This window comes from Pseudomonas sp. 14P5.3.2, assembly GCF_057799175.1.
The window spans coordinates 1-57,671 of record NZ_JBYOKU010000027.1; the positions used below are offsets into that span (position 1 = coordinate 1).

42 protein-coding genes (1 of these 42 running past the window's edge) are annotated in these 57,671 nt (G+C 61.7%); 23 read left to right on the forward strand and 19 right to left on the reverse strand.

Annotated features, from left to right (window positions below):
- Positions 1 to 116: 116 nt before the first annotated feature.
- From AC27VU_RS20150 to pvdM, 5 genes are all read right to left on the reverse strand, one after another.
- Entirely contained in the window at positions 117 to 2,597 is a 2,481-nt protein-coding gene (locus AC27VU_RS20150; protein ID WP_177434675.1) for a TonB-dependent siderophore receptor, read from the reverse strand.
- A gap of 114 nt (positions 2,598 to 2,711) precedes the next feature.
- On the reverse strand, positions 2,712 to 4,361 hold the full coding sequence (locus AC27VU_RS20155; RefSeq protein ID WP_262142354.1) for a cyclic peptide export ABC transporter: 1,650 nt from the start codon (positions 4,359 to 4,361) through the stop codon (positions 2,712 to 2,714).
- Between the two features lie 108 nt (positions 4,362 to 4,469).
- Entirely contained in the window at positions 4,470 to 5,357 is an 888-nt protein-coding gene (gene pvdO / locus AC27VU_RS20160; RefSeq protein ID WP_103484492.1) for a dihydropyoverdine dehydrogenase, read from the reverse strand.
- Positions 5,358 to 5,393: 36 nt separating this feature from the next.
- Positions 5,394 to 6,680, reverse strand: a complete 1,287-nt coding sequence (pvdN, locus tag AC27VU_RS20165; protein ID WP_488724760.1) for a pyoverdine-tailoring periplasmic protein PvdN — start codon at positions 6,678 to 6,680, stop codon at positions 5,394 to 5,396.
- The gene (gene pvdM / locus AC27VU_RS20170; RefSeq protein ID WP_003223442.1) at positions 6,677 to 8,047 is read right to left on the reverse strand and encodes a pyoverdine-tailoring dipeptidase-like protein PvdM; all 1,371 of its coding nucleotides are present in this window, start codon (positions 8,045 to 8,047) and stop codon (positions 6,677 to 6,679) included. The genes pvdN and pvdM overlap by 4 nt, the downstream gene beginning before the upstream one ends.
- 207 nt (positions 8,048 to 8,254) lie before the next feature.
- Between pvdM and pvdP the strand changes: the two genes are divergently transcribed.
- Positions 8,255 to 9,880 (forward strand): pyoverdine maturation tyrosinase PvdP, encoded by a 1,626-nt coding sequence (gene pvdP, locus AC27VU_RS20175; RefSeq protein ID WP_473019215.1) that lies wholly within the window; start codon positions 8,255 to 8,257, stop codon positions 9,878 to 9,880.
- 179 nt (positions 9,881 to 10,059) lie between these two features.
- Here pvdP and AC27VU_RS20180 read toward each other — a convergent pair whose 3' ends face one another.
- The 3 genes from AC27VU_RS20180 to AC27VU_RS20190 are packed head-to-tail and all read right to left on the reverse strand — an operon-like array spanning position 10,060 to position 14,599.
- The gene (locus AC27VU_RS20180) at positions 10,060 to 11,454 is read right to left on the reverse strand and encodes an efflux transporter outer membrane subunit (protein ID WP_488724761.1); all 1,395 of its coding nucleotides are present in this window, start codon (positions 11,452 to 11,454) and stop codon (positions 10,060 to 10,062) included.
- Positions 11,455 to 11,461: 7 nt separating this feature from the next.
- Positions 11,462 to 13,435, reverse strand: a complete 1,974-nt coding sequence (locus AC27VU_RS20185; protein ID WP_488724762.1) for a MacB family efflux pump subunit — start codon at positions 13,433 to 13,435, stop codon at positions 11,462 to 11,464.
- Positions 13,436 to 14,599: an efflux RND transporter periplasmic adaptor subunit gene (locus AC27VU_RS20190; RefSeq protein ID WP_400496295.1), complete on the reverse strand. Its 1,164-nt coding sequence runs from the start codon at positions 14,597 to 14,599 to the stop codon at positions 13,436 to 13,438.
- Positions 14,600 to 14,922: 323 nt separating this feature from the next.
- On the opposite strand from AC27VU_RS20190, the gene AC27VU_RS20195 reads away from it, so the two are divergent.
- The 9 genes from AC27VU_RS20195 to AC27VU_RS20235 all read left to right on the forward strand — a co-directional run bounded on the left by AC27VU_RS20195 (position 14,923) and on the right by AC27VU_RS20235 (position 27,414).
- A complete protein-coding gene (locus tag AC27VU_RS20195) occupies positions 14,923 to 15,405 on the forward strand; it encodes a sigma-70 family RNA polymerase sigma factor (RefSeq protein ID WP_045122362.1) in 483 nt (160 codons plus the stop codon).
- Positions 15,406 to 15,536: 131 nt separating this feature from the next.
- The gene (locus tag AC27VU_RS20200; protein WP_488724763.1) at positions 15,537 to 16,871 is read left to right on the forward strand and encodes a lysine N(6)-hydroxylase/L-ornithine N(5)-oxygenase family protein; all 1,335 of its coding nucleotides are present in this window, start codon (positions 15,537 to 15,539) and stop codon (positions 16,869 to 16,871) included.
- Between the two features lie 592 nt (positions 16,872 to 17,463).
- A complete protein-coding gene (gene mgtA, locus AC27VU_RS20205; protein WP_103484486.1) occupies positions 17,464 to 20,163 on the forward strand; it encodes a magnesium-translocating P-type ATPase in 2,700 nt (899 codons plus the stop codon).
- Between the two features lie 143 nt (positions 20,164 to 20,306).
- The gene (locus AC27VU_RS20210; RefSeq protein WP_007968289.1) at positions 20,307 to 21,023 is read left to right on the forward strand and encodes an MgtC/SapB family protein; all 717 of its coding nucleotides are present in this window, start codon (positions 20,307 to 20,309) and stop codon (positions 21,021 to 21,023) included.
- 206 nt (positions 21,024 to 21,229) lie between these two features.
- The gene (locus tag AC27VU_RS20215; protein WP_045122364.1) at positions 21,230 to 21,619 is read left to right on the forward strand and encodes a hypothetical protein; all 390 of its coding nucleotides are present in this window, start codon (positions 21,230 to 21,232) and stop codon (positions 21,617 to 21,619) included.
- The gene (locus AC27VU_RS20220) at positions 21,612 to 22,895 is read left to right on the forward strand and encodes an EAL domain-containing response regulator (protein ID WP_488724764.1); all 1,284 of its coding nucleotides are present in this window, start codon (positions 21,612 to 21,614) and stop codon (positions 22,893 to 22,895) included. The genes AC27VU_RS20215 and AC27VU_RS20220 overlap by 8 nt, the downstream gene beginning before the upstream one ends.
- An 87-nt stretch (positions 22,896 to 22,982) precedes the next feature.
- Complete coding sequence (locus AC27VU_RS20225) at positions 22,983 to 23,417, forward strand: chemotaxis protein CheY (RefSeq protein WP_103484482.1); 435 nt, start codon at positions 22,983 to 22,985, stop codon at positions 23,415 to 23,417.
- Between the two features lie 143 nt (positions 23,418 to 23,560).
- Positions 23,561 to 24,187 carry a response regulator gene (locus AC27VU_RS20230; RefSeq protein ID WP_488724765.1) on the forward strand — a complete coding sequence of 209 codons (627 nt, stop codon included), beginning with the start codon at positions 23,561 to 23,563 and terminating at the stop codon, positions 24,185 to 24,187.
- Between the two features lie 41 nt (positions 24,188 to 24,228).
- Complete coding sequence (locus AC27VU_RS20235; protein ID WP_488724766.1) at positions 24,229 to 27,414, forward strand: transporter substrate-binding domain-containing protein; 3,186 nt, start codon at positions 24,229 to 24,231, stop codon at positions 27,412 to 27,414.
- Positions 27,415 to 27,418: 4 nt separating this feature from the next.
- Here AC27VU_RS20235 and dkgB read toward each other — a convergent pair whose 3' ends face one another.
- A complete protein-coding gene (dkgB, locus tag AC27VU_RS20240; RefSeq protein WP_003223468.1) occupies positions 27,419 to 28,222 on the reverse strand; it encodes a 2,5-didehydrogluconate reductase DkgB in 804 nt (267 codons plus the stop codon).
- A 290-nt stretch (positions 28,223 to 28,512) separates the two neighbouring features.
- Here dkgB and AC27VU_RS20245 point away from each other — a divergent pair, with 290 nt between their 5' ends.
- The 3 genes from AC27VU_RS20245 (at position 28,513) to AC27VU_RS20255 (ending at position 31,568) form a co-directional block, all read left to right on the forward strand.
- Positions 28,513 to 29,379: a pirin family protein gene (locus AC27VU_RS20245; RefSeq protein ID WP_488724767.1), complete on the forward strand. Its 867-nt coding sequence runs from the start codon at positions 28,513 to 28,515 to the stop codon at positions 29,377 to 29,379.
- 208 nt (positions 29,380 to 29,587) lie between these two features.
- A complete protein-coding gene (locus AC27VU_RS20250) occupies positions 29,588 to 31,030 on the forward strand; it encodes a mechanosensitive ion channel domain-containing protein (RefSeq protein WP_488724768.1) in 1,443 nt (480 codons plus the stop codon).
- A gap of 97 nt (positions 31,031 to 31,127) precedes the next feature.
- Complete coding sequence (locus tag AC27VU_RS20255) at positions 31,128 to 31,568, forward strand: carboxymuconolactone decarboxylase family protein (protein WP_003223476.1); 441 nt, start codon at positions 31,128 to 31,130, stop codon at positions 31,566 to 31,568.
- Between the two features lie 138 nt (positions 31,569 to 31,706).
- On the opposite strand, the gene AC27VU_RS20260 is transcribed toward AC27VU_RS20255, so the two are convergent.
- On the reverse strand, positions 31,707 to 33,299 hold the full coding sequence (locus tag AC27VU_RS20260; protein ID WP_488724769.1) for a DHA2 family efflux MFS transporter permease subunit: 1,593 nt from the start codon (positions 33,297 to 33,299) through the stop codon (positions 31,707 to 31,709).
- Entirely contained in the window at positions 33,296 to 34,417 is a 1,122-nt protein-coding gene (locus AC27VU_RS20265; RefSeq protein WP_488724770.1) for an HlyD family secretion protein, read from the reverse strand. The genes AC27VU_RS20260 and AC27VU_RS20265 overlap by 4 nt, the downstream gene beginning before the upstream one ends.
- A gap of 354 nt (positions 34,418 to 34,771) precedes the next feature.
- Here AC27VU_RS20265 and AC27VU_RS20270 point away from each other — a divergent pair, with 354 nt between their 5' ends.
- Together AC27VU_RS20270 and AC27VU_RS20275 are read left to right on the forward strand one after the other, a co-directional pair.
- Positions 34,772 to 36,499, forward strand: a complete 1,728-nt coding sequence (locus tag AC27VU_RS20270; RefSeq protein WP_488724771.1) for a ShlB/FhaC/HecB family hemolysin secretion/activation protein — start codon at positions 34,772 to 34,774, stop codon at positions 36,497 to 36,499.
- A gap of 113 nt (positions 36,500 to 36,612) precedes the next feature.
- Positions 36,613 to 41,082, forward strand: coding sequence for a hemagglutinin repeat-containing protein (locus AC27VU_RS20275; protein WP_488724772.1), 4,470 nt, complete (start codon positions 36,613 to 36,615; stop codon positions 41,080 to 41,082).
- A gap of 138 nt (positions 41,083 to 41,220) precedes the next feature.
- Here the strand turns inward: AC27VU_RS20275 and nhaA are convergent, their stop codons facing one another.
- The gene (gene nhaA / locus AC27VU_RS20280; RefSeq protein WP_488724789.1) at positions 41,221 to 42,429 is read right to left on the reverse strand and encodes a Na+/H+ antiporter NhaA; all 1,209 of its coding nucleotides are present in this window, start codon (positions 42,427 to 42,429) and stop codon (positions 41,221 to 41,223) included.
- A 224-nt stretch (positions 42,430 to 42,653) separates the two neighbouring features.
- Between nhaA and AC27VU_RS20285 the strand changes: the two genes are divergently transcribed.
- From AC27VU_RS20285 to AC27VU_RS20300, 4 genes are all read left to right on the forward strand, one after another.
- Positions 42,654 to 43,031, forward strand: a complete 378-nt coding sequence (locus AC27VU_RS20285; protein WP_103484471.1) for a c-type cytochrome — start codon at positions 42,654 to 42,656, stop codon at positions 43,029 to 43,031.
- A 95-nt stretch (positions 43,032 to 43,126) separates the two neighbouring features.
- Complete coding sequence (locus AC27VU_RS20290; RefSeq protein WP_003223490.1) at positions 43,127 to 43,627, forward strand: sigma-70 family RNA polymerase sigma factor; 501 nt, start codon at positions 43,127 to 43,129, stop codon at positions 43,625 to 43,627.
- 40 nt (positions 43,628 to 43,667) lie between these two features.
- Positions 43,668 to 44,651 (forward strand): FecR family protein, encoded by a 984-nt coding sequence (locus AC27VU_RS20295; RefSeq protein WP_488724773.1) that lies wholly within the window; start codon positions 43,668 to 43,670, stop codon positions 44,649 to 44,651.
- A 98-nt stretch (positions 44,652 to 44,749) separates the two neighbouring features.
- Entirely contained in the window at positions 44,750 to 47,173 is a 2,424-nt protein-coding gene (locus tag AC27VU_RS20300; protein ID WP_488724774.1) for a TonB-dependent siderophore receptor, read from the forward strand.
- Between the two features lie 118 nt (positions 47,174 to 47,291).
- Here AC27VU_RS20300 and AC27VU_RS20305 read toward each other — a convergent pair whose 3' ends face one another.
- The 6 genes from AC27VU_RS20305 to AC27VU_RS20330 form a co-directional block, all read right to left on the reverse strand.
- Positions 47,292 to 48,443: an MFS transporter gene (locus AC27VU_RS20305; protein WP_488724775.1), complete on the reverse strand. Its 1,152-nt coding sequence runs from the start codon at positions 48,441 to 48,443 to the stop codon at positions 47,292 to 47,294.
- Positions 48,444 to 48,764: 321 nt separating this feature from the next.
- On the reverse strand, positions 48,765 to 49,421 hold the full coding sequence (locus AC27VU_RS20310) for a carboxymuconolactone decarboxylase family protein (RefSeq protein WP_201138231.1): 657 nt from the start codon (positions 49,419 to 49,421) through the stop codon (positions 48,765 to 48,767).
- A gap of 113 nt (positions 49,422 to 49,534) precedes the next feature.
- Positions 49,535 to 50,770, reverse strand: a complete 1,236-nt coding sequence (gene codA, locus AC27VU_RS20315) for a cytosine deaminase (protein ID WP_488724776.1) — start codon at positions 50,768 to 50,770, stop codon at positions 49,535 to 49,537.
- A gap of 14 nt (positions 50,771 to 50,784) precedes the next feature.
- Complete coding sequence (codB, locus tag AC27VU_RS20320) at positions 50,785 to 52,056, reverse strand: cytosine permease (RefSeq protein WP_488724777.1); 1,272 nt, start codon at positions 52,054 to 52,056, stop codon at positions 50,785 to 50,787.
- A gap of 458 nt (positions 52,057 to 52,514) precedes the next feature.
- On the reverse strand, positions 52,515 to 52,871 hold the full coding sequence (queD, locus tag AC27VU_RS20325; RefSeq protein ID WP_003223505.1) for a 6-carboxytetrahydropterin synthase QueD: 357 nt from the start codon (positions 52,869 to 52,871) through the stop codon (positions 52,515 to 52,517).
- 95 nt (positions 52,872 to 52,966) lie between these two features.
- Entirely contained in the window at positions 52,967 to 54,046 is a 1,080-nt protein-coding gene (locus AC27VU_RS20330) for a patatin-like phospholipase family protein (protein WP_488724778.1), read from the reverse strand.
- A 261-nt stretch (positions 54,047 to 54,307) separates the two neighbouring features.
- Here AC27VU_RS20330 and AC27VU_RS20335 point away from each other — a divergent pair, with 261 nt between their 5' ends.
- The 4 genes from AC27VU_RS20335 to AC27VU_RS20350 are packed head-to-tail and all read left to right on the forward strand — an operon-like array spanning position 54,308 to position 56,918.
- Positions 54,308 to 54,616, forward strand: a complete 309-nt coding sequence (locus AC27VU_RS20335; protein ID WP_003223509.1) for a PepSY domain-containing protein — start codon at positions 54,308 to 54,310, stop codon at positions 54,614 to 54,616.
- Entirely contained in the window at positions 54,616 to 54,936 is a 321-nt protein-coding gene (locus tag AC27VU_RS20340; RefSeq protein ID WP_003223510.1) for a PepSY domain-containing protein, read from the forward strand. Before AC27VU_RS20335 ends, AC27VU_RS20340 begins: the two co-directional genes overlap by 1 nt.
- 3 nt (positions 54,937 to 54,939) lie before the next feature.
- Positions 54,940 to 55,608: a response regulator transcription factor gene (locus AC27VU_RS20345; RefSeq protein WP_003223514.1), complete on the forward strand. Its 669-nt coding sequence runs from the start codon at positions 54,940 to 54,942 to the stop codon at positions 55,606 to 55,608.
- Entirely contained in the window at positions 55,605 to 56,918 is a 1,314-nt protein-coding gene (locus AC27VU_RS20350; RefSeq protein WP_488724779.1) for a sensor histidine kinase, read from the forward strand. The genes AC27VU_RS20345 and AC27VU_RS20350 overlap by 4 nt, the downstream gene beginning before the upstream one ends.
- 126 nt (positions 56,919 to 57,044) lie before the next feature.
- On the opposite strand, the gene AC27VU_RS20355 is transcribed toward AC27VU_RS20350, so the two are convergent.
- Positions 57,045 to 57,671: the 3' portion of a methyl-accepting chemotaxis protein gene (locus AC27VU_RS20355; protein ID WP_371262551.1), read on the reverse strand. 129 nt of this gene lie beyond the right edge of the window; 627 of the gene's 756 nt are visible here — the last part of the coding sequence; the start codon falls outside the window, past its right edge — the gene reads right to left on this strand; its stop codon occupies positions 57,045 to 57,047.

A 57,671-nucleotide genomic window follows, 5' to 3' on the forward strand; every position in this document is an offset into this window, starting at 1 on the left:
AACCCCCGCAGCAACGGATATGCCCCCAATCCCAACCCCCATTAATCCCAACCCCCCAACACCAGACAGACAAAAAAAAGCCCCGCCAAAGCGGGGCTTTCTCACAACCAAAGCAATCAGAAGACAGCCTTGACCGACATCACGAAATTACGCGGATCACCATAAAAGTTACCGAAACCTTCGGTACCAATGGTCGAGTAATAACGCTTGTCGAACAGGTTGTTACCGTTGAGCGCGACCGACCAGGTGTCGTCGATCTTGTAGCCAATTCGACCGTTCCACACCGCATAACCGGCACCGTTGATGTTGCCACCGCCAATCGGCGAGACGCGATAGTTGCCGCTCTGCGCGTTGACGCCGGCACCGACGGTGACGCGATCCAGCGGGCCGGTCAGGCTGTAGTCACCCCAGACGCGCAACAGATGACGTGGCACATAAGAGTTGTAGGCGGTGCCGTCCAGCGTGGTGTCGGCATCTTCCAGCACTTTGGTCTGGGTGTAGGTGTAGCCGGCCAGCAGTTGCAGACGGTCAATCACTTCCCCGCTGACTTCCGCTTCGAAGCCCTGAGCGCGGACCTTGCCGGAGTTGATCGAGCAAGAGCTGTCTTCGCAGCGCAGATCATCCTGGGCCGCATCTTTCTGAATGGTGCGGAACAGGCTGAAGGAGCTGTTCAGACGACCGTCGAACCACTCACCCTTGATCCCCAATTCGTAGCTCTGGCCGATCAATGGCTTGAGGGTGCTGCCATCGATGGTCTTGTAAGCGCCTTGCGGGGTGAAGATGTCGGTGTAGCTGGCGTAGGCGGTCAGGTTGTCGTTGAGGTCGAACAGCAGACCGGCGAACGGCGTGACTTGCCCGGTCTCGGTGGACTTGGTGTTGACCGGTGTGCCTTCGCCGCGGAAGTACTGCACCGAGTCGGTGTCGGACTTGTACCAGCTCACCCGGCTGCCCAGTACGAGGGTCAGCGGATCAGCCAGTTTAAAGCGGCCGATGGAGTAAGCGCCGTATTGCTTGATGTGCATGTCCACCGGGCCACCACGGGATGCATTGGCCAGGTAATAGCTTTCATCCGGTTGCGGGATATGGTGGTTCGGATCCAGCACGTTCTGACGTTGTGGCAACGCGGCCACTGCGTAGAAGTCGTCCTTGTTCGAACGGCTGGCGTTTACGCCGACGGTCAGTTCATGTTGCTGGCCGAACGCGTCGAATTTGCCGTCAACGTAGGTATCGAAGCCGTAGTCGACCTGGTCGTAATCGTAGGTGCTGCCCAGCATCAAGGTGCTGGACGAAGTGGCGCCGACCGGTACGGCGCCGCTCGGGAATGCGTATTCCATGTCCTGGGTGTTGCGCGAGTAGACGCCCGCGACCTTGAGCGACCAGTCGTCATTGAACTGGTGCTTGAGGTCAGTGAAGTAGGTGGCGCGTTTGCTGCGCTGGTTGTTCCAGGATGTGTTCAGGCAGGTCGAGCGCTTGAGGTGCAGGTCGGAGCCGTCGGCGTAACGCGGCAGGCCGCCCCAGCAAGGCGTGGCGTCGACGTCTTCCCAGGCGACGCCCACACCCAGGGTGGTGTCGGGGCTGAGGTCGAAGTCCAGGGCGCCGTAGTAGATCTGATCCTTGCGGCTGGCGACGTCATAGAAATATTGACGGGTCTGCTCAGTGACCACGGCGCGACCACGGATGGTGCCCGAGTCGTTCAGCGGGCCACCGGTATCGACCTGACCGCGATAGTTGTCCCAGGTGCCTGCCGACAGCGAGAGTTCAGTGTGGGCGGTATCGCCGCCGCGCTTGCGCACGAAGTTGACGCCACCGGCGGTGCCGCCGGCGCCTTTCATCATGCCGGCGGCGCCACGCAGTACTTCCACGCGGTCGTAGATGGCCATGTCGCTGTTGAAGCTGTCGGCCTGCACGTAGCTGCTGCCGATATCCAGCGGTACGCCGTCGTACTGATACTGGCCGCTCATGCGGAAACCGCGGGAGTAGAAATACTTGCCGCCCATTGGCGAGTCGTAAACGGTGATGCCCGGGGTCTTCTCCATCACTTGTTCGATGGTGTTGAGGTTCTGGTCATCGAGCATCTTGCGCGTCATGACGGTGATCGACTGCGGTGTTTCTTTCAGCGAATGCGTGCCCTTGCCAATGGTCACGCCACCGGTGGTGTAGGAGTTGCTGCCTTCGGTGGTGGCGCTCATACGTTGCGCGTTGACGTTGGTCGGCGCCAGTTCCATGGTATCGCCGGTGGCCGGGCCGAGCACGGTCACGGTGTTGCCGTCACGCTGATAGCGAATGCCGGTGCCTTTGAGGATCGCGTTGAGCGAATCATCACCCTGATAGCGCCCGCTGAGCGCGCTGGAGCGCAGACCTTGCAGGCTTTCCGGGCTGTAGATGATTTGCAGGCTGGTCTGTTGGCTGAGGGTCTGCAGAGCCTGTGCCAGTGGCTGGGCCGGAATGTTCAGTGTCCATTCCTGCGCCTGGACATACGGGGTGGCAGCAACGGTCAGTGCCAGACCGAGACCGGTGCCGGCCAGTCGCGAACGTGTGACGCCCTGCATCAACAGGGCTCGAGTCAGGGGGCGAAGCATGAAACGGGATGCGGACATGAGGTTAAGACCTTGGCAGGTATAGTTGTTAATGGTTCTTATTCATCTCATTAAGACGAGGAAGCCGCGGCAAACCGGAAAACTATTTTTCCGGCCTGGCCGCGGCCCCGTTTTTCAAGCGGTCTGCAGTTCGCTTTTGACCTTTCCGGCCTCCATGCGCACCAGTTGGTCGGCAACGTCGAAGTAACGGTCATCGTGGGAAATCACGATGATGGTCTTGCCCAGGCGTTTGAGGTCGGGCAGCAACTCGGTGTAGAAAATCCGCCGGAACGTCGGATCCTGATCCGCCGCCCACTCATCGAACACCAGCACCGGGCGCTCTTCGAGCCAGGCGTTGACCAGCGCCAGGCGTTTGCGCTGGCCGGTGGACAGATCGGTGGTGCTGAAGGCACCGTCGCGCACGCTGACCTTGTGCGCAATTTCCAGACGCTCGAGGTAGCGGGTGGCGTCCTGCGGCACCTGACGGTCGCCCTGGATCAGGTCGTCGAACAGGTAGTAATCGGCAAAGATCGTGGTGAAGTTCTGGCGGTAGTCATCGCGGTTGAGCGCGGTGATTGCTTGATCGTTGACGCGGATTTCACCCTCGGTCGGTGCGTACAGGCCGAGCAGCAATTTGATCAGCGTGGTTTTGCCACAACCGTTTTCACCGACGATGAACACGATGTCGCCTTGTTCGATGCGCAGGTTGACCGGCCCCAGACGGAACGGTTCGCTGCCTTCCACCGCCGGGAACGCGTAGCGCACGTTGCGCAGCTCCAGGCTGTTGACGGCTGCCGCTTTGCTGCCCGTGTCTTCCAGTAGCAGGTGCGGTTCCGGCGAGGAAAACTGTTCGCTCAGCTCGGCAATCCGGCGGAACGCAATCTGTGCGCGGCTGATGATCGGCAAGGTGCTGACCAGATGCTCCAGCGGGCCTTTCATGTACAGCAGCACCAGTACAAATCCACTCATGACCGCTTTATCGCCGCTCGGCCAGAAGGATTGCAGCGCCAGCGCCATGCCGATGACCACGAAGAACAGCATCGAGCCGAACGACTTGGCGATCACGAAGGTGTTGATGGATTTGATCTGGGTGTCGCAGATCTTTTCCGCGGTTTTCTGAATGCCGGCGACAAACATGCGCTGGCGCCGCGGGCGGTGGATACGCAGCTCCTTGGCCCCTTCGGCAATCGCGTTGTAGTGCTTTTGCAGTTCGTCTTCGGAGTCGCGCGCGGCGTAGAACCCGCGCATGCCCTTGGCCCGGGCAATCGCCTGAATCGTGGTGCCGATGGCGATGGCCACCAGCATCATCAGGAACATCGGCCAGGACAGCATCGCCAGGTAACCGAGGCAGCCCAGGGTGACGGTCATGGAGATCGCCAGCGGCGCAAAGGCGAAGGCGAAGTCGCTGATGGTGTCGACGTCGTGGGTCAGCACCGGGATCAAGCGGTGACTGCGATAGCGTTCGATCTGGTCGATCGGCGCCGACAGCACTTTCTCCCCCAGTTCCTTGCGCAGCCTGGCAATGATGTGCTGGCCGACATAGTTGGTGCCGATGTCCGACAGAATCGTCGTCAGCAACGCCACGGCGCAGAGGCCGGCGAAAATCATGACCACCGTGCGGGTCAGGCCGTCATCGGAGTGCAAGGCATTGTTGATGGTCGCCAGCAGCACGGTGACGCTCAGGCCACCGATCATGCCGAGCACGATGGACACAGAGACGATCAGGCGGAAGGGCTTGAGCAGGGCGAACAATTCGTTGATCGCCCCACGCGTAGGCTTGGTCATGGAGGATTCCTGCTTCGGTGCGGAGGGAGTGCCGGTACTTAAGGAAAACGAATGGTCACGGAGTTTCTTTAAACGACCGCAGACGGGCTGCGGTCGTGGCGGGCAGGATCAGAGGTCACGCACTACGCGGAAACCGAGCCAGTCACCCTTGCTGGTCGGCCAGCTGCTGTTGCGGTTGCCGGAGCGGGAGAACACTGGCGCTTCGCCCCAGTCGTTGCCGCGCATGACCTGGCGTTCACAGTGTTCCTGCACCCACGGGCGCCCGTCGTCGGGTACCCCGGAATAGTCCTTGTGATAGCAATCGGCGGTCCACTCATAGACGTTGCCGTGGGCGTCGTAGACGCCGAAAGCGTTGGCCGGAAAGGTCCCGGCCGGCGAGGTGAAGTTGTAGCCGTCGGCGGCGCCATAGGTGTTGGCGTGTTTGGAAATCTGGTAGTTGTTGCCTTCATCGAACGGGAACGGGAAGGGCCCGGTGCTGCCGCCACGGGCGGCGTATTCGCGGATCGATTCGCTTTGCAGGCGATAGCTGTGGCCGGTCTTTTTCGACAGCCAATCGATATAGCCCTGAGCTTCGGCCACGTTCATGCACACCGCCGGGTCGCGCGCGGTCTGCTTGAACTCCGGTTTGCCGGCGGTGCAGCGGCGGCCCGGGCGATCATCGAAGTCGTAGGGCTTGTTGCCGGTATCGCGCACATACGCGTCCCATTCGCCGACCAGTACCTGGAAACGGCTGATGGCGAACGGTTTGCTGAAGGTCACGACGTGGCGCGGACCTTCATCCGGCTCGCGGCCGACTTCGTCTTCCGGGGTGCCCATGGTGAAGCTGCCAGTGGGCAGCACCACCATTTCCGGGCAGTCCTTGCAGTCCTTGAACACTTTGCCCGGAGCGGGCGGGGTCGCAGCCTGTGCGGCACCGGGCAACAGGCCGGCGCAGAGCGCGGTCAGGACCAGTGCGGGGAGGGCCTTGAAGGTGAATGAGGCGTGAGGCTTTTTCATGAGTCGTCTCTGTGAAAGGAAACCGGGGGCGAGCGCTCAGGCGCGCAGTTTTTTGCCGAGGATGTCCATGAACCGGTCGACTTCGGCTTCGCTGTTGAGCAGCCCGGGGGCGGTGCGGATCACCGGGCCGACATCGCGGCTGACGGCGTCGCAGATCACCCGCTGGTTCATCAGGTAGGCGGCGACCTCGTCGCTGTCCTGGCCCTTGACCCGGAAGAACGTGAAACCGGCGGAAAACTGCGGATCGAGCGGGGTCACCAGTTCGATGTTCGCGTGTTCTCGCAAGCGCTCTTTCAGATAACTGTTGAGCTGATGAATGCGTGCCTGAACGTCGGCCTTGCCCAGTTGCAGATGCAGCTTGAAGGCCTCGTCCAGTGCCCAGCGGTGTTCGAAAGCGTGGTAGCCGCCCGGGGTCATGGTGGTGGCGAACGTCGTGGCTTCGGAGAACGTCGGCACGCTCGGGCTGACGTATTTCACTTCTTCACTGCGGCTGCAGACGATGCCGGTGCCGCGCGGGCCGAACATCCATTTGTGGGTGCCGGCAATGAAAAAGTCGCAGTTCATCTGCGGGAAACTCAGATCATCGACGCCGAAGCCGTGCACACCGTCGACCACGTAAATCAATCGGTCCTGATCCTCGCGCTGACGGTTGTGCTCATCGACCAGCCGCGAAATGTCGCCGATCGGCAACTTCACGCCACTGCCCGAATGCACCCAGGTCATCCCCAGAACGCGGGTTTCAGGGCGGATGTTGCGGTTGATGGTGTCGAGCACCTGATCCAGCGAAATGCTTTGCGGGGTTTCGAACAGCTTGAGTTTTCGCACCCGGGTACCATCGCGGCGGGTGCGGAAATCGAGGATGTTGCGGGTCGAATAGTGCTCGTGCTCGGTGGTGAGGATTTCCTGATCCGGGCGCATATGCACGCCGCCGTAAATCATCGCCAGGCCTTCGGTGGTGCTGCCGGTGAGGGCGATCTGGCTCGGTTTGGCCTGCAGGTATTTGCCGGCCCAGACCCGCACATTGTCTTCGCGCTTTTCGGTGACGCCCAAATCCCAGTCCATGGCCAGGCCCGGGTTCAGATCCAGCGCTGCACGATGGCGTGCGATGGCCTCGCGCACGGGTTTGGGGTGGGAGGTGACCAAAAAGTTGGCGAAGTGAATCGCCTGCGGATCCTGCTCGAACAACTGGCGCAGCTGCGTCCATTTGCTCCCGGAAGGCACGGCGGCGGGTGCGGCCATTGCTGGCGCAGCGAGCGTTGTGCCAAACGGCAGGGCGGCGGCAACCACGCCTGCCTGTTTCAGAAACGTGCGGCGGTCGGTCATGGCTGGGCGCTGTCCTGGCGGGAGATCAACGCAGGTTTGGCCGCTTTCTGCACCTGATCCCAGACGCGCATGAAGTTGCCGCCCCACAGCTTGGCGATGTCTGCTTCGGAGTAGCCGCGCTGGATCAGTTCGGCGGTGACGTTGCGGATCTCCCCGACGTTTTCCCAACCCTTGATACCGCCGCCGTCGTTGAAGTCCGAAGCGATACCGACATGGTCGATGCCGATTTTGCGCACGGTGTAATCGATGGCGTCACCGAGGTCCTTGAGGGTCGCTTTCGGTTCTTCTTCAAGGATCGCGTAGAGGCCGCTGGCGTACTGGCCGAGTTTCTGTTCGGACCAGGCAGTGATGATCGGATCGCCCGGCATCAGCGCCATGGCCAGATTCGGCAACGGCGGCAGGTCGAAGCGCGCGCGCAGTGCGTTGAGTTTGTCCTGGGTGCCTTGGGTCAGCGGTTTGAGGTATTGCGAGAACCCGACCACCTGCACCACGCCGCCGCTGTTCTTGATCAGCTGCAATTCCTTGTCGCTGAGGTTGCGCGGAATATCCACCGCTGCCCGTGGCGCCGAGTGCGAAGCCACCAGCGGTGTGCGGCTCAGTTGTGCGACCTGTTCCAGACCCTTGGTCGACATCTGCGAGACGTCGATGATCACACCCAGATCGTTCAAGCGGTGCACCGCTTGCTTGCCGATGTCCGAGAGACCGTCGAGGGCATCCGGGGAATCATTGAAAAACGGTAGCGGGCGCGACGAGTCGGCCCAGCTGTTGTTGCCGATGTAGCTGAAGCCGAACATGCGCATGCCGCGCCCGGCCCACAGGTCCAGCTTGCTCAGATCGTTGCCCAGCGGGTAGGCGTTGAGCATGCTGATGAAAATCGCAAACTTGCCTTCGCCATGCAGGCGGCGGAAATCATCCGGGGTGTAGGCGATGCCAACCTGATTGGGAAAGTCGCGGACCATCCCGGAAATGATTTTGTAGCGCACTTCCTGCTGGTTGCGCGCTTCCTCGACAAAGCCCTCGGTCGGGCGATGCGGCGCATTCGGGCCGTTCCACATTTCCGGCCAGCCGAACACGGTCAGTGCCGCGCCGGACAAGCGACCGCGATTGGCCTTGATCAGGTCGAACTGGCCCGAGCCGTCCTTGTCGGCTTCGTTGCCGTGCGCGCCGAAACTCAGGGGCACGGTGATGTGGCTGTCGAACGAGAGGATGCGATCCTGCAGCTCGGTTGCCTGTTTCATCACTTTGACCGGATAGCCGGGGTTGTCCCGAAACCAGTAATCCCAGGCCAGAAACCCTGCGCCGGCGCTGATCGCCAAGGCCAGCGGCAGGCCGATAAATAGAGCCTTTTTCGAACGCGGTTTTGTCATTGCCATCTCATTCAGGTTCGCCGTCGAAGTGCAGGCGCAGGGGCCTTTGCTATCTGGGAGGAACGAGTGACCGGACGGGTAATTTAGTGGTGCAGGTGAAATGCGTTGAAGGCGTGCTGCGATCTTTTGCCAGGGCCATAAATTTCCTCGGCGAGCAAACGTTCTAGCTTGGATAAAGCCTGCTTCATGGCTGACACAGGTAGGGCAATGACGATCTCTCGACGCTGGTTCATGGCGGGCATGGCACTTACGGGCGCCGCGCTGCCTGCCGCTTTTTATGCACATCGTGAGCTGACCCGTGAGGAGTTTCCGATCACACCGGGAGAGGCCACAGTGGATCTGGCCGATACGGCCGGTCAGCAGTTGGCGGACAACCTGCGCGGCGTGTGGGATATCCGTTTCAGCGGAGCCGCCGCAGGGCTGGACGGCCTGCCACACGAAGGTCTGGAATTGTTTCTCGACATTGCCCGTCGTGGCCGCGGCTTGCGTGGATTCCTCGATACCGGGGCCAATCTGCGTTCTGACGCGCCGGCACGCTATCAGGTGATTGGCGATCTGGCGCCGGGCAATGGCGCCGAGATGTACTGGCGGCTGCTGCGCACCGATGCGCCGCAAGCGCCGCCAGTCTATGAATTCAAAGTCAAACTGGACGAAGTCTGGGCGGCGTTCGGCAATGCCGGCAGCGGCACGCTTACCGGACAGGTGTTGCGCCTGGATCGACCGTTGGGCTTGCCCGAGCTCGATAACCATTTCATCGCTATCAAACGACGCTTTCCCGAGGCTCGCGAACGCACTGGATTGAACCCGACACTCTTGGCGTGGCTGGTCGCTCCGGAACATCGCTTGTTCCACCAGCTCTGGCATGCGACCCGTGACAAGTGGCACAAACTCTCGGAGAAAAAACGCGAGGCCCTGCGCGGAATCGGCTGGCAACCCGGGCCGCGCGACAAGGAACGGGATGCCCGCGGGCCACGCAAGGATCGCAATGGTTCGGGCATCGACTTTTTCTTCATGCACCGGCACATGCTGGGCAAGGCCCGCTCGATGCAGGACTTGCCGTCGTGGCCGGCGTTCCCCATGCCGCAACCGGAACTGGAACGCGACCGTCAGGGCTTCGCCCGCTACTTCGACAACCACGACGGCAACGCCTTGCCGCCGACCTGGGTGACCGACGGCGATGATGAGTACACCCAGTGGGTCAGTGACATCAAGGCGGCCGAGACTTACCACAGCAATTTCCAGGTCTGGGAATCGCAGTACCGCGACCCGCGATACTTGTCGAAACTCACCCTTGGGCAGTTCGGCTCAGAAGTAGAGCTGGGCCTGCACGATTGGTTGCATATGCGCTGGGCGTCGGTGGCACGCGACCCGTCCAACGATATTCCGGTGCCGATGGCGCGCGATCAGGCGGATTTTGCCGCGCGTTGGTACGCCCCGGAAAACGACTTTCTCGGCGACCCGTTTTCCTCCCATGTGAACCCGGTGTTCTGGCGTTTTCACGGCTGGATCGATGATCGCCTCGAAGACTGGTTTCGCGCCCATGAGCGTTTTCACCCGGGCGAAGTCAGTCGCCTGGAGGTCAATGGCGTGCCGTGGTTTGCCCCGGGGCGCTGGGTTGAAGTCGACGATCCGTGGCTGGGGCCGGACACCCATGGCTGCAGTACCGTGCCGGGCCTGCAAATCGGCCGCTCGGTGGAGATGGACCCGGAAACCATGAAGCTCGCGCTGCGCATCACCTTTGGCGATGAAGACCACATGGCCGACCTGTTCCGCAAGGTGCCGCAGCGACCGTGGTACGCCCGACATTTGAAGGTGAAGGGGCGGCAACTCTAAGCACAAAAAATCGCAGCCCGGAGCTGCGATTTTTTTTGCCCTGAGGGATTGGTTTCGCCTGACCTGGCGCTTTCGCGAGCCACAGGGATCTGCGTTGAGCCTCGATCTGTGACGCGCCCCATCACCCCTGTGGGAGCGAGCCTGCTCGCGAAGGCGTCGGGACAGTCGACAAGGGACGGTCAGATGACTTGCCAACCACCGCCCAACGCCTTGTACAAGGCAATGCTGGCCTGCAAGCGCGACAGGCGCAGTTGCACGTTCATGTCCTGCGCCGCATACAGCGTGCGCTGGGTTTGCAGCACGGTGAGCAAGTCTTCGGCACCAGCCTGATAGCGACTTTGGGCGATGTCGAATGCGGTTTGCGCCTGGCTCAGCTCTTCGCTTTGCCATTGCCGTTGTTCGTCGAGGCCGCGAATGCTGCTGAGGGCTTTTTCGACGTCGGCGAAGCCATTGATGATTGCCCTGCGATACGTCTCCAGCAGTTCATCCTGACGGGCCTTGGCCTTGTCGCGTTCAGCGCTCAGACGGCCATTGTTGAAGATCGGCGCGGTCAACCCGGATGACAGGTTATAGAACGTCGTGCGCAGCAGATCCGCCGCCAGATCGGCGCCGGTGCCGAGGCTGGCGGTGAGGGTGACTTTAGGCAGCATGGCCGCCCGGGCCACGGTGACATCGGCTTGCGCGGCCGCGAGTCTGGCTTCGGCGCTGGCGATGTCCGGGCGCCGGCTCAGCAGATCGCTGGGCACGCCACTGGCGATTTTCGGCCACTGCAATTGTTCGAATGACTGTTGAGGTGAGGACAGCGTCTGCACCGGTTGGCCGAGCAGGGCGGCAAGGCTGATCAGTGCTTCGCGTGCCTGTTGCTGCACCAGCGGCAACTTGCGCTGTTGTTCGGCCACCAGGCTTTTCTGCTGGGCCAGTTCCAGTGCGGTGGCGCTGCCGGCGTCGAAGCGGGTTTGCACCAGGTGCAATACGTTTTGCGCGTTGGCCAGATTGAGTTCGGCGATGCGCGCCTGCTCACGCAACGCCAGGGCCTGGGTGTAGCTGGTGGCAACGCCGCTTTGCAGGGTCAGTTCGACGGTGGCGCGATCGTATTCGCTGGCTTGCACGCCGAACACCGCGCTGTCGCGGGCGGCGCGTTTGCCACCCCAGAAATCGATTTCGTAACTGGCGCTCAGCTCCGCGTCGTAGTAATCCAGCGAACGCTTGTCGGGGTTCACGTCCAATTGGCTGTAGCCCTTGCCGTGCAATAGTTTCTGCCGATTGGCATTCAGTCCGGCCTTGATTTCCGGCAGCAGCGGGGCGCCGGCAATCGTCGCGCTGGCCTGCGCCTGCCTGACCCGGGCCACCGCGGCGCCGAGGTCATGGCTGCCCAGGCGTGCCTGTTCGACCAGTCGATCGAGTTCGGGGCTGCCGAACTGCGTCCACCATTGGCGGTTGCTTTGCACCGCACCGGGATGATCCGGTGACTGCCAGGCGGGCGGTGGCTGCACGCCGCTGTCGGGGCGTGGCGCAGGGCTGCTGCAGGCCGCCAGCAACAGGCTGGCGGCGAGGAGGGTCAGTGGCGCTTTCATAGATCGATCATTCACTGGTAAGGGCCGTGACCGGATCGAGCCGGGCGGCCTTGCGGGCAGGCATGAAGCCGAAGATGACACCGGTGACCAGTGCGCAGGCAAAGGCGCCGAGCACAGCCAGCCATTGAAACGCGATCGCCACGCCGCTGAACATCAGGACGCCGCCGACCAGCATTGCCAGGCTGATGCCGGCAATGCCACCGACCACCGAAAGCATCACCGCTTCGGTGAGAAACTGGCGCAGGATGTCGCGCTGACGGGCGCCGGTGGCCATACGAATGCCGATTTCCCGGGTGCGTTCGCGCACGGTCATCAGCATGATGTTCATCACGCCGATACCGCCCACCAGCAGCGAAATGGCAGCAATGGCGCCGAGCATCAGCGACAGCGTGCCCTGGGTGCGCGCCTCGGCCTGGATCATCGCGGCGTTGTTGGTGAGTTCGAAGTCCTTCTTGCCGTTGTGCCGGCGCAGCATCGCTTGTTCGATGGCCTGTTCGGCGTCCTTGACCTTGCGCGCATCCCTGGCGGCGATCACCACGTATTCCGGATTGCGGCTGCCGAACAGACGCATGCTGGCCGCGGAGTAGGGCACCGCGATGCGATTGTCGCTGTCCGAGTCGCCCGAGCTTGAGCCTTTTTCGGCGAGAACGCCGAGGATCTGGAACGGCACGTTTTCGATCAGGATGTACTGGCCGATCGGATCGGCGATATCCTTGAGCAACTTGTCGCGCACTTTGGTACCGATTACCGCCACAGCGGCGGCACTGTCTTCGTCGGCCTGGGTGAAGTAACTGCCCTGGACCACCGGCCAGTTGAAGATGATCGGGAAGTTGGTGTCGTTGCCACCGACATAACTGCTGTGATCGGCGTTGCCGAAACGCACGCCGGCGGTCGAGCCGTTGACCGGCATGATGCGTTCGACCTGGGGCAGGGCGGCCAGCTCGGCGACGTCATCAAGCGTAATGATCCCCGGTGGCGTGCGCGGGTTGGGCGCGGCGCCGCTCAGATAAATGATGTTGGAGCCGAAGGCGCCCATCTGCGCCATCACCTGGCGTTTGCTGCCTTCGCCAACCGCCAGCATCACCACCACCGAAGCCACGCCGATGACGATGCCGAGCAGCGTCAGCGCGGTGCGAAACCGATTGATCCACATGACTCGCCAGGCGGCTTGCACCGCATCCACCAGTTCGCCTTTCCAGGCGCCGGTCTGGGTACTGCCGGCGCTCAGGCGCTGGCGCAGATCGACCGCTTGCAGGGCGCCGGGGTTGGCGGTACGGGGCGCGGCTGACGGATGCTCGGCGGTGTCGCTGATGATCAGGCCGTCGCGGATTTCGATGATGCGTTTGGCCCGTTGCGCCACTTCGCGGTCGTGGGTGATGAGAATCACCACATGGCCCTGACTGGCGAGTTCGTCGAGCAAGGTCATGACCTCGGCGCCGCTGTGGCTATCGAGGGCGCCGGTGGGTTCGTCGGCGAGGATGATGTGACCGCCGTTCATCAGCGCCCGGGCAATCGACACGCGCTGCTGCTGACCGCCGGAGAGTTGGTGCGGGCGGTTGCCGGTGCGACTGGCCAGGCCCAGGCGCTCCAGCAACGCACTGGCCCGAGCGTGGCGCTCTGCCGCGGGAGTACCGGCGTAGATGGCCGGCATTTCGACGTTTTCCTGGGCGGAGCCGGACGGAATCAGGTGATAACCCTGAAACACGAAACCGAACGCCTCGCGGCGCAGCCACGCCAGTTCGTCGGTGTCCAGTTGCGCGACATCTTCACCGGCAAAACGATATTCGCCGCTGGTAGGGCGATCGAGGCAGCCAAGGATGTTCATCAGCGTTGATTTGCCGGAGCCGGAAGCGCCGACGATGGCCACGAACTCGCCGGCATGAATCGACAGATCGATGCCGCGCAACACCTCCACCAGCGGACTGTCATTGCCGCCGTAGGATTTGCGGATCTGCCGCAGGTCAATCAGGGGCGTTTGCATTCAGCCTCCGCTGCCGGTGGCCGGAGTGCTGAGGACGTGATCGCCCTCGACCAGACCTTCGAGCACTTGCGTGCGCAGGCGATCGCTGATGCCGGTTCGCACGTCGCGGGACTGGATTTCGCCGTTGGCGGCAACGACCTGCGCCCGTTGCCACTGCGCCCGCGTGCCTGGCTGCAGGGCGGCGCTTGGTACGGTCAGGGTGTCCCTGGCCTGTTGCGCGACAAAGAACACCTGCGCAGTCATGTCGGTCATCAGGCTGTTGTCAGCGTTGTCGACATCGAGCAGCACGGTGTACAGCACCACCCGTTCGCTGCCGCTGCGACCACTGGTGGGGCTGCCGCCCTGATTCTGTTCGAGAGGGCGCGGCGGCACCGGCAGAATCTGCCGCACAGTGCTGTTCCAGCGCCGGCTGCCACCACTAAGGGTGGTGAAGTAGGCGGTCATGCCGGGTTTGACGTGACCAATGTCCGCTTCGGAAACCTCGGCCCAGACCGTCATTGGCGATAGTCGCGCGATGCGCAGGATCAACGGTGTCTGTTGCTGCGCATTGAGTGTCTGGCCTTCCCGCGCGCCGACGGCCACCACCGTGCCGCTCATCGGTGCATAAATGCGTGTGTAGCCGAGCTCGGCCTCGTCGCTGCGCAGGCTCGCCTGGGCCTGGCGGATCTGCGCCTGGAACATGTCGATGCGCGCCTGGGTCGCGCGAACTTCGGCGCGCGCGGTCTGCACATCTTCTTCACGGGTCGCGCCACCGGCGGCGAGCTTCTGCTGGCGCTGGTATTTCTGCTGTGCGAGATCGTGCTGGGCGCGCTGCTCCTGCAGTTGCGCCTTGAGGTTTTCGATCGAGAAACGCCCGGCATCGAGTTTGGCTTTTTGCGTGGAGGGGTCGATCTCCACCAGCAACTGGCCTTCCTTGACCGTATCGCCAGCCTCGACATGGATCTTCTGGATCTGCCCGGAAGCCTGCGCGCCGACATCCACATAACGACGCGGCTGCAAAGTGCCCAATGCGGTCACGCTGTTTTCGATATTGCTGCGGGTCACCTGAACGGTGGCGAGGGCGTCCCGCCCGGGCGGCAAAACCTGCCACGCGGCAACGGCGATCACGGGAATCAGACAAAGGGCGGCAAACAGGGCGCGTCGGGCGGAGCGGGGACGTTTCATGCAGGGTTCCGGCCAGTAGGTTCGGCCCGTCGTTCAACCGCGGCGGCGCAGTGCGCGGGGGGTGAACGCTGTCGCAAGGCGCGACAGATACGGGGAGCTGTCCTGTAAACGATGAGTGCGCAAGGGAATTTAAGTGCGCACACATCAAGTAACAGGTAGCCGCTGAGGACTATTTGGCCCGGATGTGGAAACAGCTCTTTAAATCTATATGAGAATTACTATAAATTACGCAACTCAAGTTGCCACCATCTTGCTACTGCGGATCGCGGGCGGCGGAATCCGTGTGCTCAAGGACAGGAACTGCATCGATGCGGTCGGGAGTCATGTTGGAAAACTACTATCGGGAGCTGGTGTGTTTCCTGAACGCCAGGCTGGGCAACCGTCAGGTTGCCGAAGATGTGGTGCATGACGCTTATTTGCGGGTGCTTGAGCGTTCCAGCGACACGCCCATCGAGCAACCCCGGGCGTTTCTCTATCGCACCGCCCTGAACCTGGTCATCGATGATCATCGGCGCAATGCCCTGCGTCAGGTCGAGTCGCTTGATGTGCTCGACAGCGAAGAGCGCTATTTCACCCCGTCACCCCATGGCACCCTCGATCACGGCCAGCGTCTGGAAATGCTCCAGCGTGCGCTGGCGGAGTTGCCGCCGTTGTGCCGCGACAGCTTTTTGCTGCGCAAGATCGAAGGCCTGTCCCACCCCGAAATTGCCGCGACCCTCGGGATCTCCAAGGCGTTGGTGGAAAAACACATCGTCAATGCCATGAAGCATTGCCGGTTGCGAATCAAACAATGGGATGCCCATTGATCCCGGCTGGTTAAATTTCCTTTCATCGTCCTCGTTCCTACTCAACAGACGACCTGCTGACCTGTTTCAGGCCGGTCAGGCCACCCAGGCTTTATCCCCGTGTTGAGGGGTTCATCCAGAGGACACTGGAAATGACACAGGCAATTGCATCGCCCATCGTTCACGACCTGATCGGCGTCGGTTTCGGCCCTTCCAACCTGGCCCTGGCCATCGCTCTGCAAGAGCGCGGCCCGACCCACGGCGAGCTGGATGTGCTGTTCCTCGACAAGCAGGCCGACTACAGCTGGCACGGCAACACCCTGTCGACCCAGAGCGAGTTGCAGATTTCCTTCCTCAAGGATCTGGTGACCCTGCGCAACCCGACCAGTCCGTACTCGTTCGTCAACTACCTCAAGCACCACGGGCGTCTGGTGGACTTCATCAATCTCGGCACCTTCTACCCGTGCCGCATGGAGTACAACGACTACCTGCGCTGGGTCGCCGGGCAGTTCACCGAGCAGAGCCGCTACGGCGAAGAAGTGCTGACCATCGAACCGGTGCTGCACAACCATCAGGTTGAAGCGCTGCGCGTGATCTCCCGCGATACCGAAGGCCAGCAGTTCGTGCGCACCGCGCGTTCGGTGGTGGTCAGCGCCGGCGGCACGCCGCGTATTCCTGAAGCGTTCAAGGCGCTGAAGGGCGACAGCCGCGTGTTCCACCACTCGCAGTACCTGTCGCAGATGGCCAGACAGCCGTGTGTGAACAATCAACCGATGAGCATCGCGATCATCGGTGGCGGGCAGAGCGCGGCGGAAGCCTTCATCGATCTGAACGATTCGTTCCCGTCGGTGCAGGTCGACATGATCCTGCGCGGTTCGGCCCTCAAGCCTGCGGACGACAGCCCGTTCGTCAACGAAGTGTTTTCGCCGGAGTTCACCGATCTGGTGTTCCAGCAAAACAGTGCCGAGCGCGAGCGCCTGGTCAACGAGTACCACAACACCAACTACTCAGTGGTGGACATCGACCTGATCGAACGCATCTACGGCATCTTCTATCGGCAGAAAGTCTCGGGCATCGCCCGTCATGCATTCCGCACCCTGACCACCGTTGAAAGCGCCACCGCCACCGAGCGCGGCATTGAACTGGCGGTGCGCAACAACGCCACCGGCGAAGTCACTGTGCGTGTCTATGACGCCGTGGTCCTGGCCACCGGTTACGAGCGGCAGATGCACCGCAAACTGCTGGCTCCGCTGGAGGAATACCTCGGTGATTTCGAGGTTGATCGCAACTACAGACTGATCACCGACGAGCGCTGCAAGGCCGGCCTGTACATGCAGGGCTTCTGCCAGGCCAGCCATGGTCTGAGCGACACCTTATTGTCGGTGCTGCCGGTGCGCGCCGACGAGATTGCCGGCTCGCTGTACGAGCATGGCAAGCACCGTGGGCATCGTTCGGTGGCGGATCTGTTGTTGGCGACGGCCAGCTGATTCTGTATTGCCTGATACACCGCTTTCGCGAGCAAGCCCGCTCCCACAGGGGATCTTCATTGAACACAGATTTTGTGGTCAGCAGAGATCCAATGTGGGAGCGGGCTTGCTCGCGAAGGGGCCTCCAAGACCACCGCAAAAACCCATTCCTGAACCCTTCCTGAATATCCCCCGATATTCCTCGACACACCTTCTTACACGGGTTTACTCATCCATCATCGAGGCGTAAGCTTCGCGCGTTTTCATCAATAGCGGAGACCCACAGTGGGTACTTGTTCGAGTGACAGTTGTCGGCCGGTCTCGGTAACCGGCAGATTCTCGGCAAGATAACGCGCAGCCTTTCTCTGCCGTTGTCTCGCCGTAAAAGCGAGCAGCGGCATCCCGATCATGGTCAGCTGAGACCATGTCCCGACGTCCTTCTCATCGACACTGAACGTGTGTGGTTCCGACCGTGTGGTCGTGATCGCAAACCTATCGACACGCCTGTCTTTTCTGACCGGCGCGCCAAGCCTTGCCGTGCCGGATTTTCCGGCGCACGAGGCATGGTCGTACCTGCTCGACGGTTTCCCGGCTGACCATAGGGGCAACAGCCATGAAACTTACGCTCAAGGAATTTTTCGCAGGCTTCCTGCGCACACGCCACATCGCCCGGCACTTCCGCCGTCTGGCGCTGCTGGAATCGATCAACGACACCACGGTCAGCCGTGAAGTGCCGCCCACCCTGGCCAACACCCTGGTCGATGCGGCCCATCGCGACAGCAGCGAACTGCTGTCTTCGCTGGGCACCCACACTGACGGTTTGACCGATTTTGAGGTCGACGCACTGCGCGCGCAGTATGGCCTCAACGAAGTCGAACATGAGCAGCCGCTGCCATGGTGGACCCACCTGTGGCACTGCTACAAAAACCCGTTCAACCTGCTGCTGACCCTGTTGGCGGTGATCTCGTGGCTGACCGAAGACCTCAAAGCCGCCACGGTGATTTTCTCCATGGTGGTGCTGTCGACACTGCTGCGCTTCTGGCAGGAAAGCAAATCCAACCGGGCCGCCGATGCGCTCAAGGCCATGGTCAGCAACACCGCCACAGTGATGCGCCGCGATGAGCCACGGATCGAATTGCCAATCAAGCAACTGGTGCCGGGCGACCTGATCGTACTGTCTGCCGGCGACATGATTCCTGCCGACTGCCGGGTGCTCAGCGCCAAGGACCTGTTCGTCAGCCAGGCGGCGATGACCGGTGAATCGATGCCGGTGGAAAAATTTGCCCGCCAGGCCGACCGCGACACGCGCAATCCGCTGGAGCTGGAGAACATCCTGTTCATGGGCACCAACGTGGTGTCCGGCACGGCGATGGCGGTGATTCTCACCACCGGCAACAGCACCTATTTTGGTGCACTGGCGCAACGGGTCGGCGCGACTGACCGTGCGGTGACCTCGTTCCAGCTCGGTGTGAACAAAGTCAGCTGGCTGCTGATCCGCTTCATGTTCGTCATGGCGCCGCTGGTGCTGTTCATCAACGGTTTCACCAAGGGCGACTGGACTGAAGCCCTGTTGTTCGCGCTGTCGATCGCTGTCGGCCTGACTCCGGAAATGCTGCCGATGATCGTCACCTCGACCCTGGCCAAAGGTGCGGTGTTCCTGTCGCGCAAGAAAGTCATCGTCAAGCGACTCGACGCGATCCAGAACTTCGGTGCCATGGACGTGCTGTGCACCGACAAGACCGGCACTCTGACCCAGGACAAGATCTTCCTCGCGCGCAACGTCGATGTCTGGGGTGAAGACTCGGATGACGTGCTGGAAATGGCTTATCTGAACAGCTACTACCAGACCGGGCTGAAAAACCTGCTCGACGTGGCGGTGCTCGAACACGTGGAAATCAACCGTGAGCTGAAGGTCGGCACGGCGTTTCGCAAGGTCGATGAGATCCCGTTCGACTTCAATCGCCGGCGCATGTCGGTGGTGGTCGAAGGGCGTGGTGAACCGCATCTGCTGATCTGCAAAGGCGCGGTAGAGGAAGTGCTGGCGGTGTGCACCCGTGTGCAGCACGGCGAAGTCGAAGAAGCCTTGAGCGATGAATTGCTGACCCGGATTCGTCAGGTCACCGCAGCATTCAACGCTGAAGGCTTGCGCGTGGTGGCCGTGGCTGCCCGCTCGATGCCGGAAGGTCGCGACACTTACAGCCTGGCGGATGAGCAGGAATTGACGCTGATCGGTTATGTGGCGTTCCTCGATCCACCGAAGGAAAGCACCGCGCCGGCGCTCAAGGCTTTGGCCGAACACGGTGTCGCCGTCAAAGTGCTGACCGGTGACAACGAACTGGTGACTGCGAAGATTTGCCGCGAAGTCGGTCTGGCCCAACAGGGCCTGCTGATGGGCAATGACATCGAGCGCATGAGTGATGCCCAACTGGCAATCGCCGTGGAGAAGACCAATGTCTTCGCCAAGCTGACCCCGTCGCACAAGGAGCGCATCGTGCGCATTCTCAAGGGCAACGGGCATGTGGTCGGCTTCATGGGCGACGGCATCAACGATGCGCCGGCACTGCGCACGGCCGACATCGGTATTTCGGTGGACAGCGCGGTGGACATCGCCAAGGAAGCCGCCGACATCATCCTCCTGGAAAAGAGCCTGATGGTGCTGGAGGAGGGCGTGCTCGAAGGGCGCCGCACCTTCGCCAACATGCTCAAGTACATCAAGATGACCGCCAGCTCCAACTTCGGCAACGTGTTCTCGGTACTGGTCGCCAGTGCGTTCATTCCGTTCCTGCCGATGCTGCCGATGCACCTGCTGGTACAGAACCTGCTCTACGACATTTCGCAGATCGCCATTCCGTTCGACAACGTCGATGACGAGATGCTGAAAAAGCCGCAGCGCTGGCAGCCGGCTGATGTTGGACGCTTCATGCTGTTCTTCGGTCCGATCAGTTCGATCTTTGACATCCTGACGTTCGCCTTGATGTGGTATGTGTTCGATGCCAACACCCCGGATCACCAGACCCTGTTCCAGTCCGGCTGGTTCGTGGTGGGCTTGCTGACCCAGACGCTGATCGTGCACATGATCCGCACGCCGAAGATTCCATTCCTGCAAAGCCGTGCAGCCATGCCGCTGCTGGTGATGACCGGGATCATCATGGCGGTCGGGATCTTCCTGCCGATGGGGCCGCTGGCCGACTACTTCAAACTGCAGGCGCTGCCGTCGATGTACTTCGTGTTCCTGCCGATGATCCTGTTGGCGTACATGGCGCTGACCCAGGCGGTGAAAGGCTTCTACATCCGCCGGTTCGGCTGGCAATAAACGTTCGGACAACACTGTTCCCCTGTGGGAGCGGGCTTGCTCGCGAAGGCGGTGTGTCAGCCACTACAACTGTGACTGAATAACCGCCTTCGCGAGCAAGCCCGCTCCCACAGGGGGCAGTGGTTTATTCAAGGAGCTTCATCATGCAAGCCATCAACAACCTCAACCTCACCTCGCTGCTCGACACTCTCGTCAGCCTCAGCGCAGCGTTCATCCTCGGTGGCCTGATCGGTTTCGAGCGCCAGTACCGGCAACGCACGGCGGGTCTGCGCACCAACGTATTGGTGGCAGTCGGCGCGGCGATTTTCGTCGACATGGCCAACCGCCTCGGCGGCGCTGAAGGCGCGGTGCGCGTGGTTGCCTACGTGGTCTCCGGCATCGGCTTTCTCGGCGCCGGGGTGATCATGCGCGAGGAGGGCAACGTCCGTGGTCTCAACACCGCCGCGACCCTGTGGACCTCCGCCGCCGTCGGTGCCTGCGCCGGTGCCGACCTGTTGGCCGAAGCGGTGCTCGGCACGCTGTTCATTCTGGCCGCCAATACCTTGCTGCGACCGATCGTCAACAACATCAACCGCCAACCACTGGACGTGGTCTCGGCCGAAGTCACCAACATCGTCTATGTCATCGCCCGGCGCTCCCAACAGAAAGCCGTGTTCGCCCTGCTCGAAGCCGAGCTGGAGCGCAGCAACTACCCGGCCAGCGATGTCGATGTACACGCCTTCGGCGCCGACGAAATCGAGATCGAAGCGACGCTGGCGACCACCTCGGTGGACGGTGACGAACTCGATGCCCTGGTGGCGCGGATTTCGACCTCGGCGCTGGTGGTGCAGGCGTTCTGGAGTCCGAGTACCACGGAATAAGGCAACAACCTCGAGCCGCCACTCGGCGTGGCTCTCGGCGACTGCTATCGCCGCCTCTGGCAAGAAAATCGCCGCTTTGGCCAGTGTCCAGGCGGCGTCCTGTCGGTTTTCGAGAGGTTTCCTCCTGCTTTTAGGACTTTTCCTACATAGGTTCTGACGACTTCTGGTTAGCGTGTTCAGCACATTTTCTTACGCCGTTAAACCTTATGTCCTACAAGTGCAGGCGAATCGTGATTGTCGAAGAGCAGCAGGCTCTGCAATCCAGAATCGCCAGAGTCTTCAACGAGCTGGGCTACCGCCACCTCACGCCAGTGCGTTCGTTTCGTGAACTGTTGGCGTTGACGCATTACTCCCATGAGCCGTTCGAGCAATTCGACCTGATGATCATCAATGGCGAACTGATTGCCGCTGCGGGTGTTGATCCGGTGCGGTTCTTTCAGGGCAACCCACAGATTCGCCACGGTGTGATCCACGATGTCCGGCGTGGTCAGCCGCAGGCCGAGGCGATTTATGCCACCCGGCGCCGGCAGCTGTTCATGCTCCATACGCCAGACCGACAGACCCTTGGCACCGTGCTGGAGCATCTCGATGGTTAAGCGATCGCAGACGCCCCCTCGCGAGCTCGACACTCATCCGCATTTCACCCACAGCGAGCCAACCCTCATGCCCGATCTGCCGCTCCGTATCCTGGTGCTTGAAGACCACGCTTTCCAGCGCTCCGTAGCGGTGAACATGCTGCAAGGGCTGGGGTGTCGGGAGGTGCTGGAGGCCAGCGATGGCGCGCAGGCGCTGGCGTTGCTCGATGAAGTCGGCTCGGTGGACATCGCCCTGTGCGACTTGCAGATGGAGGGCATGGACGGCCTGGAGTTTCTGCAGCGGGTCGGCGCGTCGGGGCAGGTCAGGTCGGTGATCATCAGCAGTTCGCTGTCGGCGGATCTGCGGCGGGCAGTGCATCAGATGGTTGCGCTGCTTGGGCTGGACCTGCTCGGTGATGTCGGCAAACCGCTGCACGCCCAAGTGTTGGCCGAGTTGCTGGAGAAATTCGTCAATCGGCAGATCAGCCCGGCGCAGCCGGTTCGCACCACGACGCTGGCCAGTGAAGCGGCGGTACGCCATGCGCTGGCCGAGGGCCAATTGCATGCCTGGTATCAACCCAAGTTCAACCTGCAGAGCGGCGAAGTCTGTGGCGTTGAGGTTCTGTGCCGCTGGCTGCATCCGACACGCGGGCTGATTTCGCCGGCGCTGTTTGTGCCGGTACTTGAACGTTGCGGACTGCTCGACGAGATGCTGTTCGCGCAGATCGATCAGGCCTTGCGGGTACAGCACAGTGCCCGGGCTCAGGGCTTTGTCTTGAACATGGCGTTCAACCTGCAAACCGTGCAATTGGCCAATGCGCAACTGACGTCCACTTTGAAAAGCCTTTTGGCTGAACATAAAACCTGCGGTTCGAGCCTGACGTTCGAGCTGACCGAAAGCGGTCTGCTCGAAGCGCCGGCCACCAGCCTCGAGAGTCTGGTGCGGTTGCGCATTATGGGTTGTCGCTTGTCGATCGATGACTTCGGCGCGGGGTTCTCCTCATTGCAGCGCCTGTGTCAGTTGCCATTCAACGAGATCAAGCTCGACGCCGATTTCATTCGCAACCTTGCGCACGAACCCCGTTGCCGCGCCGCCATCAGCAGCACCCTGGCACTGGGCGAAGCCCTGGGCATGAGCGTGGTCATCGAGGGCATCGAAACCGATGCGCAACGTCGTGAATTGCTGGCACTGGGCTGCACGCAAGGGCAGGGGTACTGGTACGCACGACCGATGGCCGGTGCCGATTTGCTCCACTGGCTGCAACGGCGCAACCACGGGAAAAACTCGGATGAATGAGCGGATTTTTAGGAAAGATCCTACAGAGTTGTTCCTGCGGCTTGCGTAGCCTTGGCGCATCCACCCGTGACCTCCAGGAGATCGAGCATGATCAATAAAACCCTGCGCATCCTGATTGCCGATCCGCAGCATTTTCACCGGATGAAAATCGAGCGCCTGTTCAATGGCCTTGAATACTTCCGCATCGCTCCGGTACAGAGTCTGCTTGAGCTGCTGACCCTGGTGGAGTACGGCTGTGAACCCTTCGATGCGGTGGTCATCAACGCCGAGCTGGCGGCCGGATCGCTGGACCTGCCGGGGTTTTTCCTCAACAACCCGCATGTGCGCCACGCGCTGATCTATAACGAGCCCTCGGCGCCTGCGCTGACACCCGCCGGCTTCGCTCAGGAAAACCTGCAGATCAGCCATGTCGCCTTGCCCAATGCGGCCGCGATCAAGCATCTGATGGCGCGTGTCGATGTTGCCCCGGTGTGTGCGGCTGACACCTGGAACCCGCTATCAGCCCTGCAGCGTCGGGCTTGAGCACGGATTCCCCTTTGGCGCAACTGTCAGATCTGACAGGTAGATACGGTTTGATTCCCGTGTAACAGTCTTTGCGCAGCCACTGCGGCAGGAACAGCCGATGCCAGTGGCGCCATCGTCATGTTTTTGCACTGGGAGCGGTCATGAAGTCAGCGCTGATCGTCGATGATCATCCGGTGGTACGGGCGGCCGTGAAACTCGTCCTCGAAGCCGAACGGTTCAAGGTTATTCACGAAGCATCGAGCGCCGGTGAAGTCATGGCGCTGCTCCGCAAGCACCAACCCAAACTGGTGATACTCGATCTCAAGTTACCGGGGCTCGGCGGGCTGGAGGTGTTGGAGCGGCTGAAGTCCGCCAACCCCGAGTGCAAGGTGTTGATCTTCTCCTCCCAGGACCCGCTGCATTATCAAAATCGATGCCTGCGGGGCGGGGCCATGGGCTACGTGACCAAAACCAACCAGTTGCTGCAATTGCACAAGGCAATCCAGGCACTCATGTCGGGCTACTCATACTTTGCAGCGTTGCCCGACACCACCCATGCATCGTCCCCGCTGGACCGCAGTGAAAAACAGCTGATCGATCAGCTCTCCAACCGCGAACTGAGCATTCTCGAGCAATTGGCACTGGGCAAATCGAACAAGGCGATCGCCGGAGACATGCACCTGAGCCATAAGACCGTCAGTACCTACAAGACCCGCCTGATGAAAAAACTCGCGATCAATTCCACGGTGCACTTGCGCGAATTCGCCAAGCGCAATCATTTGATCTGAGTGGCGAAGTGAGTCGGCAACGCGGGTGGTGGGTTCTGTGGTTGAGTATCACGGCCACCTGCTGCGCCAGCGAGCCGCCACAACCCCTTGAGTTGTTGAGCCAGGCAGCACTGGAAAATATTCAGGTCCCGCTCGACGAGCAGGACCGCCAATGGCTGCGCCAGCACCCGGTGTTGCGCATGGGCATTTCCGGAGCCGATTACCCACCGTTCGAAATCACCCGCAATCGGCAGGAGCTGGAAGGCCTCACCGCCGATTATGCCGAGCTTCTGGCGCAGTTGCTCAATGTGCGGATCGACGTTCGACGCTTCGCCCATCGCGACCAGGTGATGGCCGCACTCAAGCGCGGTGAACTGGACCTGCTGGGGACCTCGAACAACTTCGAGCTGGCCGACCCGGATTTCATGCTGTCGCGCCCCTACGCCGAAGATCAGCCGATGCTGGTGACCCGGCTTGACGAAACTCTGCCGGCGGATCTGGCGGGCCGACGCATCGCCATGGTCGAGGACTATCTGCCGTTGGCCAGCGTGCAGGCGTTCTATCCCGGGGCGGACTTGCAGCGTTACCCCTCGGCGATGGATGCGCTGGGTGCGGTGGCATTCGGTGTCGATGACGGCTATCTCGGCGATCTGATCAGCGCCAATTACCTGATCAACACCAATTACCGTAATGACTTGCAACTGGCCGGTCCGTCGGGCCTGGATGCCAGCCCCTTCGGTTTCGCCATGCTGCGCAGCGAAGGTCGCCTCAAACGCATCATCGACAAGGCGCTGGCGGTGATTCCCCTGGAGCGTCGTCAGCTTATCGAGCAGCGCTGGAGCGCGGGGCGTGCGCAAATGGCCGCGCAGTCGCGGGTGCGCCTCAGTGCCGGCGAGCAGGAGTGGCTGGAGCAACATCCGCTGGTGCGGGTCGGTGTGATCGAGGATTTCGCACCGCTGACTTTTTTTGATGCCAGCGGGCGATTCAACGGTCTGTCAGCGCAATTGCTTACCCTGATCAGTCAGCGCACCGGGCTGCATTTCGAGGTGATCCGCGGGCGTTCGCTGGATCGCCAGATCGAACAGCTCAAGGCCGGTGAACTCGATGTGCTGCCGGTGGTGACCCCGAGCAGCGAACGGGAAGCCGAGCTGCAATTCACCCGTGCGTACCTGAACAATCCGTTTGTACTGGTCAGTGCGATAACGGCGGGCAGTCCGCGCAGCCTCGCCGATCTGCCGGGCAAGCGTCTGGCGATTTATCGCGGTCATCCGTTACGCGGTTACATCCTGCAGCGGGTGCCGGGGGTACGTCTGGTGGAGGTCAGCAGCCCGGCCGAGGGCATGGAGCTGATCGCCAAGGGGCAGGCCGACGCGACCGTCAGCTCGTTACTGGTCGCGCGTTTTCTGATCGCCCGCCATTACCGTGAGCGCCTGCGCATCACCAATACCATCGGCGATCAACCGGCGCGCATCGCCCTGGCCACCGCACCGCAGGATACGGCGCTGCACACGATTCTGAACAAGGCGCTGCTGAGCATCGCGCCGCAACAGATGGACGAGCTGGTCGAGCGCTGGAGCCATGATGTGTTGGTCGAAGAGAGCTATTGGCAGCGTTATCGCCGGGAGATTCTCCTGGCTTTTGCCGCTGCCGCGAGCCTGCTGTTGTTGGCCTTGGCCTGGATCGGTTTGCAGCGCTGGCAGTTGCGCCAGCGTCAGCAATGGCTGCGGCAGTTGCAGCAGGCCAAGGAGGCCGCCGACGACGCCAACCGGGCCAAGACCACGTTTCTGGCGACCATGAGCCATGAAATCCGCACCCCGATGAATGCCTTGATCGGCATGCTCGAACTGGCCCTGAAGCGGGCCGAGGAGGGTGTCACCGACAAGCTGGCGATCGAAGTCGCATCCGGCGCTGGCCAGCAACTGCTCGCGCTGATCGGCGACATTCTCGACATCGCACGCATCGAGTCCGGGCATCTGTCCCTCGCACCGGAACGGGCCAATCTGCGCGAACTGGTGATCTCGGTGTGCCGGGTGTTCGAGGCACTGGCGCGGCAGAAGCGCCTGTTGTGGCATGTCGAACTGGATGCACAGAGTGGCGTTGACGTCATGGTCGACCCGACACGCTTCAAGCAAGTGCTGTCGAACCTGTTGAGCAACGCGATCAAATTCACCGAGCACGGCCAGGTGAGCGTGCAACTGGTGGTGACCAGGACGGCTCCCGATCAATTGGCCGTGAAAGTCGTGATTGAAGACAGTGGCATCGGCATCAGCGCCGATGACCTGCAACGCCTGTTTAGCCCGTTTGCCCAGGCCGGCAACCATGGTCAGTCGGCGCGCAGCGGCTCGGGGCTGGGACTGGTGATCAGCCGCAACCTCTGCGAAATGATGGGTGGAACGCTGCACCTCGACAGCGAGCCGGGGCTTGGAACGCGGGTCGACATCAATCTGCAGTTGCCGTTGTTGGCCGCGCTCGCCCCCGAAGCGGCAAGCCCTGAAGTGGCGGACACGCCGGCGCGTTCATTGAGTGTTCTGGTGGTGGACGATCATCCGGTCAACCGCTTGCTGTTGTGCTGGCAACTGAGCGAACTCGGCCACCGTACGGTCGACATCGAAGACGGTGAACAGGGGCTGCAACGCTGGCGAGCACAAGCATTCGATGTGCTGATCACCGACTGCAACATGCCGCAGCGCAACGGTTACGAACTCGCCCGGACGATCCGTGACGAAGAAGCAGCGAGCGGCCGGGCGCGTTGCCTGATCCTCGGTTTTACCGCCAACGCGCAAGTCGAGGAGAGGGTTCGTTGCCTTGAGGCCGGCATGGACGATTGTCTGTTCAAGCCGATTCGCTTGCACGATCTGCAGCAGGCGTTGAAGGCGGCCAGTCACGGCGAAAGCGATCACTTGCCGACCCCGGCTCTGACGTTGACCGAGATCGACCTGAGCGCGCTGGAGCAGGTGGCTGGAGACGATCACTCGGTGATGCAACGCCTGCGCGAACAAGTATTGCGCAGTCTGCAGGACGATCTGCAACGGCTGGATGCGGCGCGCCAGCCCCAGGATCTGGACGGGTTGCGGACGCTGGCGCATCACATCAAGGGCGGTGCGCAAATGGTCGGTGCCGCGCGGGTGGCGGCGGCGTGCTCGGATCTCGAACAGGCGTGTCGAGACGCCGAAACACTGGCTGTCCACCGCTCGGCGGATGCGCTGCGCACGGCCATGCTCGGTCTTGCGCAGCATCTTCAGGGCTGAGCGCTCAATCCCACTGCGGGGCAATGCCTTTCGGGCTGGTCAGGCGATGGCCGCGCTCCAGACCGGCGATCAGCGCCATGTCTGCTTCGCTCAATGTCAGCGCAGTGGCGCCGAGGTTGCTTTGCAGGTTGGCGCGCTTGGTCGACGATGGAATCACCGCGTAACCCGACTGCATCGCCCAGGCCAGAGTGACTTGCGCCGGAGTCGCTTGCAGGCGTTCAGCAATCTGCTGGATCACCGGGTCCTTTAGCACTTCGCCATAGGCGAGGGTCATGTAGGAGGTGATCTGGATGCCTTGGCTGCGGGCGAACTCGACCACTTTGCGATTTTGCAGGTACGGGTGCAGCTCGATCTGGTTGGTGGCGATGTTTTCCGCGCCGACCGCTGCGATGGCTTGTTGCATCAAGTCGATGGTGAAGTTGGACACCCCGATCTGCCGGGTCAGGCCCAGACGCTTGGCTTCGAGCAGCGCGCCCATGAATTCGGCGACCGGCACCTGATCTTCCGGCGACGGCCAGTGGATCAGCGTCAGGTCGAGGTAGTCGGTCTGCAACTTCTGCAGGCTTTCCTTGAGGCTGTCGATCAGACGGTCCTTGGCGAAGTTGGCGATCCAGATCTTGCTGGTGATGAACAGCTCTTCGCGAGCAATGCCGCTGGTGGCGATGGCCTGGCCGACCTCGGCTTCGTTCTCGTAGATCTGCGCGGTGTCGATGGCGCGGTAGCCAAGTTCAAGGCCGGTGCGCACCGAATCGATGACCACCTGACCTTGCAGGCGAAACGTACCCAGACCAAAAGCGGGAACAGACATTGATGACTCCAGGGTTGCAGTGGGAATGGGCAGGAGTATCCGCGTCTGCGTCCTTGAGAAAAACCGCTGGTGGGGCAAAGCACTGTTGAGCAGAAGTCATGAATCTTTTCCAATAGTCGTGTTGTCTGGACTGGCCTCTTCGCGAGCAAGCCCGCTTCCACAAGGGATCGAGATTCAAAGGTGGGACTGTTCTAAATATGGAACACTAAAGCCGGTTTTTGCCGGCTAGTCCTCCAGCCGTCATGGATTTAAGCTCAATCCATTGCGTCACCCACCTTTTGGAGGCAACCATGAAAAACATCATCGGTATCTACACCAGCCCTCGCGGCCATTGGGTCGGCGATGGCTTCCCGGTTCGCACCCTGTTTTCCTACGACAACCTGGGCAAACACATCAGCCCGTTCCTGCTGCTTGATCACGCCGGCCCTGCCGAATTCACTCCGACCACCGAGCGCCGTGGCGTCGGCCAGCACCCGCACCGTGGTTTTGAAACGGTGACCATCGTCTACGATGGCGAAGTGCAGCACCGCGACTCGACCGGCAGCGGCGGCACCATCGGCCCCGGCGATGTGCAGTGGATGACGGCGGCGTCCGGGATCCTGCACGAAGAGTTTCACTCGGATGATTTCGCCAGAACCGGCGGCAAACTGGAAATGGTACAACTCTGGGTCAACCTGCCGGCCAAGGACAAAATGGCCGCGCCCGGCTACCAGACCATTCTTGATCGCGACATTCCGAATATCGCGCTGAAGGACGGCGCCGGCAGCCTGCGGTTGATCGCCGGTGAGTTCGAGGGGCAGAAAGGCCCGTCGCACACCTTCACGCCGATCGACGTCTGGGACCTGCGGCTGAACGCCGGCAAGTTGCTGACACTGGATCTGCACGAAGGACGCAACACCGCGCTGGTGCTGTTGAAAGGTTCGGTGACGATCAACGGTGCGCAAACGGCGGGTGTCGGGCAGTTGGTGCTGTTCGAGCGCGACGGTCGTCAGTTGACCCTTGAGGCCAGTGAAGACGCGGTGGTGTTGCTGCTCAGCGGCGAGCCGATCGACGAACCGATTGTCGGCCATGGCCCGTTCGTGATGAACACCGAGCAGGAAATTCATCAGGCATTCGCCGACTTCCAGTCCGGGCAATTCGGCCGAATGCACGGGTAACTACCCCCCCTGTGGGAGCGGGCTTGCTCGCGAAAGCGGAGTGTCAGTCGATGCGTGTCTGACTGATCCACCGCCTTCGCGAGCAATCCCGCTCCCACATTGGTTTTTGGGTGTTTTTACGCGGGCGTTCATCCTCTGAAATCAATTGCTCCTACACTTGCCCAATCTGTGCGATCTTCTCGCGATTGGCCCCTGTCGGAGTGGTTTGATGTTGTCTTTTTTGAGCGAACATCCGTTGTTCTGCGCGTTGATCCTGATCCTCCTCGATCTCGGGCTGTGGCGCCTGATCAGCTCCCGTGGCAGCGAATGGAAGCTGCTGGTGCGAGTGCTGATTTTCAGCCTGTTCAGCGTGCTGTTGTTCAACGAAGGCCTGAATCCGATGGAGCCGGCGCCGTGGGCCGACAACGTGCCGCTGCATCTGGCAGCGACCGGATTGCAGATCGGTTGGTGGCTGTTCGGCGCGCGCACCCTGACCGTGCTGATCGGCGCGGTGATGATGCAGCGGGTCGGCCACACCGGGCGACTGTTGCAGGATCTGCTCGGTGCGGTGATTTTCCTGATCGCGATTATCGCCGCGCTGGCCTATGTGCTGGATCTGCCGGTCAAAGGTGTGCTGGCGACGTCCGGGGCCTTGGCGATCATTGTCGGTCTGGCGTTGCAGAGCACCTTGAGCGACGTGTTCTCCGGGATCGTGCTCAACACCACCAAGCCCTATCAGATCGATGACTGGATCTCCATCGATGGCACCGAAGGCCGGGTTGTCGATATCGACTGGCGCGCCACGCGTCTGCAAACCAGTCAGGGCAGCATGGCAGTGATTCCCAACTCGCTGGCGGCCAAGGCCAAGATCATCAACTTCAGCCGACCGAGCAACATGTTCGGGGTGGCCGTCAGCGTCCAGGTCAGCCCGCACGCTCGCCCCAACACGGTGATCGACGCGCTGGAACGGGCGATGCAGGGCTGCCGTCCGCTGCTGGACAATCCTTCGCCGAGCGTCGCGCTGAAAAGCTCCAGCAGCGCCGGTGCGGAATATGAGATCAGCGGTTTCGTCTCGTCGATGGATCAGAAGCGCTCGGTGCGCAATCAGCTGTTCGATCTGGCTTACCGACACTTGCAGGCGTCCGGGGTCAATCTGTTGTCGAGTGTCGAACCGATCGTCACTGGCAACCTCTCGCGGCCACGGGCGTTGCTCGACAGTTCGCCGATTTTCTCCACGTTGCGTCAGGAAGAAAAAGACACCTTCAGCCAGAACATGACCCTGCAGACTTTTCGCGCCGGGGAGACGATTCTCGATGCCGGGGAGGTCAGCGATCATTTGTTCATCATCGAGTCCGGCGTGGTCAGCGTGACCTTGACCCGCCATGGCACGCCGTTCGAATCCGGGCGCATGGGGCCGGGGGAGGTGATCGGCGAGGCCGGCATCCTTTCCGATTCCTCGGTGCCGGCGACCTTCGCGGCGAAAACCTTCTGTGCGCTGTACCGCATCGAGAAGACCTACCTGAAGCCGTGCCTGGATGCGCGCCATGACATCAACGAGGCGATGAAAGCCTTGCTCGATTATCGCCTGCACAAGGCCCAGACCCTGACGCAGGACGTGCCGACCGTGGTGGCGAAAACCGGGTTCCTGCACTGGTTGCGCAATCGCGTGTGACGCGGTGGTCTACTCGTCTTCCGGGAGATTGGCTATTTGTCCGGGGCAGTGGCGGGACTACCTTAGTCACACATTCACTGGCCCCGGAAACTCAATCATGAAAGCTCGTACCGATTTCTACACCGCTTCCCCAGACGCCCTGAAAGCGATGATCGCCCTGGAAACCGCCGTCTCGAAACTGCCGCTGGAAAAGACCCTGGTCGAACTGGTCAAGCTGCGCGCTTCGCAGATCAACGGCTGCGCATTCTGCATCGACATGCACACCGCCGACGCGATCAAGGGCGGCGAGACTCCGCGCCGTCTGTTCGCCGTGACCGCGTGGCGTGAAGCGCCGTTCTTCACCGACCGCGAACGTGCAGCGCTGCTGTGGACCGAATCGCTGACCCAACTGAGCCTGACCCACGCTCCGGACGAAGACTACGACATCGTCGCGGCACATTTCACACCCAAGGAAATGGTCGACCTGAGCGTGGCGATCAGCACCATCAACAGCTGGAACCGTCTGGCCGTGGGCTTCCGCAAAACCCCACAGCTCTAAGCCGCAACACATGCCCCTGTAGGAGCTGTCGAGTGAAACGAGGCTGCGATCTTTTGATCTGGTTTTTAAAAAATCAAAGTCAAAAGATCGCAGCCTGCGGCAGCTCCTACAGGGGGAGGGGCGTTTCGGAAACCGTGATCAATGCGCATCCGCACTCGGCGCGGCCGGTGGTTGCACCTTGCGCATCAAGGGCACCATCGCCGTGGCGACGATGAAGCACAGCATGATCATCAAAAAGGTATCGCCGTAGGTCTGGGTCTGCGCCTCGCGGTAGGTCAGCAGCCACAGCTGATGCAGGGCGGCGGTGATCCCGACATCACCGCTCTGACCCAGTGTCGCCAGGTTGCCACCGACCTGCGACAACCACTGATTCATCGCCTCGTTGCTGCTGTTCAAATGCTCGGCCAGGCGGGTGAAGTGCAGGTTGGTGCGATCATTGAGAATGGTCGCGCACGCGGCAATGCCAATGGCACCGCCCAGGTTACGCATCAGGTTGAACAGCCCCGAAGCGTGCTTCAAGCGTGCCGGTGCCAACCCTCCCAACGTCAGCGTCACCGCCGGCGGTACTGCCAGTTGCTGGGCGATCCCGCGCAACGCTTGCGGCAGCATCAACTGGCCCGCGCCCCAGTCGTGGGTGATCGGACTGAATTCCCACATCGACAATGCAAACAGTCCCAGCCCGATCATCATGATCCAGCGCAAATCCATGCGATTGGCGAGAAAGGCGTACAGCGGAATCGCCATGATCTGGAACACCCCGGTGGAAAAAACCGCCAGACCAATGTCCAGCGCGCTGTAGCTGCGTACCCGTCCGAGAAACAGCGGGGTCAGGTAAATCGTCGCGAACAGGCCGATCCCGGTGACAAAGGAAAAGAAGCAGCCCAGGGCAAAATTGCGATCCTTGAGTGCACGCAGATCGACGATCGGATTGGCCACGTGCAAGGTGCGCCCGATGAAGGCCAGACCGGCGATACCGCTGATCCATGCGGTGGTCAGGATGGTGCTGTCACTGAACCAGTTCCAGCGCGGGCCTTCTTCGAGGGTGTATTCCAGGCAGCCGAGAAACAGTGCGAGAAACACCATGCTCAGGTAGTCCGCGCCCTTGAGCAGCGCCAGTTCCGGCTGGTCGATCTTCACCAGCATCGGCACGGCCACGGCGACGAAAATTCCCGGCACCAGGTTGATATAGAACAGCCAGTGCCACGAGGAAATGTCGGTGATCCAGCCGCCGATCACCGGCCCCAAGGTTGGCGCCAGCGAAGCCACCGCACCGATGGTTGCGGCGGCGATCACCCGTTGTTTGCCGGTGAAGAAAAAGAACGCGGTGGTGAACACCAGCGGAATCATCGAGCCGCCGAGAAAACCTTGCAGCGCACGAAAGGCGATCATGCTCTGGATGTTCCAGGCCACGCCGCAGAGCAGGCTGGCCAGGGTGAAGCCGACCGCCGAGGCGCAGAACAGCCAGCGCGTGGAGAACACCCGCGACAGCCAGCCCGACAGTGGAATCACGATGATTTCGGCGATCAGGTAACTGGTCTGCACCCACGCGGTTTCATCGGTGCCAGCCGACAGCCCGCCACCGATGTCACGCAGCGACGCCGAGACGATCTGGATGTCCAGCAGCGCAATGAACATGCCGATGCACATCGTGGCAAAGGCGAACACTTTGGTCGCGGTGGCCATGTCGGCGGCGTTGAACGGTTGCGCCGGGGCGGTGAGGGCGGTACTCATGGCGCGACGGCCACAGCGCTGGTTTCGGCTTGCGCACGGGTGTCGACTTCAGCGGTCACCGACAGCCCCGGCCGCAGATGACCGAGCACACCGTCGGCCGGATCGAGGAGGATCCGTACCGGCACCCGCTGGACGATTTTGGTGAAGTTGCCGGTGGCGTTCTCCGGCGGCAGCACGCTGAATTGCGAGCCGGTGGCGGGAGCGAGGCTGTCGAGGCGGCCATGGAATTCCTGGCCGGAGAGCACGTCGGCACGGATGCTCACCCGTTGCCCGGGTTTCATCCGCGCCAACTGGTCCTCCTTGAAATTGGCATCGACCCACAGACCGCTGGCCGGCACTACCGACAACTGTTGCGAACCGGCCTGGGCGTATGCGCCGACCCTCGCGCGACGGTTGCCGATCACGCCGTCGACCGGCGCGCGCAGCTCGGTGTAGCCGAGGTTCAGTTGTGCCAGATCACGCTCGGCCCGGGCTTGTTGCAGGGCGGCGCGGGCCTGCTGTTTCTGGGTGTCGATCACTGCCAGTTGGCGCTGTGCGGCGAGCAATTCGGCCTGGGCGCGGGCACTCAGGGCCTGGGCGGTCTTGAAGGTGGCGTCGGCGCGTTGGGCGCTTTCCACCGAGACGGCATTGGTGCTTACCAGGCGTTTGTAGCGCGCATTGTCGTCCCGCGAGCGAGCAGTTTCGGCACCGGCAGCATCGATGCCGGCACGGGCCTGGCCGATCACCGCTTGCTGCAATTGTTCGGTAGCGTCGAGGTTGGCCAGCAGCGCCTCCTCGGCGGCAACGGCGCCCTCGGCTTTGGCGAGGTTGGCGCGATAATCAAGTGCGTCGAGGCGGATCAGCACGTCACCGGCCTTCACTGGCTGGTTGTCACTGACCAGCACTTCTTCGATGTACCCGGCGACCTTCGGCCCGATCACCGTGACGTCGCCCCCGATGTAGGCATCGTCGGTCTCCTCCAGAAAGCGCCCGGTGCCCCACCAGTGAGCGGCGTACACGCCGACCACCACCAGCGCGATCAGCCCGGCACCGGTCAGCAGCAGACGTTTGCGCAGTGGCGGCCTGGCAGGGGGGACCGGAACAGACAGCTCGGGCTCAAGGGTGGGCATGCTGGTCATGACGTAATACCTGTGGAAGATGATCGTTATTACGGTCGTAATATGACGCAAGTAATATTTTGTGGCAATTGAGTTTTTGTGCCGGTCGTCAGTTGCCTGTTTGCGACTCAGGTTTTGGAGCGGTTCCGCTAAACAGTTCCGACGGGGAAGTGGGTCGAGCGCTGGAGAACTCGATATCCGCCCTCGGGGAAACCCTTATGCCTTGCGCCTTTGCTGGCGGTGAGCGCAGCAAAATCAATTGTTTAAGAAATGTAAGCACTGTAGGAAGCGTCTTGCATTTGTGTAGGAAGGCTCTGACTATCACTCGCATTGATGGGGTGGCATTACGCCATTTTATGATTGCAAGGATGTTGCGTGCCGTATTCGCTTTGCGCTGTTTTCCGTCGTCGTTCCTCGCTTTGCCCGCTGTTGTCGGCTTTTGTGTTGAGTGTGTGTGCTTCCTCGATTCAAGCGGCTGACCCTGTTGCGCCGGGCCAGGAAGTGCTGCGCCAGCAGCAACAGCAACAGCGCGATTTGCAACAACTGCAGATGGAACAACGCAAGCGCCAACTCGAGCGCGGTGCGTTCGGCCCGGCGCCGGCCACTCCAGTCATCGCGCAAACCGTCACCCCCGATGAACGCTGCTGGCCGCTAAGTGGCACGCGCATCGGCGGCGTTACGCTGATCGACAGCGACAAGCTCAACGCCCGGATCAAACCGCTGCTGGCGCCGTGCATGGGCGTCGGCCAGATCAACCATCTGCTGGCGACCATCACCGCGAGCTACGTCGAAAAGGGCTACATTGCCAGCCGCCCGTACCTGTTGAGCGCGCCGGAGGTGGGACAGTCGCTGGACATCATGATCGACGAGGGCTACATCGAGTCCATCGAACTGGCCGATCAGAGCCTGCCCGTGTCGCTGGGCGGCGCGTTCCCGCATATGCTCGGCCAGCCGCTGAACCTGCGCGATCTGGAGCAGGGCCTGGATCAACTGAACCGCTTGCGTTCGATCGACCTGACCGCCGACATCGCCCCCGGCAGCCAACCGGGTGCCTCGCGCATCATCCTGCGCTCGCGCACCTCCGGGCAGTCGCGCTGGGCGTTGGGCCTGGGCATGGACAACCTTGGCAGCGCCAGCACCGGGCGTGACCGCGATACCGTCAGCCTGAGCTTCGACAGCCCGTTGCAACTCAACGATCTGTTGAGCCTCAGCGCCAGCGACACGTTGAATCAGGGCGACCGCTACAGTCGCAACGCCAGCCTGTATTACGCGATTCCCTACGGCTACTGGACCTACAGCGCGTTCGCCAGCCACGCCGAATACCGCGCGCCGTTCAAACTGCCCAGCGCGACCTTGTACAGCACCGGCATCACCGATCAACTGAGCCTGCGCGCCGACCGCGTGTTATGGCGCGACCAGAGCCGCCAGCTCAGCGCCAATCTGCAGTTGGCGCACAAGGACGTCGACAGCTATCTGGAAAATGTCCGCCTGGGCATTCAAAGCCCGACCCTGACCGTGGCCGAAGCCGGACTCAACCTGTTCTGGCTCGACCGTGCGGTGTGGAATCTCGACTTCAGCTACTCGCAAGGTTTGCGCTGGCTGGGCGCCGATGACGACGCCAATCATGCGGTCAACAACCTGCCCAAAGCGCAGTTTCGCAAGTACCGCGCCGGCCTCAGTCAATGGCGCAACGGCCAGTTCGGCGCGCAAGCGTGGCAGTGGCAAAGCCAGCTCAATCTGCAATACAGCCCCGACCCGTTACCGGCCATCGAACAGTTGCTCGGCACCGATGATTCGGCGGTGCGCGGCTATCGGGTCAGCAGCGCTTCCGGCGCCAGCGGCGCGATCTGGCGCAACACCCTGCGCCTGCCGCTGCGCAGCGATTGGCCGGTGCAGATCACCCCGCGCGTAGGCCTGGACAACGGCTGGCTCAAGGCCGATCACGGCGCTCAAGGTCAACGCCTGAGCGGCGCCAGCGTCGGGTTGAATCTGGGCTGGAAGAATCTGCAAGTGGACATCGATTACCAACGCGCCCTCAACACCCCCAACGGCTTGCAGCACGAGCCGGAGACCTGGCTGATGCGCGTGGGGTTGCAGATATGAGCACTACCGAGACTCATCAAGCAGTGAACAAACAGCCGTCGGATCTGAGCGCGACAGCCACGGCCAAGACTAAATCGCGCGCCGTGATGCCGTACTTACATGGAGACGTTTTTATGCCAGCACACACTTTTGCATTCCATCTTTCTCCTCGGGGCAAATTGCGCTGGGCGATCGCCAGCCTGTTCTTCGCCGTGCACCTGCCCAGCGCCATCGCCGGCGGTGTGGTGGTCGCTCCCGGCCCCGGCGGCACCGCGCAATTGCAGACGCAGGGCGGCGTGCCCATCGTCAATATCGTCGCGCCCAACGGCTCGGGCCTGTCGCACAACCAGTTCCTCGACTACAACGTCGACCGTCAGGGCCTGGTGCTGAACAACGCTTTGCAGGCCGGGCAATCGCAGCTCGCCGGGCAACTGGCGGCCAACCCGCAACTGCAGGGCCAGGCGGCGAGCGTGATCCTCAACGAGGTGATCAGTCGCAATCCTTCGGCCATCAACGGCGCCCAGGAAATCTTCGGCCGCGCGGCCGATTATGTGCTGGCCAACCCCAACGGCATTTCGGTGAACGGCGGCAGTTTCATCAACACGCCGAACGCCAGTCTGCTGGTCGGGCGTCCGGAATTGAACGATGGCAAGCTGCAAGCCCTGAGCACCCGCGATGCCAGCGGACAGTTGCAGATCCACAGTGGCGGCCTGCGTAACGCCGAGGGTTCGGTCAACCTGATCGCCCCGCGTATCGATAGCCAGGGCCGTATCGATGCCCGCGATCAGCTGAACCTCACGGTCGGGCGCAATCAGGTCGATTACGCCAGCGGTCAGGTCAAAGCCGTGGACCCGGCGGGCAACACTCAGGATCAACGCATCGACGCCAGCCTGTTCGGCGCGATGCAGGCCGGGCGCATCAATATCGTCAGCACCGCCGAAGGCGCGGGCGTGCGTGTGGGGGCGGTGCAAGTGGCCGGGCGTGACGGCGTGCAGATCCGTTCCGCCGGCGACCTCAGCGTCAGCGGTGAAGCCATCCCCAACAGCCTCGAAGTGACCCGTGCCGGCATTCGCAGCAGTCAGGGTGATGTCGGCCTGCACAGCGGCAACGACCTGACGCTGGCCGCTGCCGATGTCAGTGGTCGCGACGTCAGCGTCAATGCCAAGCGCAACCTGACCCTGAGCACCGTCGAAAGCCGCAAGCTTCAGGAAAAGCGCGAAAACTGGAGCAACAGCACCATCGGCATCACTTGGGAAACCTACGACCGGACCCAGACCGACAGTGAAACTCGCCAGCACGGCAGCCAGATCGTCGCCAGCCGCGACGCCAGGCTGACCTCCGGCAAAGACACCGAACTCAAAGCCGCGAAGGTTGAAGCGGCGAAAAATCTCGATGTGCAAAGCGGCGGCGATCTGCGCCTGACCGCGGCCACCGAAAGCCACACCCAGACCGATCAGGGCAACCATCGCAAGCATCTGTGGAAGGCTGACTGGAACAACAGCAGCGAAGAACAGCGCAGCATCAGCAGCCAGTTGAAGGGCGGCAATATCGCTCTGCAAACCGCCGCATTGTTGCGTTCCGAAGGCGCTGAATTGAACAGCGTCGGTGATGTGAAACTGGCGGGCAAACAGGTGGAGGTCACCACGGCCACCCGCACCAACCGCAGCAATAACAACAGTTATTCTGGCGACCTGGTCGGCGGTGGTTTCTTCGGCAAGACCGGTGACGCCGACAAGGGCCAGACTCAGCATCAGGGCAGCAAAATCAACGCCGCCGGTAAACTGATCGTCAAGGCCGACGATGTACGCATCAGCGGCAGCCAGGTCCGTGGCGGCACCGAGGCCAGCGTGATCAGCGATCAGGGTTCGCTGGTGATCGACGGCGTGCAGGACACCTCGCACAGCAACAACCACGACAAGGACAGCAAGTTCTTCGGCATCACCAAGGACGAGTCGCGGCAGAACGCCAAGGACAGCACCACCGTGCGCAGCGAGCTGGTCTCCGACAGCAACCTCAAGCTCAAGAGCGCCAAGGACATCGAAGTCGCCGGTTCCACGGTCAAGGCCGGCGGCGCGCTGACGGCGGACGCTGCGGGGGATGTGAACGTGCATTCCACGCAGAACAGCCACGACAGCAGTTCGACCACCGAGACCCGTGGCTTCGATGCCTACGCCAAAGAGCAAACGCCGGAGCAATACCGCGCCGGGGTGCACTACGAAGACAAGCAGCAGACCGTCACCCGTAACGACGTCAACCAGCAAGGTTCGAGCCTCAGCGGCGGCAGCGTGCAGGTGAAGGCCGGCGGCGATCTGACGATCAAGGGCGGTGAAGTCAAATCCACTGCTGGCGATACCACGCTGGGTGGCAAGAATGTGTCGTTGCTGGCCGAACAGGACAGCCACAAAACTTCGACCGACACCTCCAGCACTGGCGGCGGTTTTTACTACACCGGCGGCCTCGACCGCGCTGGCAGTGGCATTGATTTCGCCCACAGCACCGCGCAAGACAGCAGCAGCAAAACCACCGCGCAAACCACCCACGTGCAGAGCAGCGGCAGCCTGAACATCAACGCCGACAAGCTGGAGACCGAAGGTGCGCAGGTCAAGGCCGGCAACGGCCTGAACGTCGTGGCCAACGAGATCGACAACCGCGCGGCCAGCAACACCGAAAGCAGTACGCACAACCAGAGCAACTGGTCAGCGGACATCGGCGCCAACGTCGAGTACAAGGACATCGCCCGGCCGATTGCCGGTGCGGTCAAGGATGTGCTCAACGGCAAGGTGCCGGACAAGGAAGCCCTGAGCAATCTCGGCCAGCCGAACGTCGGCCTCGACGTGGCGATCGGTCACGGCAGCGCCGACAAGACCGAGCAGAGCAGCAACGCGGTGGTCAGCCGTTTCGACGGTGGCAGCGTCGACGTGAAAACTGCCGGCACCCTGCACGACCAGGGCACCCAGTACAGCGCCAGCAACGGCAAGGTCAACATCAGCGCTGACAAACTGGTTGCCGACGCCGCGAGCAACACTCACAGCAGCACCGATAACTCGGTGGACGCCAAGGTCGACGTGCGCGTCTACACCAAGACCGGCGAAGACGTGAACGTCGCCGGCAGCGGCGCGGGCGGCAACAGCTACGCCAGCAAGGACAGCAGCACGGCGGTGGTCGGCGGCTATGCCGGCAATCAAGGCGTGAACATCAACGTCGGTGCTGACGCGCAGTTCGCTGGCAGCCGTTTCGACGGCGGCCAGGGCGGTGTGAACATCAAGACCGGCGGCGATCTGGCGCTGAATCAGGCCAACGACCGCCAAAGCAGCAGCGACTCCAGCCTGCGCGGCAACGGCTCGCTGACCGTTGGCACTTTGCCGGGCACCGACGGCACCAACGTCGACCTCGGCGCCGGCTTCCAGCTTGACCACACCGGCAAGCAGACCTCTGACACGCAGGCTCACGTGGCGAGCATCAGCGGCAACGGCCCGGTGCAACTGAGCAGCGGCGGCAATCAGGTTCAGCAAGGCACGAAGATCGACAGCGCCGGTGGCATTGAGCTGCATGCTGACGGCAAACTCGATCTGCAAGCAGCCGTTGATACCCATACCGCGACTGGCAGCAATCTCGGTGGTGGTCTGAAGGGCGGCGGCAGCAAATCCAGCAGCGAGAAAAGTCGCGATCAGGGCGGGAATCTGAACGGCAACTTCAACATCGGCCGGATCAACGAAAACTCGCAAACCCTGACCGGTGGCCAGCTCAACAGCCAGAGCAACGTCGCGTTGAGCGGTGGCGCGGTGCACCTGCAAGGCACGCAAGTCGGCGCGCCGAACGTCAGCATCAATGCGCAGAAGGGCGGTTACGTTCAAGAGTCGGCGCAGTCCACCGAGAGTCGCAATAACTGGAACGTTGCGCTGAATGCCGGCGGCAACCTCAGCAGCAAGACCCCGACCGCTGCCGACGAAAAGGCCAGCAGCGATCACGGCTTCAACGCCGGGGCCAAGGTCGGCGTCGACTACCTGCAAGGCACCACCCAGCAGAACAGCCAGATAAAGGCTGACAGCGTGGTGCTCAACAGCGCAGGTGATGCACAGCTTTCGGGGGCGCGGATCGAGGCGAAAAATGTCAGTGGCAAGGTTGCCGGTGATCTGATCGTGGAAAGCCGTCAGGACTCGAAGACCCAAGCCAAGGTCGATGTCGATCTGGGCCTGACCGCGAAGAAGAACCCACCGAGCGACAAGGAAAAACTCGCCGGCACTGACTACAAACCAACGTTGAAAGCGCAGGGCGAATACGCGCACAAGGACAGCGTGGCGCAGGCCTCCGGCATCAGTGGCAATCAGGGTGTGAAGTTGAACGTTGGTGGTGGCACGCAGCTGACCGGCGCGCGCATTTCATCGACTGAAGGCAAGGTCGATCTGGGCGGTTCGAAGGTCGGTAGCAGCGATCTGGTCAACCGTGACTACGGGGTAAAAGCCGGACTGGATCTGCCGCAGAAAACCGAGGAGAACGCACCGAAGGTGTCGTTCGATAACGGCAATCTGAAAGTCGGTCCGGTGACCCTGAGCGGCAATCTGGACAGCCAGACTCTGCAGGCCGGGATCGACGAAAAAGGCTAAGCATCACCGCTGTAAAAACTGTGGGAGCGGGCTTGCTCGCGAAGGCGGTGATTCAGTCGATAAATTAGCTGACTGAATTGACGCTTTCGCGAGCAAGCCCGCTCCCACATTGGTTTCTGTCTCGACCAGATCCGGCGGTCAGTTCGAAGCCTTCGCCTTGCCAGCGCTCATCAGCACGACCACCGCCAGCAGAGCGGACAAAATCGAACCCAGCAACACACCCACCTTCACCGAATCGACCAGGTGCGCTGCGCCCGGGAACGCCAGTGCGCCGATAAACAGGCTCATGGTGAAGCCGATCCCGCAGAGCAGGGCGACGCCGTACAGCTGCAGCCAGCTCGCGCCTTGCGGCAGCTGCGCCAGACCACTGCGAATCGCCAGGGCGCCGAGGCCGAGGATGCCGATCTGCTTGCCGAACAACAGCCCGAGCGCCACACCCAGCGGCACCGGCTCAAGCAGGTTGCTCGGAGAAATGCCGGCCAATGACACGCCCGCGTTGGCGAAACCGAAAATCGGCACCACGGCGAACGCCACCCACGGATGCATTTTTTCTTCGAGGTACAGCAGTGGCGAGTTGTGCTCGTCTTCCGGGTTACCCAGCGGAATGCAAAGGGCCAGAATCACCCCGGCGAGGGTCGCGTGGATCCCCGATTGCAGCATGAAGAACCACAGGAAGGCGCCGGCGATCAGGTATGGCCAAAGCTTTTTGACACCGCAGCGGTTGAGGATCACCAGCAGTGTAATCACCGCCAACGAGGCCAGCAGCATGCTTATCGACAGGCCGCTGGTGTAGAAAATCGCGATGATCACCACTGCGCCCAGGTCATCAAGAATGGCCAGTGCGGACAGGAAGATTTTCAGCGACACGGGCACCCGTTTGCCCAGCAGCGACAGCACGCCCAAGGCGAAAGCAATGTCGGTGGCCGCGGGGATCGCCCAACCGCTCAGGGTCTGCGGATTGCCCCAGTTGATCGCGACGTAGATCAGGGCTGGGACCAGCATCCCGCCCAGCGCGGCGAAGCCCGGCAGCGCACGCTGACTCCAGGTCGACAACTGACCGGCGAGCATTTCGCGCTTGATCTCCAGGCCCACCAGCATGAAGAAGATCGCCATCAGGCCATCGTTCACCCAGTGCTCGATCGACAAGCCAGCGACTTTGATATGCAGGGTAGAGAAATACGTGGCCGCCCACGGCGAGTTGGCGACCAACAGTGCGGCGAGGGCCGCAGCCATCAGGATCAGACCACCGGCGGACTCGGCGGCGAAGAATCGGGAGAGAAAGGCCAGGGCAGACGGCGACTCCTGGCGGGCAGGGGCAGCATGCAAGCGTGACGGATCGTGGCTCATAGGCACGGCAACTCCGCGCGGCGGCCCGACCTGCGCTGAATTAAACCTGCCCTGCCGCGTTGTTGCGGTGGCACCCGGGCGGCATTTTACACAATAGGCGGGACGGCTGCGAAAAACTCGACGACGTGGGTCGCTGCCCGGCAATTTCTCGATACGTGGAAATTGGCCTCCTGATGTGTGCTTAGCTGTGCGCCGTCCGTTTCAGCCTCTGACCCTCTATAAAAATGAAAACAACCCTCGTCACCTTATTCGCTTTGTTATCAGTCATTCAGACCTCCCTGTCCGTTGCGGAAAATGTCAACGGCAAAAATCTGTATGTCCAGCGATGTGCTGTGTGCCACGGCGCCGATATCAAGGCAACCGGGCCATTGGCCAATAAAAGCAATCCGCCAACGCCTGACCTGACAACAGCCACCTTCAAGAAACGCCTTAGGGATTATCCGGGCGTCATCGTGTCCTCGATCATCCTTCGTCCCAATGGAAACCTGATTCCAAAAACCTTGCAGGACAACGGCGTGAAGATCGCGCCGCACGCCTGGAGCGTTCAGGATTTTCGCGATCTGCATCAATACATGAGTGAGGTGATTGCAAAAGCACGATGACCTGGAGATGAACGGCGGATCGGGTCTCCAAGGAATGAATTGCCGGGCTTAATAGGAAGCATTACTATTCACGCCCCTTTCCACCGCACGCTGCCATGAACCCCATGCTGCCCCGCAGACCCGGCTTTTTCGAGCATTACGAAGAGTTGATCGGCACCTGGACCCGGCGTCTGCGCAATCGCGCGCAGGCCGAGGACTTGGCGCATGACACCTTTGTGCGGGTGCTCGAATCCGATTCGGCAGCGGTGCAGCAGCCACGTGCGTATTTGCACCAGACCGCCCGCAACATCGCGGTCGACGGTTATCGGCGTGAGGATCGGCGGGAAGCCATGGAGTCGCAGGCGATCGATCACAGTGTGTCGTCCACCGGCGACCCGGAGCATTACATGCAGGCGATCCAGTTGGCCGACTCCATCGAACGGGCGCTGCAGGAATTGCCGCTCAACTGCCGGAAGATTTTCGTCTGGCAGAAGATCGAAGGGCTGACCCAGGCGGAAATCGCCGAACGCCTCGGGCTGTCGAGGAACATGGTCGAAAAGTATATGATCCGCACCCTGCGCCACTTGCGCGATCGCCTCGACGGCATGCAGTCATGAGCGGCCGCCGCTTTTCATCCCCAGCCCGACAGGACATTCCATGATGGATACCCGTGATTGCGCGTGCGGGCAAACAACGGTGCGTGATGAGGCAGCACGCTGGTTTGTGCGTTTGCAGGAGCCACTGATCAGTGCCGACGAACAGCAGCGATTCGACGCCTGGCTGAACCAGCACCCGCAACACCGTGACGAATTCCAGTTGCTGCAAGGCTTGTGGACGGCGGCGGATCTGCTGCCGGCGCCGCGCCTCAAGGCCCTCGTCGAAGCCCCGCTAACTCGTCACGAACGTCGTCCGCTGGTGCGCTATGCCGTGGCGGCCAGTGTACTGGCGGTGGCGCTCGGCCTCGGTTTGTTCAGTGGCTTGAATCACCCGGACGGTTATAGCGCCGAGTTCGCGACGGCGTTGGGTGAGCGCAAGCATGTGGCGCTGCCGGACGGATCGGTAATCGACCTCAACAGCCGCAGCCGTTTACAGGTGCGCTATGAGAAGGATCGGCGGCTGATCGAATTGAGTGAAGGCGAGGCGATGTTCAGCGTTCAGCACGACACCGCGCGCCCGTTCGTGGTCGAGGCCGGCAGTGGCAAGGTCACGGTCACCGGCACGCGTTTCGATGTGCGCCGCGATGTGACGCAAACCCGGGTCGCGGTGGAGCAGGGCACGGTCAAGGTGCAGGGGCGCAATGCAGCGGACAATCAATTCATCAACCTGACCGCAGGCCTCGGCACCCATGTCGATGCCGAGGGCAAAGTCGCCGCTGCGTATGCGGTCAATCCCGCCGAACTGACGGCCTGGCGCAGCGGCAAACTGGTATTCAACAACGCCAGCCTCAGCGAAGTGGCGGCGGAAGTTTCGCGTTATCGCGACAAGCCACTAACGGTCAGCAACCCGGCCGTGGCCGGTCTGCGCCTGACCAGCGTGTTCAAATCCGACAACACCGACGCCTTGCTCAAGGCCCTGCCAAACATCCTGCCGGTGGCCGTTCGCACCCTGGCCGATGGCAGTCAGGAAATAATTTCAAAATAAAATTCAGGTTTTTTTCGAGTTCATCGTCTTCCTGTTCAACTGCAACTGGTTTGCATTAACAGACGCACACTCTTGCGATCCACAGGACTACGTTCGACGTGAAAAACACCTCAGCCAACAACAAAAAATCCCCTTGGTTGCCGCTGGCCCTCGCGCTGGCGGTCAATGCGGCGATGCCGCAGGCCTTCGCCGCTGAAGCCATTCACATCCGCGCCCAGCCGTTGGGCCAGGCCCTGAGCGAGCTGGGTCAGCAAACCTCGCTGCAGGTGTTTTTCAGCCCGGATCTGGTCGCCGGCAAACAGGCTCCGGCGGTCGATGGCGACATTTCTCCCGAGCAGGCGTTGCGCCAATTGTTGCAGGGCAGCGGCCTGGACTATCAGATCAACGAAGGCTCGGTAACCCTGGCCCCGGCCGCAACTGCCGCCAGCAATGGCCCGCTGGAACTGGGCGTGACCGACATCAAAGTGGTCGGCGACTGGCTCGGCGACGCCGATGCCGCCGTGGTGCAGAACCACCCGGGCGCACGCACGGTGATCCGCCGCGAAGCCATGGTCGAGCAGGGCGCGATGAATGTCAGTGACGTGCTCAAGCGCGTGCCCGGTGTGCAGGTGCAGGACTCCAACGGCACCGGCGGCAGCGACATCGCGCTGAACGTCGGCGTGCGTGGCCTGACTTCGCGCCTGTCGCCACGCTCCACGGTGCTGATCGACGGTGTGCCCGCCGCGTTCGCACCGTACGGCCAGCCACAACTGTCGATGGCGCCGATCTCCTCGGGCAACCTCGACAGCATCGACGTGGTACGCGGCGCCGGTTCCGTGCGTTACGGCCCGCAAAACGTCGGCGGGGTGATCAACTTCGTCACCCGCGCCATTCCGGAAAAAGCCACCGGGGAAATCGGCACCACGCTGGAGACCACCCGTTACGGCGGCTGGAAGCACATCGACACGGCGTTCCTCGGCGGCACCGCTGACAACGGCATGGGCGTGGCGCTGTTGTATTCCGGGGTCAACGGCAACGGTTACCGCGAGCGCAACAACGACAACGACATCGACGACGTGCTGCTCAAGACCCATTGGGCGCCGACCGATCAGGACGATTTCAGCCTCAACTTCCATTACTACGACGCCAGTGCCGACATGCCCGGCGGCCTGACGCAAAAGCAGTACGACGACAAACCGTATGATTCGGTTCGCGATTACGACAATTTCAGCGGGCGGCGCAAAGACGTGTCGTTCAAGTGGATTCGCCAGATCGACGAGCGCACCCAGGCAGAAATCCTCACCTATTACACCGACAGCTTTCGCGGCAGCACCATCGCCGCCCGCGACCAGAAAACCCTCAGCTCGTACCCGCGTTCCTACTACACCCTCGGTGTCGAGCCGCGTGTGTCGCGGGTCTTCGACGTCGGCCCGACCACTCAGGAAGTCAGCGTCGGTTATCGCTACCTGAAAGAGGCGATGCACGAGCAGTCGAGCCGTCTGGCGCTGGTCAACAATCAGCCGGTGGTCACCCCGACGTCCGACGGCCATGTGTTCCAGGACCGCACCGGTGGCACCGAGGCCAACTCGGTGTATGTCGACAACAAGATCGACGTCGGCAACTGGACCATCACCCCGGGCATTCGCTTCGAACACATCAGCACCGACTGGCATGACCGCGCCGTACTCGACACCTCGGGCAAGCGCGTGCCAGAGAAAAACCGCAGCATCGAAAGCAACGAACCGCTGCCGGCGCTGAGCGTGATGTATCACCTGTCGGACGCGTGGAAACTGTTCGCCAACTACGAAACCTCGTTCGGCAGCCTGCAGTATTTCCAGCTCGGCCAGGGCGGCTCGGGTGACCAGACCGCCAACGGTCTGGAGCCGGAAAAAGCCAAGACCTACGAGATCGGTACGCGCTACAACGATGACGTGTGGGGCGGGGAAGTGACGCTGTTCTACATCGACTTCGATGACGAGCTGCAATACATCAGCAACGATGTCGGCTGGACCAACCTCGGTGCGACCAAGCACCAGGGTATCGAGGCGTCGGTGCATTACGACATGGCGGCGCTCGATCCGCGCCTCGACGGTCTGACCGCCAACGCCGGTTTCACCTACACCCGCGCCACCTACGAAGGTGAGATTCCGGGCTTCAAGGGGCGTGATCTGCCGTTCTATTCGCGGCAGGTGGCGACCGTGGGCTTGCGTTACGACATCAATCGCTGGACCTACAACATCGACGGTTTCGCCCAATCGAAACAGCGCTCGCCGGGCACCGGGGTCAACGCCGATGGCAGCTTCAACGGCAACTACATCACCGAAGGCACGGCTGACGGGCAGTACGGCGACATCCCGGGGTACGTGACCTGGAACGTGCGCGGCGGGTATGACTTCGGGCCGCAGGTGTCGAACCTGAAGCTTGGCGCCGGGGTGAAAAATGTCTTCGACAAGCAGTATTTCACCCGCTCCAGCGACAACAATTCGGGGATGTATGTGGGGGCGCCACGGACGTTCTTTGTGCAGGCCAGCGTCGGTTTCTAATGACGCCTGACCCTGTGGCGAGGGAGCTTGCTCCCGCTGGACTGCGCAGCAGGCCCGATTTTTTTGGGGTCGCTGCGCAACCCGGCGAGAGCAAGCTCCCTCGCCACAATGATGGGTGTTAGACCTTGAGGACTTTTCCGCCAATGGCCACGGCCACCAACAGCACCGCCATCAAGCCGAAAGCAAAACTCAAACTGCTGGCATGGGCGACAAAGCCGATCACCGCCGGCCCCGCCAGAATCCCCGCATAACCCAGTGTGGTGATCGCCGGCACCGCGATGCTTTCCGGCATCACCGTCTGCTTGCCCACTGCGGTGTACAGCACCGGCACAATGTTCGAACAGCCGGCGCCGACCAGCGCATAACCCAGCAGCGCCGCTTCCCAGCTCGGGGCGAAGGTTGCGAGAAACAGGCCAGCCGCCGCCAACAGGCCGCCAAACAGAATGATCCGCGTGGCACCCAGATGCCGAACAATCCGGTCACCCATCAAGCGTCCCGCCGTCATGGTCAGGGCAAATGCGGCGTAACCCAATCCTGCATACGCCGTGTCGATTCCGCGTTCCTGCGCAAGGAACACTGCGCTCCAGTCCAGCGCCGCGCCTTCGGTGAGGAACACGATGAAACACATCCCGCCGATGAACAGCACGATACCGTGGGGAATGGCGAATGCCGGGCCGGAACTTTCACTGCCGTAGGGCAACATGTGCGGCACCGCTTTGAACAGTGCGCCGATCAACACCGCCACCACCACCAGCATCGCTGCCAGCGGCGTCAACCCGAGGCCGAGCAGGGCGCTGACGCCTGCCGCACCGACGATCCCGCCGAGGCTGAACAGGCCATGAAACCCCGACATCATGTGCTTGCCGCTGGCCCGTTCGACGATCACCGCTTGCAGGTTGACGGTGGAGTCCACCGTGCCCAACCCGGCGCCGAACATGAACAGCGTGGCGATCAGCGCCGGTATCGACGACACCGTTGCCAGCAATGGTAGCGCCGCGCAAATCAGCAGGGTGCCGCCCGTCGCGACTTTGCGACAGCCGAAGCGCGTGGCGAGAATCCCCGCCAGCGGCATCGCCAGAATCGAGCCGACTCCCAGGCACAGCAGCAACAGGCCCAGCGTACCTTCATCGAGTCCGGCCCGGGCTTTGGCGTACGGCACCAGCGGCGCCCACGCGGCAATCCCGAGGCCGGCGATGAAAAAGGCGATGCGCGTCGACATCTGTTGCAGGCGTCCGGGGACGAAGGTGTCTTGGGGGTTGAGGCTGGTCATATCGATCCTTGGCAAAAAACGTCGCGTCCCCGAATGACCGTGATCGCGCGTCGAGGTTCGATCGCAGGTCTCGGGGGAAGAGCAGTCGACATCCTAACCTGTGGGAGCGAGCTTGCTCGCGAATGCGGTATATCAGCCAATGAATATGGCGACTGATACGCAGCCTTCGCGAGCAAGCTCGCTCCCACATTGGATGACCGGTGTTCACAAATGCCCGTTCTGTGCAGAACCCTGTGGGAGCGGGCTTGCCCGCGAAGGCGGTGGTTCAGGCAATGCATTTGGCGCCTGAAACAGCGCTCAAACCTGCATCAGTTTCTGCGTTCAGCGGGGAGCAAAAAGCGTCACTCTCGTCGCCTGATCACCTTGCACCATCAGGTGCAGGATTGCTTGCGGCGTGACCTCGTCCGCTTGGAAGCACTCGATGATCACTGTCTGTGCCGAGCACGCTTGCAATGTCAGTGTGTCGGCCTGACGCAACTGGCGCTTCAGCGCAGTGCTGACAGGAATCGGTGGATGTCCCGCACGAACCTGATCACAAAACTGCAGCGCCACTTCCCGGGGAGTGGGGGGCGGTGGCGAAGTCAGTCCGGCATCCTCGAACAGATGATTGAGTTGATCCGCAGCACTCACAGCACGGGGGAAGCCGGCAAAGGCTGAAGCCTGCAACAACACTTCGGTGATTTCCCCAGGCGCCAGACCCGCCGCCATTCCGGTTTTGAAATGTACGCTCAGCGGTGGCCCGACCATGCCCGACGCAACGATTGCAGCAAATGAAACCGCTTCACGCAGGCGTGGATCAAGGCCCGGCCGAGCGTGCAGATGCCCGTACACCACACCCACTGCCAGTTCAGCCAGCGCGGGGACTGTATGAAACAGTGCATCGAGGCGGGCACCGCCGTCGGGAACAAGGTCGATGAAAGTCTGACGACCTTCGTTGTATAGCGTGAGCATGGGAGCGTTAGCGGTTTTCGGTTGCATGGCATGTCCTCAAGCAACGTGAGGATGGCGGCTGTTCAACTTCGCGAACTACGGCATGAAAGGACGACATCATAAGGATGGATCGGCATCGAAATGACACCGATCTCTACACCTTAGACGAACTCCACCACCGCCATTTGCCGTTTCATCAGCACCTTGCCGCCGCGAATCGAATACAGCGGCAAGCCCTGGCTGCGAATCATTTCGTAATCGCTGTCCGCCGACAGAATCAGCAGGTTCGCCGGGCGTCCTTGTTCCAGGCCGTAACGCTCGCCCAGATGCATGGCCTTGGCGCTGTTATCGGTGACCAGATCCAGCGCGTTCTGCAGGTTGCGATAGCCGAGCATATGGCAGATGTGCAACCCGGCCTCAAGCACGCGCAGGATGTTGCCGTTGCCCAGCGGATACCACGGATCGACGATCGAGTCCTGGCCGAAACACACGTTCATTCCGGCCTCCAGCAGCTCGTTGACCCGGGTCACGCCTCGGCGTTTCGGGAAGTTGTCGAAGCGCCCCTGCAGGTGAATGCTTTCGGTCGGGCAGGAGACGAAACTGATCCCGGAATGCCCGAGCAGGCGGAACAGTTTGGCGCAGTAAGCGTTGTCGTAAGAACCCATCGCCGTGGTGTGGCTGGCCGTGACCCGCGCGCCCATGTCGCGACTGCGTGCCTCTTCGGCGAGCACTTCGAGAAAGCGTGAGTGCGGGTCGTCGGTCTCGTCGCAATGCACGTCAACCAGACACCCGGTGCGCTCGGCCAGATCCATCAGAAACTTCACCGAACTGACGCCCTGATCACGGGTGTACTCGAAATGCGGAATGCCGCCGACCACATCGGCGCCCATGCGAATCGCTTCTTCCATCAGCTCGCGACCGTTGCGGTACGACTCGATGCCTTCCTGCGGGAACGCGACGATTTGCAGGTCGATCAGATGCCGGGATTCTTCGCGCACTTCGAGCATCGCCTTGAGCGCGGTGAGCTGCGGATCGGTGACGTCGACGTGGGTGCGCACGTGCTGGATGCCGTGGGCGGCCAAGGCCTGAATGGTTTTCTTGGCGCGGGTCTTGGTGTCTTCTTCGGTGATGGTGACCTTGCGCTCGCCCCAGCACTCGATGCCCTCGAACAGCGTGCCGCTCATGTTCCAGCGTGGCTCGCCGGCCGTCAGCGTGGCGTCGAGGTGGATGTGCGGCTCGACGAAGGGCGGCACCACCAGATTGCCGCCGGCGTCGAGGTCGCCGGGGGTGAGGGTCGGGGCTTCGGTCTGGCGACCGATACTGCGGATCAGGCCGTCTTCCAGGTGCAATTCGTGCAAACCTTCCTGGTTGCGCAGTCGGGCGTTGATGATGTGCATCAGGCGAATCCTTCTTATAGGTCTTGTAATGGCACGGTGGCGCGACGGGCGCCGAGCAGGCCGGTGACGATGACATACGTTAGCGCGGCGGCAGCAATCCCTACCAGCGGCGCAACCCACGGCGAGTGGAACGCAGCGAGCGTGCCGACCGCGTAAGCCCCCAGTCCCGGCCAGTTGAACGCCGGCAGCCGTGCGTCGGCCAGACGTGGATAGCGCCTGCGCCAGCGGAAGAAAAAGTCGGCCATGATCACCCCGCCAATCGGCGGAATCACCGTGCCCAACAGAATCAGGTACGGCACCAGCATGTCGTACATGCCCAGCAGGGCGAGCAGGGTGCCGATCACCGCGCCCGCCAGGGTCACGGTTTTGCGTCGGCCGGTGCGCAGCAGGTTGCAGCCGGCGACGGCAAAGTTGTAGATGGTGTTGTCCTGGGTGCTCCAGATATTCAGCAACAGCATGGCCATCGCGGCCATGGCGAAACCTTGCAGCAGCAACACTTCAACCACGTCCGGCTGCTGATAGACGATTGCGCCGTAGGCACCGATCAGCACCATCAGGCCATTGCCGATGAAAAAACCGATCAGGCTCGCCAGCACGGCAACCCGTGCCGACCGCGAGAAGCGTGTCCAGTTGGTCGCCTGGGTCGCGCCGCTGACGAAGGTGCCGAACACCAGCGTGATCGCGGTCGACCAGTCCAGCGAACCGCTCGGCATCACCGAGAGCAAACCATCGAGGCCACCGACTTTTACGGTCGCGACCCACATCGACAGCATCAGCAGCAACATCATCGCCGGCACCGCGATGTACGACAGGATCTCCAGGCCGCGATAACCGACATACGCCGTGGCGCAGAACGCCAGGCCGAACAGCACCATCAGGCCGAGCACCGTGCCTTCATCGAGATCGAAGTATTTGCCGAGCACCACAGCGGCGGTCGCGGTACCCCAGGCGTACCAGCCGATCTGGGTGAAACCGAGGATCAGGTCGCTGAGCTTGCTGCCGACCTCGCCGAAACAGAAGCGCCCCATCAGTACCGAATTCAGGCCACTTTTGAACGCGATGTAACCCAGCCCTGCCGCGTAGAGCCCGAGCAGCAGATTGCCGATGATGATCACCGCGAGCATCTCGCCAAAACTGAACGCGACGCCGAGCTTGCCGCCGGCAAACATGGTGGCGGTGAAGAAGGTGAAACCGAGCAGCACCATGGCGGTTGAGGCCAGGCCTTTGCGTGCATGCATCGGGACTTCGCTGAGGGGGTAGTCGTTGCCGGGGTCGTTCTGCGTCATGGGGCGTTCCTTGCTGGATTGGGGAGACGCGGGGTGGGTTGCAGTGGTCGTGCCAAAGACCGTTATGCGGATTATGTATAGCTGAGTCAGGGATTTCGGGGCGAAAGCAGTGCACCAGAACACACACAGGCCCAATGTGGGAGCGGGCTTGCTCGCGAATGCGCTCGGTCAGCCAATGCAGATGGCGACTGATACACCGCTTTCGCGAGCAAGCCCGCTCCCACAGTTTTGCACTGTGTGGGGGTCAGAGGTCGGGGATGTCGCGGTAAGCCAAAAAGCATAGGCATAAAAAAACAGCCTCGGGGGCTGTTCTCTATTTTCCTGACAAAACACCAATTCCCCTGTGGGAGCGGGCTTGCTCGCGAAGGCGGTGTGTCAGCAAAAAATACGTCGACTGCTGCAATGCCTTCGCGAGCAAGCCCGCTCCCACAGGGATCTTCATTGTTCTTTAGAGCAAATCACTCACCGCGATAAATGCAACCGCTGGTGCAGGTCTCGTGAATGCGGATCGCGCTGAGTTCCGGCAGCAGGGGCTTCATTTCATTCCAGATGAATTTGGCCAGGACTTCGCTGGTCGGGTTTTCCAGGCCGGGAATGTCGTTCAGGTAGTTGTGATCCAGACGCTCGTACAGCGGCTTGAAAATCGCCTTGATCTCGGAGAAATCGCGGATCCAGCCGGTGTGCGGATCGAGGTCGCCGCTCAGGTGAATCGCCACCTTGAACGAGTGACCGTGCAGGCGCCCGCACTTGTGGCCGTCCGGTACGTGCGGCAGGCGGTGGGCGGATTCGAAAGTAAATTCCTTGAAGATTTCCACAGTATTTTCGGCTCTGTTCAGGTGGCGTTCGCCGCAGCGATTCGGGCAGGCGGCGAGTTTACCAGCTTGTGTTTGGCGATGCGGGAAAACACTGACTAAAGGGTCAGCAAGCGCTCGGCGAGACGACCGTTGGCAGCCAGTTCAAGAAACTCGTCGCCGAGGCGGCGGCTTTCCTCCATCGCCGCGTGCCAGTACTTTTGGCGGCTCGGCGCATCGCCCATGAAGCGCTTGAAGTCGTTACGATCCGGCAGTTTGCCGTAGGGCAGGCGCGCCAGATATTCCTTCGACGGTGCCAGCAACAGCACGTCCTGCAAGCGCTCGACCGAGGCCTTGCGCCAAGGCAGAGTCTTGTCGAACCAGCCCGGAATCACCCGGTCGGTGAAGTGCGGATAGAGCACGATGCCGTCGCCGCTGTAGGGCAGGTCGAGGTGATAGTCGAGCAGCCCGCCGTCGCGGAAGGTGCCGGCACCGGCACCCGGCAGGTCGCGCACGCCTTCCATGACCATCGGGATCGAACCGGACGCCAGCAGTGCCTGTCGCAGGTTGCCGGTATTGAGGGCGACGAAGCGCGACGGGAAGTCGTGCAGCGCATTGACCGGCGGGGCGAGGCGCGGGTCGTGAATGATCAGCCGTTCGAAGTGCCGCGACAGGCGCGCGCGACCGCGCAGGTTATCGGCGATCACCGAGCCCAGTGCCAGGCCGAGACGGCCACGATGATCGTCGGCCAGGCGTCCGTGGCTTTTGACCACCATGATGTTCAGGCGGTAGTCGGCATTGTTGAGGATGCTGGCGTCGCGGCCGTCGAGCAGGTCATTGAGCATGCGCTGCGAGCTCGCGCTGATCTCGGCCATGGTCACGCCTTTGTTGAAGTTCTGCTCGGCGTACAACTGGCCGAGGCGGCGAATGCCTTCGGCGGCATCCGGCAGGCAGGCACTGGCGAAGCGCCAGGAGCCGACTGAAGCACCGATCAGCGAGCGCTCGCGTGGCGCGCTCGGCAGCCATTCGCCGAACAACGCCAGATCAAGCCCCTGAATCCCCAATGCCTTCGGCCCGCCGGCCGCACCGGGCAGGGTGCCGACGTCGGCGGCGTTCAGCCCTTGGGCACGAATGCGTGCCATGGCCCGAGGGCCGGCCTTGAGGGTGAGGGCTGGGAACTTGATGTGGATGGCGGTCATACCGGTCTCGATCGTTAGCAAGCTTTGGATTATAGGCGCACTACTTGACCCTGTGGGAGCGGGCTTGCTCGCGAAAGCGGTGTATCAGTCGCCATCATTATTGCTGACCCACCGCATTCGCGAGCAAGCCCGCTCCCACAGGGTTTTGCATGAATCTGCAAATGAGGTTGGGGCCATGCGCAATGATGGCAATTCAGTTTCAGTTAAGTTCATCCCGCTAAGGTGCCCACCGTAGCTGCACATAAAAATACGGAGACACCCATGAAAACCCTGACTGCCCTGTCCATTGCCGCGATCATCGGCCTGACCGCCAGCCTCGCCCATGCCCGCGATCTTGGCCCCGATGAAGCCCTGCGCCTGCGCGACGCTGGTACTATCGTGTCCTTCGAGAAGCTCAACGCCACGGCGCTGACCAGACACCCGGGTTCGACCATCACCGATACCGAACTGGAAGAGCAGTACGGCAAGTACATCTACCAGATCGAAATGCGTGACCCGCAAGGGTTGGAGTGGGACCTGGAACTGGACGCGGTCAGTGGGCAAGTGCTCAAGGATCATCAGGATACTTAATGAAGCCGTATTTGTTACAGCCACGCACCGGCAGCCGACTGGCCCTGGTGCTATTGGCATTCTGCTCGGTGGCGGTGGCCCGTGATCTTGGCCCCGATGAAGCACTGCGTCTGCGTCAGCAGGGGGTGATCCTGCCGCTGGAACAGGTGCTGCAACAGGCACTGGATCGCTACCCCGGAGCGAAACTGCTGGAAGTCGAGCTGGAGGAAAAGCACGACGTCTATGTTTATGAAGTCGAGTTGCTGACGGTCGAGGGCGTGGCGCGCGAACTGCACCTGAAAGCCGATTCCGGCCAATTACTCAAAGACAAGGAAGATTGACCGATGCGTTTGCTTCTGGTGGAAGACCACGTGCCGCTCGCCGACGAACTGATCGCCGGCCTGCAGCGCCAAGGCTACGCGGTGGACTGGCTGGCGGACGGGCGCGATGCGGTTTATCAGGGCAGCAGCGAGCCCTATGACCTGATCATTCTCGACCTCGGCCTGCCCGGCGTTCCTGGTCTGGAGGTGCTGGCGCAATGGCGCGCGGGTGGGTTGTCGACCCCGGTGCTGATCCTCACCGCCCGCGATTCCTGGGCCGAGCGCATCGAAGGCCTGAAGGCCGGCGCCGACGATTACCTGACCAAACCGTTCCATCCCGAAGAGCTGCATTTGCGAGTGCAGTCGCTGTTGCGCCGCTCCAAGGGCCAGGCCAATCAGCCGACGCTCAAGGCTGCCGGCCTGCATCTGGATGAAGGTCGCCAGTGCGTGATCCGCGACGGCAGCGAGATTCAGCTGACTGCCGCCGAATTCCGCCTGCTGCGCTATTTCATGCTGCACCCGGAACAGATCCTGTCGAAGACCCACCTCGCCGAGCACCTCTACGACGGCGAGACCGAGCGTGATTCCAACGTCCTCGAAGTTCACGTCAACCATCTGCGGCGCAAGCTCGGTAAAGCCGTGATCGAAACCCGTCGCGGCCAGGGTTACCTGTTCGGCGGGCAAGCTTCGTGAGGTCGATCCAGCGCCGTTTGAGCATGGGCCTGATCAGCGTGATGGTGATCGTCGGCGTGGTGCTGGCGCAAACCAGCCTTTGGTTGTTCGAAGTCGGTTTGCAGCGCTATCTCGAAGCCGGACTGCGCAACGACAGCGAAAGTCTGCTGGTGGCGCTGGTGCGCGGCCCGCAGGGTTTGCAACTGGATGAGCGGCACCTGTCGCCGGCCTATCAGCGACCGTTTTCCGGGCATTACTTCCGCATCGATTTTGCCGACAGCCACTGGCGCTCGCGTTCGCTGTGGGATCAGGATCTGCCGCTGCTGGAACACCCCGGTTTGCACAGCAACCTGCAACTGGGGCCGGACGGTCAGCAGTTGCTGGTATTGCGCTCGGACTATCGACGTCTGGGGCAGTCGATCTCGATCAGCGTCGCCCAGGATTACACCCCGGTGCGCGAGAGTTTCCAGCGCATGCGCCAGATCGGTCTCGGCCTGGGGCTGGCCGGATTGCTGCTGATTCTGATCCTGCAACGGCTGACGGTGCGCCGCGCGTTGAAGCCGCTGGAGCGGGCTCGCGAGCAGATCGCCCAGTTGCAGCAGGGCCAGCGCTCGCAACTGGACGATCAGGTGCCGGTGGAACTGGAGCCGCTGGTGGCGCAGATCAACCATTTGCTGGCGCACACAGAGGACAGCCTCAAGCGTTCACGCAATGCACTGGGCAATCTGGGGCATGCGCTGAAAACGCCGTTGGCGGTGCTCTTGAGTCTGGCATCGAGCGAAAAACTCGACGCCCATCCGGAGCTGCGCAAGATCCTCAAGGAACAACTGGAGCAGGTGCAACAGCGGCTCAATCGCGAACTCAATCGCGCACGGTTATCCGGTGATGCGCTGCCCGGCGCGCTGTTTGATTGTGACGCGGAATTGCCGGGCCTGCTGGCGACGCTGAACATGATCCACGGCGAGCATCTGGCGTTGAGTTACGTCGCGCCGCCGGGGCTGCAACTGCCGTGGGATCGCGAGGACTTGCTGGAACTGCTCGGCAACTTGCTGGACAACGCCTGCAAGTGGGCGGATGCCGAGGTGCGTCTGAGTGTGATCGAACGTACTGACGGCTACGCCCTGAGCGTTGAAGATGACGGGCCGGGGATTCCCGAAGAGCAGCGTAGTCAGGTATTCAGCCGTGGCACGCGGCTCGACGAGCAGACTGACGGGCATGGTCTGGGGCTGGGGATTGTGCGCGATATCGTCGAGACGTGGGGCGGGGTGCTGGTGCTGGGCGAGAGCGAGTGGGGCGGGTTGAAAGTGGTGATCGAGTTGCCTAAACGCTGATTTTCCCAACACCACAAATCCCCTGTAGGAGCTGCCGAAGGCTGCGATCTTTTGACTTTGATCTATTAAAAACCAAGATCAAAAGATCGCAGCCTTCGGCAGCTCCTACAGGGTAGGGTGGGGCAGTCAGACCCGGAACTGATCCATCAGACTCTGCTGCTGATTCGCCAGGCTGTTCAGCGACTGGCTCACCCGCGCCGACTCGTTGGCCTGCCCGGACAGCGATTCGGTCACGTCGCGAATGGTTGCCACGTTGTTGTTGATCTCCTCGGCCACCGCGCTCTGTTCTTCCGCCGCGCTGGCGATCTGCAGGTTCATGTCGCTGATCACCGTCACCGCATCGCCGATCTGGCGCAGTGCGGTCACCGCTTGCCCGACCTGTTCGACACTGCCCTGCGCCTGCCGATGGCTGTTGCCCATCGACCCGACCACATCCTGGGTACCGGTCTGCAGTTGTTCGATCACCTGACGGGTTTCTTCCACCGACTCTTGGGTGCGGCGGGCGAGGTTGCGCACTTCGTCGGCGACCACGGCAAAACCACGCCCGGCTTCACCGGCACGCGCTGCTTCGATCGCCGCATTGAGCGCCAACAGGTTGGTCTGTTCGGCGATGGCGCGGATGGTTTCCAGCACGGTGCCGATCTTCTCGCTGTTGGCGGCCAGGCCTTCGACTTGAACCATCGCCGCGCTCATGTCAGCGGCAAGGGTGTCGATGCTCGCGGTGGTGCGGTCGATCACGGTCAGGCCCTGACG

What these genes read in the sequence shown, in the direction of transcription:
- AC27VU_RS20195 (WP_045122362.1), top strand. Translation starts at nt 14,923, where the DNA reads ATGTTGGAAAACTACTATCGGGAGCTGGTGTGTTTCCTGAACGCCAGG.
- AC27VU_RS20330 (WP_488724778.1), bottom strand. Translation starts at nt 54,046, where the DNA reads ATGACCGCCATCCACATCAAGTTCCCAGCCCTCACCCTCAAGGCCGGC.
- AC27VU_RS20200 (WP_488724763.1), top strand. Translation starts at nt 15,537, where the DNA reads ATGACACAGGCAATTGCATCGCCCATCGTTCACGACCTGATCGGCGTC.
- AC27VU_RS20185 (WP_488724762.1), bottom strand. Translation starts at nt 13,435, where the DNA reads ATGCAAACGCCCCTGATTGACCTGCGGCAGATCCGCAAATCCTACGGC.
- mgtA (WP_103484486.1), top strand. Translation starts at nt 17,464, where the DNA reads ATGAAACTTACGCTCAAGGAATTTTTCGCAGGCTTCCTGCGCACACGC.
- AC27VU_RS20285 (WP_103484471.1), top strand. Translation starts at nt 42,654, where the DNA reads ATGAAAACAACCCTCGTCACCTTATTCGCTTTGTTATCAGTCATTCAG.
- AC27VU_RS20215 (WP_045122364.1), top strand. Translation starts at nt 21,230, where the DNA reads ATGTCCTACAAGTGCAGGCGAATCGTGATTGTCGAAGAGCAGCAGGCT.
- AC27VU_RS20225 (WP_103484482.1), top strand. Translation starts at nt 22,983, where the DNA reads ATGATCAATAAAACCCTGCGCATCCTGATTGCCGATCCGCAGCATTTT.
- AC27VU_RS20190 (WP_400496295.1), bottom strand. Translation starts at nt 14,599, where the DNA reads ATGAAACGTCCCCGCTCCGCCCGACGCGCCCTGTTTGCCGCCCTTTGT.
- AC27VU_RS20290 (WP_003223490.1), top strand. Translation starts at nt 43,127, where the DNA reads ATGAACCCCATGCTGCCCCGCAGACCCGGCTTTTTCGAGCATTACGAA.
- AC27VU_RS20245 (WP_488724767.1), top strand. Translation starts at nt 28,513, where the DNA reads ATGAAAAACATCATCGGTATCTACACCAGCCCTCGCGGCCATTGGGTC.
- AC27VU_RS20340 (WP_003223510.1), top strand. Translation starts at nt 54,616, where the DNA reads ATGAAGCCGTATTTGTTACAGCCACGCACCGGCAGCCGACTGGCCCTG.
- AC27VU_RS20260 (WP_488724769.1), bottom strand. Translation starts at nt 33,299, where the DNA reads ATGAGTACCGCCCTCACCGCCCCGGCGCAACCGTTCAACGCCGCCGAC.
- pvdN (WP_488724760.1), bottom strand. Translation starts at nt 6,680, where the DNA reads ATGACCGACCGCCGCACGTTTCTGAAACAGGCAGGCGTGGTTGCCGCC.
- dkgB (WP_003223468.1), bottom strand. Translation starts at nt 28,222, where the DNA reads ATGTCTGTTCCCGCTTTTGGTCTGGGTACGTTTCGCCTGCAAGGTCAG.
- AC27VU_RS20230 (WP_488724765.1), top strand. Translation starts at nt 23,561, where the DNA reads ATGAAGTCAGCGCTGATCGTCGATGATCATCCGGTGGTACGGGCGGCC.
- AC27VU_RS20220 (WP_488724764.1), top strand. Translation starts at nt 21,612, where the DNA reads ATGGTTAAGCGATCGCAGACGCCCCCTCGCGAGCTCGACACTCATCCG.
- AC27VU_RS20310 (WP_201138231.1), bottom strand. Translation starts at nt 49,421, where the DNA reads ATGCAACCGAAAACCGCTAACGCTCCCATGCTCACGCTATACAACGAA.
- AC27VU_RS20210 (WP_007968289.1), top strand. Translation starts at nt 20,307, where the DNA reads ATGCAAGCCATCAACAACCTCAACCTCACCTCGCTGCTCGACACTCTC.
- pvdO (WP_103484492.1), bottom strand. Translation starts at nt 5,357, where the DNA reads ATGAAAAAGCCTCACGCCTCATTCACCTTCAAGGCCCTCCCCGCACTG.
- AC27VU_RS20295 (WP_488724773.1), top strand. Translation starts at nt 43,668, where the DNA reads ATGATGGATACCCGTGATTGCGCGTGCGGGCAAACAACGGTGCGTGAT.
- AC27VU_RS20305 (WP_488724775.1), bottom strand. Translation starts at nt 48,443, where the DNA reads ATGACCAGCCTCAACCCCCAAGACACCTTCGTCCCCGGACGCCTGCAA.
- codB (WP_488724777.1), bottom strand. Translation starts at nt 52,056, where the DNA reads ATGACGCAGAACGACCCCGGCAACGACTACCCCCTCAGCGAAGTCCCG.
- AC27VU_RS20345 (WP_003223514.1), top strand. Translation starts at nt 54,940, where the DNA reads ATGCGTTTGCTTCTGGTGGAAGACCACGTGCCGCTCGCCGACGAACTG.
- AC27VU_RS20150 (WP_177434675.1), bottom strand. Translation starts at nt 2,597, where the DNA reads ATGTCCGCATCCCGTTTCATGCTTCGCCCCCTGACTCGAGCCCTGTTG.
- pvdP (WP_473019215.1), top strand. Translation starts at nt 8,255, where the DNA reads ATGACGATCTCTCGACGCTGGTTCATGGCGGGCATGGCACTTACGGGC.
- AC27VU_RS20155 (WP_262142354.1), bottom strand. Translation starts at nt 4,361, where the DNA reads ATGACCAAGCCTACGCGTGGGGCGATCAACGAATTGTTCGCCCTGCTC.
- pvdM (WP_003223442.1), bottom strand. Translation starts at nt 8,047, where the DNA reads ATGACAAAACCGCGTTCGAAAAAGGCTCTATTTATCGGCCTGCCGCTG.
- AC27VU_RS20265 (WP_488724770.1), bottom strand. Translation starts at nt 34,417, where the DNA reads ATGACCAGCATGCCCACCCTTGAGCCCGAGCTGTCTGTTCCGGTCCCC.
- AC27VU_RS20335 (WP_003223509.1), top strand. Translation starts at nt 54,308, where the DNA reads ATGAAAACCCTGACTGCCCTGTCCATTGCCGCGATCATCGGCCTGACC.
- codA (WP_488724776.1), bottom strand. Translation starts at nt 50,770, where the DNA reads ATGCACATCATCAACGCCCGACTGCGCAACCAGGAAGGTTTGCACGAA.
- AC27VU_RS20275 (WP_488724772.1), top strand. Translation starts at nt 36,613, where the DNA reads ATGCCAGCACACACTTTTGCATTCCATCTTTCTCCTCGGGGCAAATTG.
- AC27VU_RS20255 (WP_003223476.1), top strand. Translation starts at nt 31,128, where the DNA reads ATGAAAGCTCGTACCGATTTCTACACCGCTTCCCCAGACGCCCTGAAA.
- nhaA (WP_488724789.1), bottom strand. Translation starts at nt 42,429, where the DNA reads ATGAGCCACGATCCGTCACGCTTGCATGCTGCCCCTGCCCGCCAGGAG.
- AC27VU_RS20180 (WP_488724761.1), bottom strand. Translation starts at nt 11,454, where the DNA reads ATGAAAGCGCCACTGACCCTCCTCGCCGCCAGCCTGTTGCTGGCGGCC.
- AC27VU_RS20250 (WP_488724768.1), top strand. Translation starts at nt 29,588, where the DNA reads ATGTTGTCTTTTTTGAGCGAACATCCGTTGTTCTGCGCGTTGATCCTG.